Here is a 57,671-nt window from a genome sequence, read left to right on the forward strand (position 1 = left end):
CTTAACCACTTGTTCTTTCAGGCCTTCGGGGAATGTCTCATCGTGCTTGTAAAAGTAAACACATGCCTCTGTGGTTATAGTAAAACCAGGAGGAACAGGTATCCCGAGATTTACCATCCCTGCAAGTCCTGCGCCTTTTCCCCCTAAAAGGTCTTTTAAGTTATCTCCACCTTCTGATTCCTTTCCACCAAAAAAATAAACATACTTTTCCATAATATCCCCTCACTTAAAATGAATTTTATAACACAGCCAGGCTTGAAACATATCTGCCACCTTCTCATACCAACTTTCATTAATTCAGATGGCTTCGTTTGACCTCTCGTCATCTCATTCACGTTTTTTCCTTGTTCCTTGTTTTATTCTTGAGCCAGAGCCAGCATTAAACCGTTTGATACCCACTACCATTCATTGGGTAACCATAATAACATTACATCGCTTTTATGTAAATAAGGCAATATCCTATTTACTGATTCGAATAACCTGATATTGTGATGCTAAAACCCCGATTCATTCAATACCATTTGTATCGATAGAAGCCACTTGGGAGATGTATGCCTGTAATCCAGATAGTGCATTTTACAGTTTACGCGTGTAGTATCGTTGCCGCCTTTAGCCTTGTTCCCACTAAAAAATACATATTTTCCAAAAACAACCCCTCACTCAAAATGTATTTTTGAAAAATCACCAAACATCAAAAACATATCTTTTATCTTCTTCAACAGTGCCAGTCTGTTGTTTTTTATTGCATCGTCTTTGTCCATCACAAAAACCTTATCAAAATATCCGTCTATTGTTTCCTTGAAATTGACAAGAACGGACAACGCTTCATTGTAGCTTTTCTCGCGCATAAGATCAAAAAACGTCCCTTTTTTCGATTCGTAAAGATCAAATAGCATTTGCTCTTGAGCCTCTTTAAAGAGGGCAGGATCGATTGGGTTGTCTTCGGTTATCAGTTTTGTAATATTAAAGGCCCTTTTAAAACCTACCATGAGTTTTTTAAAATCTTCTATGGATTTCTGCGTTTCAAGAGTAATGAGTCTTGCATACCCGTCATAAATATCTTTTGCCGCATATGGCAATACACTCTCAACAAATTCCTGGTTCCGGCCCTCTTCAATCATGGAAAATTTGAATCGCGTCACAATAAAATCAATAAGTGAAGTACTTGTTTCATGAAGCGATATTCTTCCATTGATAACGTCTCCACATGTATAAGCGGTCTCTATAAGTCCTTCGAGAGGTATATGTATCCTTTTATCGATTAAGATCTTTATAATGCCGAGGGACTGTCTTCTTAAGGCAAAGGGATCAAGATTGCCCGTAGGCATTATGCTCACGGAAAAGAAGGATGTTAATGAATCAATCTTATCGGCAACACTGATAATTGTGCCAAGGAGTGTCTCAGGCAAGTTGCCGTTGCCGCCTGAAGGTAAGTAATGCTCTTCTATGGCACGGGCCACATCGTCTGCTTCACCCTGATAACTTGCGTATATTCTGCCCATAACTCCCTGGAGTTCAGGAAATTCGCCTACCATATGCGTCATGAGATCTGCCTTCATCATCCTCGCTACCCGATCTACCTTTTCTAAATCTCCAAATCCGAGGATTACAGAGAGTGAGTGCGATATATTTATTACCCTGTCTGTTTTCTGTTTTAATGTCCCGATTTTTACATGGAAGACAATTGATGAAAGACGGTCATAAAGACCGTATAAAGGTATTTTCCTGTCCTCTTCAAAAAAGAACCCCGCATCTGCAAGCCGCGCCCGCAAAACCTTTTCATTACCCCTGATAACGTTTTTGTCCTCAACGGGTATTGTATTTGCAAAAAAGATAAAATAGGGCATTAACCTGCTCTGTTCGTCCATAATGGGAATATACCGCTGATGGCTTTTCATCACGTTTATAAGCACTTCTTTCGGAATAGCCAGGAACTTTGCATCAAATTCACCCCGAAGCGGGTACGGATATTCCGTAATATACATGATCTCTTTTATGAGGTCATCGTCTCCTATTGCATGACCATTGGTTTCTTCTTCGATCCTTTTTATTCCCTGAAGAATTGTCCCCATTCTCTCTTCTTCACTTAAAACTATGAAATTTTCCTTCAGTTTTTCCAAATAATCGGCAGGGCGGGCAATCTCAATCCTGCCGGATGACAGGAACCTGTGGCCGTATGTGAAATTTCCGCTTTTTACATCAGCAATGGTAAATACTATCGGTTCTTCATCGAATAATGCGAGTATCCATTGAATGGGCCGTGCAAAATCGAAGTTTTCGTTACCCCAACGCATCTTCTTCTGAAAGGGAATACGAGGGATTATATTGCCGAACAGTCCGGAAAGCACCTCTTTTACCGGCATCCCTTTTTCCACTTTTTCAATTGCGATAAACTCTACATTATCTTTTATCGCTCTCTTTAATTCTTCAACACTGACCCCCTGAGACTTTGCAAAGCCTTGTGCAGCCTTTGTAGGGACACCTGATTCATCAAAGGCCCTTTTCAGGGGCGGGCCATATTTTAAGGTAATACTCTCGTTCTGTTTTTCAGAAACATCCGAGACAAAAGCTGCCATCCTTCTCGGGGTTGCCTGAATCTTTATGTCGCCGAAAGAAATTCGGTAATCGTTGAGGCCATCCTTCAAAAGCGTAAAAAGACCTTCCTTTGCAGGTTCAATAAACCTTGCAGGAATCTCTTCAGTACCAATTTCAAGCAATAGCGTCTTCAATTCAATGACCTTCTTTTATTATTATTCAGCTCACAAGTTACAAGCCTTAATTCCAACCTGAACAATAAAACTATTTTTTTAAAAGCGGAAACCCCATTTCTTCTCTCTTCTTTACATAAAGTTCTGCACACATCTTGGCAAGGTTTCTGACTCTTCCTATATAGTTTGCCCGCTCGGTGACGCTTATGGCGCCCCGTGCGTCGAGCAGGTTGAATATATGTGAGCATTTAAGACAAAAATCGTAGGCAGGAAAAATAAGCCCCCGACCTTTGATAATTCTTTCTCCTTCCCGTTCATAGTTATCAAAAAAACCTTTCAATATATCCGGATCGGATTCTTCGAAGTTAAATATAGAGAACTCTCTTTCCGGATCAAGGAAAACATCACCATAGAGGATGTCCTTATTCCACTTAATGTCAAACACATTATCTATATCCTGGAGATACATGGCTATTCTTTCCGTACCATAAGTGATCTCAACAGTAACAGGGGAAAGGTTGATACCGCCGACCTGCTGAAAATAGGTAAACTGTGTAATCTCCATTCCGTCAAGCCAAACTTCCCATCCAAGTCCCCATGCCCCAAGAGTGGGCGATTCCCAGTCATCTTCGACAAACCGAATATCATGGTTTGATGTATCTATGCCGAAGCTCCTCAGGCTGTCTATATACATGTTCTGAATGTCTTTAGGGGATGGTTTCATGATTACCTGGAACTGGTAATAATGCTGAAGCCTGTTCGGATTCTCGCCGTATCTGCCATCCGTAGGCCTCCGCGAAGGCTGAACATATGCAGTATTCCACGGCTCCGGGCCAAGCGATCTCAGGAAAGTGGCCGGGTGGAATGTGCCGGCACCTACTTCCATATCATACGGCTGTTGGACTATGCATCCCTTGTCAGCCCAGAATTTCTGTAATGCAAATATGAGTTCTTGAAAATACACGTTTAATTCCCGCTTGTTTATAACATAAAATATATATTCATTGCTATTAAATTTAACCTTTGGGTTTGAAAAATGAACATAGGCTATAGCTTTCCGTATAACCTGCAGACAAGTATGTCGCCATTATATAAAAAGAAATAAATGAACTACTCCGGGATATCTTTCGATTGAAAAGATCCCCTCCCCAAATTTGCCCTCTACTTTTTTACGGGGGGGAGTGGGTAGAGGGCGGTGGTTGATACTGGGGAGGGGTATTTTGTTTATATCATGTCACTCCCACTTACCGGAAACAAAATCAGCAGTACAGGAAGAAACTCCGTTTGCACCATTCTTTTGATACCTATGCATCTGCATCAGCAAAGTCAACACTTTTCGGTTCACTTCATTTTAGAATATTTTAAGTTTTGCAGCCCCTTCTCCAAGGCTAAAAGATTTGACCTGTCGTACTGCTTCGATTCCATTCATGGGTTTCAGTCCGTCAAATATCAATGCTAATTATATCAGGTAAATCTTTTTTTGCAACAGAAACTGCCCATTTTCAACTTCCTGCTGCGGTAATAAGAATATGCAGGGACCTATATTTCAGCCGGTCAAGGACTTACAAACAGCATATAATTTTCAACAATTAACATTGTTTCCAACATAACTCCCTGTTTATATTTTTATTACATCATTTCCTCGGGTTGTCTGTCAGGAAAGTTTGAATTTATTGCCAGGAAAGTTTGATAAACTTTAAAGCAAGGTCAGACCGTCCACGGTCTTTTTAACAAGAAATCTAAACCTCATACGTTTCATATATAAAGTAATTTTTTTATCCTATTCATTAAACGGCTTTTTTTCATAACTTGCAATTTCAACAACATCTATTTTTCTTGCAAAGATAAGATAACCGGTATGAGCAACCATCCTGTCAACGGGTCTGACTCTTTCGGCAACAGTTTTGTATCTCCGCAGCATAATTTCCAAAACTTCAATATCCCCAAAACAGTTGCCCAGCTCTTTTAATGCATCTGTTATCTGATTTGCAGTGGGTACAATCATGCCGAGCAACCCGCTGTTTTTTAAAAGCTTGCTTGCCTTGTCAAAGCACATCCATGGTTCTCTGACATCAATAAATACTGCATCAAAACCGCCGTCTTCATATTCCATTACATCACTGCAGTAAAGTTTTGTATTGTCCCATTTGGTAAAATGTTCAATGTTTTTCTTTGCATTTTTATGATGTCTCTCTTCTTTTTCAAATGAGACAACAGAGCCCCCGGGTCCTACAACACAGGAAAATATGAATGTCAAAGCCCCGCTGCCGGTACCAATCTCCAATATTCTTGAGCCATGCATCAACCCCAGTCTGAAGCATATAAAAGATGCATCTTTAGGGAAAACTATCTGGGTCTCTCTTTTTAGACCATACATTACAAAATCTTCCATTGAAGGCTCGTAAATTTCATACTGACCGTATCGTATACCGAAAGGCATACCTGTCAACTCATTAAAATTTATTATGCCTCCTTTTCCATGAAATGATTTATCAATTTGCACTCTTTTCAGGTATCTTTTATCTTTGTATATGATCAAAATTAAATCGTTTTCAGCAATTACTCTCATATCCACCCAATTTCCGGTTATAAGTATTAACTTTATTAAAGGCAACCGTTTTTTTGTTAATCTATAATAAACCGTGTGACTTGTAAATGAATTTACATCAAAAAGCATTTGAAGCAGTTGCATATGTACGCCTTTGGGCAAATTTAACTTTAAAATATCCTGCCCATTTGTTATAAACATTATAGATATAAACATTTTAGATGAAGCAAGGGAGAGGGAGGCAATATGGATAAAGTTGGAATAGTAGGGCTCGGCAACATGGGGGAAGCTATTGCAAAAAATCTTTTAAAAAGCGGCGCTAAAAAAGATTCAATACTTTGTTTTGAGATAAAACCGGAAAGAAGAAGGTTTATAGAGGAGAAATATAAATTAAAATTCACGGGAAGCGCCGAAGAGCTGATAAAAAAAGTCAGATATATAATTTTGTCAATAAAACCACAGGATGCTGACAAACTATTAAATAGCATTACCTCTCTTCTTGATGATAAAAAAATTATCATATCCATCATGGCCGGTATTACCTTATCAAACATATTATCGACCGTAGGTAAACCAATAAAAGCAATCAGGATTATGCCTAATATCTGTGTAAAAGTGGGAGAGGGTGCGATTGGTATTGCGCCAGGGTCTTATGTAAATAAGGAAGAAATTGATGCAGTTAAAGCTCTCATTTTGCCAATGGGCAGGATAATAGAGGTAGGGGAAGAGCTTATGGATGCTGTGACCGCCCTTGGCGGGAGCGGACCTGCTTTTTTCCTGCTTTTTCTTGAATCTATGATTGATGCGGGTGTAAAAATAGGCATTGCGAGGGATAAATCAAAAGCTATATGCAGCCAGGTTGTTAGGGGCACATTAAAGATGCTGGAAGAGGAAGATGTTCATCCTACCTTGATGAAAGAGATGATCACATCTCCTGCCGGCACTACCATTGCCGGACTGGCGATTCTGGAAGAAAGCGCTTTTAAGGGAAATATTATAAAAGCAGTAGAAATATCGGCAAAAAGGGCAAAAGAGCTTTCTCTATGATATTGAATGAATATGCCAGTAAAAGACAGCAGATGGTTGAATCGCAAATAATATCGAGGGGAATAAAGGATATCAGGATCATAGATGCTATGAAAAAGGTTCCGAGACACCTTTTCCTTGATGAAGCGTTGAGGTCTCAGGCATATGAAGATTATCCAGCCCCTATAGGAGAAAAGCAGACAATTTCCCAGCCCTATATTGTAGCCCTGATGACAGAATTGCTTCAATTAAAAGGCAATGAGAAGATTCTTGAAATAGGAACCGGATCAGGCTATCAGACAGCCGTACTTGCCGAACTTGTTGACCAGGTATTTTCAATCGAAAGAATACCGGCATTGGCAAAAAGGGCAAGGAAACTACTTGATGAGTTGAAATACACAAACATAGTAATAACGATAGACGATGGTACACTTGGGTGGAGAGAACACAGCCCTTATGATGGGATTATTGTCACTGCGGCAGCACCTTATCCACCTTCAACACTTCTTGAACAATTAAAAACCGGCTCTAAGCTTGTTATCCCGGTAGGCGAGGAATTTGTACAGGATTTACTAGTTTATACAAAAGATGACAAGGGCGAATACAATAAGGAAAGTTATGGAGGATGCAGATTTGTGAAACTTATAGGTAATCAGGGTTGGAAAAGTTAACAGAAGATAAACCACCGGCGAAACTCCCGGAATACGAAGAATTTCAGGTTGAGAAGCTCTATATGAAAGAGCTGAGGAAGCTTCCGGTCATGTCGGCAGCAGAAGAAATAGCATATGCAGAACAGATGATGAAAGGAGACCCGGAAGCAAGGAAAAGGCTTATAGAGGCCAATCTAAGACTTGTTGTAAAGATAGCGAGAAAATATATAAACCAGGGATTATCAAGCCTTGATTTGATAGAAGAAGGAAACATCGGCCTTATTAGGGCTGTAGAAAAATTTGATTTGTTAAGAAAATGCAGATTTTCAACATATGCAACATGGTGGATAAAACAGTCAATTGAACGGGCAATAGCAAATTTTTCAAGAACCATTCGCCTGCCGATACATATTTCCTCAAGAATTTATAGAATATCAAGGATAGTAAATGATTATACGGACAAGGAGGGAAAAGAACCGCCACCTGAATATATAGCTCGGGAAACAGGGCTTTCCATTGATTTTGTAAAAAATCTGTTCTCCATGATAATAAAAACGTTCTCATTGGAAACCATCATAGATGAAGATGGTAAGCTAACACTCGAAGACGTTTTACCGAATACTTTATATGAAGAACCTTTGTCAGCGCTTGAACATGTAAAAAGAGTCGAAGAGGTTGCTTCATGGGTTGATGGATTAAACATTGATGAAAAAAAAGTAATTGTATTAAGGTACGGCCTTGACGGAGAGGAGCCGCAGACCCTCGAATCAATTGGCAAGATCTTCGGGGTTACAAGAGAAAGAATAAGACAGATAGAACAAAAATCCTTAAATAAACTACGCAAAGCCGCTAAGAGAAAAAATATTGAAAGCGAAAATATCTGACCAGGGCGCTTCCGATAATTCTGTAACCGATATAATAAAAAAAGGTTCAATAATTACCATAATCACATTAATAAGCAGGCCTATCGGTTATGTAAGAGAGTCAATCCAGGCATATCTTTTCGGTGCAACGCTTGCTGTTGACGCATTTGTTGTAGCTTTTAACTTTCCTGAATTAATTCAAACCCTTTTCTTTTCAGGTGCAACAAGCGCTTTCCTTATACCCGTATGCACAAAATATTTAAAAAACGATAAAGAATACTCTGATATATATGCAACATTTATAAATCTCACTATCATTATCACACTTTTTCTATCAACAATATTCTTTATTTTCAGTAACGAAATCGTCCAGTTAATAGCACCGGGATTCAGCCCTGAATCTAAAAGGATTACTAAAACCCTCTTTATAATTATGATACCCGTTATTGCCCTTCACGCAATTCTGTCTGTTATCAAAGCATTTCTCAATGCAAAGGAACATTTTGCAGCCCCTGAGATGTCGGGAATATTATGGAATATCGTTTTTATACTTGCCGCATTGTTTTTAAGTAAAAAATTCGGCATATACAGCCTCGCCATAGGAGTTACCATTGGTTCTATCTTTCAAATTATTGTACAATTTCCATATTTAAAAAAATTCAATATAAGATATAGCATGGTGCTTTCCCTGAACCACCAGTCTGTTAGAGATGCAAGGAGACTTTTTGCGGGTGCACTTATTGCCACATCAATCGTTCCTATTAACAGTTTTGTAGGCAGAATCATCGGTTCTTACCTTCCACACGGAGAAGTGGCTTCCCTCGCTTATGCCTTTAGAGTCTTCATCCTCCCCTTTAGCCTTTTTGCCGTTCCTGTTTATACGGTAATGTTTTCGAAGATTGCAAAACTTTATCATGAAAAAGACTTGAAAGGTATTTACTCTAACATTGACGGTTCCTTCATTCTCTTATGCATAACCCTGATTCCCTCGACAATACTGCTATGTTCCACAGGGGATTCAATTATAAAAATACTTTATGAACGCGGTGCTTTTACTTCAAGGGAAACACTCATGACAAACAGAGCGCTTTTCGGTTACGGAACAGGGATTCTTTTTTATGCACTTTCTCTTTCCCTTGTAAGGGTATTTAATGCCTTGCACGACATGAAAACGCCCGCAGTCATAGGCATTACATCTATTGTTATAAATGCAATGCTCGCTGCACTATTGATGAAAAAATTTAATAATCTCGGTATTTCTCTTGCCACATCCATTGTCTCGCTTTACAATTTTTCAGTGCTATATATATGTTTAAAGAAGAAAATTAAATACAGAATGGCAAAAAGCACTATACGGGAGATAACAAAATCCCTGCTGTCCGGCATTGTACTGCTATTTTCTATTTTTGCGGTGAGATCCATATGGCACGACAGGACATACCTGACATTATCTTTGAGTATTATCCTGACTATCATCATTTATTACGTTTTTTTCAGAGATTACTACCGGATGCTTATTCGCAGAAAAATATAACAGGGCATAGAGATTTGACAACAAGTACATTCTTTTTTATACTACGTTACAAGAAATGCCAGGGCATTGCCGGTTTGAATGAATTGAAGGGTGTATAAATGAAAAAGATTGCCATATTCATTATTGTTTTTGTATCAATTTTCACTTTGATAAGCTCCTTGCTTAATGCTGGAGAAAGCAAAGACAGTAAACTTTCGCCTGTCATAAGTTTCGGGACATTGCCCGTGCTGCAGGCACTGCCGATTTTTGTTGCAGCAGAAAAGGACTTTTTTAAAGAGCAAGGGTTGAACGTAAACCTTGTCAGATTCAATTCAGCCATGGAAAAAGATGTGGCACTTTCTGCAGGACAGATCTCCGGGTATTTTGGCGATATAATGACCCCTATGGTATTGAATGCCAACAAGACGCCTGCAAAAATGATCGCCACAATATTTAACACATCAAAAACGCAGCGTATGTTTGCAATTATTGCCTCTCCAAAGCACTCGAATAAATCAATTTCCGAGATCGCACGAGAGGGGATTGCAGTGAGTTCCAACACCATTTTGGATTACCTTATGACAAAGCTCTTAAAATCAAAATCTAATCAGACAGACAACGTAAAACAGATAGAAATAAAAAGCATACCAATCCGACTGCAAATGCTGCTCTCAGGCCAGATACCGGCGGCAATGCTTCCTGAGCCTCTTGTGACCCTTGCCGAGCAAAAAGGCTGCAAGGTTTTGATTGATGATGCAGGGGCCGATGCATCTGCTACTGTGCTTGTATTTAACGAAAATTTCCTCGCAGATCATCCTGATGTTGTAAAGAAGTTTCTGGCAGCAGTCGAAAAAGCCTCACAATATACAAACAAGCATCGCGATGAAGTCCGCTCGATCATGAACCGTGAATGCAGGGTTCCGGATTCTCTTCAAAAAACATTTCCCATCCCTGAATTCCGAAAACTTACTATGCCCGATTATAATCAAGTCATGGATGTATATCAGTGGTTGAGAGGAAAAAAGATTATAAAAACTGAGATGACATTCAAACAAATGGTGGGTGATGGCTATCTCCCATGACCTATTAAGACTCGATAATATAAAAAAAACATTTATTAATGCTGATGAGTCAAAAACTGTATTACAGGGCATCAACCTTAGCCTTTCAAAGAGCGACTCTTTTTCTGTTGTAGGTCCTTCCGGATGCGGTAAAACAACACTTTTGCTGATTACAGCAGGACTTCTCCCTCCAACCGAAGGCAGCGTATGGATGGACGGCAGTCCGGTAAATTCACCTAACAGAAAGATAGCCCTCGTATTGCAACATTACGGACTATTGCCCTGGAAAACTGTAGCAGCCAACATCATGCTGGGAGCTCACCTGCAAAAGATAAAAATTATTGATGAAGAGCTGGTTGCCGTAAAACAAGAGTTAGGAATCGAAGATATCGACCATCTCTACCCTGGTCAGTTAAGCGGAGGGCAGCGACAGCGTGTTGCCCTTGCAAGGGCAATTCTCCTTCGGCCGTCACTCTTACTTCTTGATGAGCCCTTTGCCGCAATTGATACGATTACCCGTGAACGGCTGCAAAACAGGCTTCTTACAATATTTACCGAGAGAAAGTTCAGTTTTGTCATAGTAACTCACAATATTGAGGAGGCAGTATTCCTCGGGCGTAAAATTATGGTACTCGATAATCAGGGTACCGGCATAAGGACCGTAATCGAGAATCCGGAAATGGGAAGCCTTGAATACCGGAACAAACCCGCATTTTTTGAACTATGTCTTGAATTACGTACAATACTTGAGAAAATTGCATGAAAAAACAACAGGTAATTACATATGGTATAACGATAATACTTGTTTATGCAGTCTGGTATATCCTTTCTTTAATCTTCGGTAGCGCAATACTTCCTGACCCGATATCAGTATTCATTCAAGGTTTTCGTGAAATTGGGGAACGCAGCTTCTGGGAGCATGTGCTAGCAAGTGCTTTTCGCATTATTACAGGACTTTGTATTGCCTTTTTCACTGCAACCCCTCTGGGACTTCTTCTCGGAAGTAACGATAAGCTCGACCGATTGTTTTCGCCGTTGATATATCTTGGATATCCGGTGCCTAAGATCGTCCTTATGCCCATTATCTTCGTCATATTCGGACTGGGAGATACAGCTAAAATAGTTCTCATTACCATGATTATCTTTTTTCAGCTTCTCATAACAACCCGTGATGCTGCCCGTTCAATAGATAAGGAGGTAATTTACTCACTACGGTCGCTTGGCGGCCGGCAATGGGATTTTTATCGTCATGTAGTATGGCCGATCAGTCTCCCCGGCATATTCACTTCGTTGCGCATAGTCACGGGCACATCGATTGCCGTGCTCTTTTTTGTCGAGTCTATAGGGACAAATATGGGGCTTGGATATTACATAATAGACGCCTGGGGGAGGGCGGATTATACAATGATGTTTGTCGGCATCATTGCACTCTCCTGTATCGGTATTGTAATCTATGAGATATTCGATCTTCTTGAAAGAAAGGTGTGCAGATGGAAAAACGTCTGAATAAACAATATCCCTTAGTATCCAAAGTTACAGGGGCTGAACATACCGGTATGGTTAAGGAGATCTTTTCCACCATAACAAAGCGATATGATTTTTTAAACCATTTTCTCAGCATGAGGCGTGATGTTGCCTGGCGGCGCTTTACGGTAAATAAAATGCGATATCTTCGCACTTACCGTTTTCTGGATGTAGCCTGTGGCACTGCCGACCTTGCCATTATGGCTGTAAAGAAATTTCATGATATACATGCAACAGGTGTAGATTTTGTCCAGGCCATGCTCGATGTAGGCCAGAAAAAAGTTCTTCAAAAAAGTCTCGGACAGAATATCGATCTGGCCAATGCAGATGCCCTCAGCCTTCCCTTTAAAGACAACACCTTTGATGTTGCAGCCATTGCCTTTGGCATTCGGAATATTCCCGATAGAACAGCGGCTCTGGTAGAGATGATGCGTGTAATAATACCAGGCGGACAGGTAATGGTTCTCGAAATGACTTATATCCATAACCGTTTGTTTAAAAGGCTATATCATTTATACTTAAATCGTATATTACCGGGCATAGCAGGTTTGTTGTCTTTTAATCCGGCTGCATACCTGTATCTTGCTGACTCGATTATGAATTTTCCTTCTCCGGAAATGTTTGCAAATTTAATGAGAGAAGCAGGACTGACACAGGTTAAAAAATATAAACTTACATTCGGCATCACCTATCTTTATACAGGAATCAAACCTGGGAATGGCATAACATGAGCAGCGAAAAACTGAAAGCCTGGATTCAGGCAAGTCGTCCGCCTTTTTTCATTGCCACCCTTGCTCCGCTTTTTATCGGATGGATATCTGCAAAGGCTTACGGCCTGCATCTGGGCAGGTTTCTACTGGTTATCTTAGGATCGTTTATTGTCCATCTCGTTACCAATCTTGCGAATGACTATTTCGATTATATCGAGGGCACTGATTCAGGTGAATCAATCGGCGGCTCACGTGTTATACAGGAAGGTAAGATTTCGCCTGACTTATTATTGAAGGCGATTATCTTTTTATACTGTATAGCTTTCCTGATCGCCTTTATTATCATGTTCAGTTTTGATCTTTTTGTGATCTTTCCTTTGATTGTCTTTTCCGCTTTCAGCAGTTTCTTTTATGTAGCACCCCCGATCCGTTATGGATACTACGGGTTAGGTGAATTTTTTGTCGGGATAAACATGGGACCTGTTATTGTAGTAGGGACTTATTGGGTTATTGCGAACCGCTTTGACTGGGTGCCATTTTATCTGTCCTTGCCTGTCGGGCTGATGGTTGCCTCGATCCTTTATTATCAGAGTCTCCCGGATATGAAAACCGACCTTGATGCAGGCAAATATACTCTTGCCGTGAGACTTGGCAAAAAAGGTGCATTTATCGGCCTTATTGTTTTCTGGATTTTGATTTATCTGGCCATCATAATCTTAATGCTTACAAAGATGCTCTCATGGTATGCCCTGATATTCCTTATAAGCATCCCTGTGTTCGTAAAAATGATCCAGACAGTAAAGAATACGGAAGATTGGGTACTCCTTGACCAATATGGCAGATATGTGAGGATACTCTATGGCCTCAACAGTATTGCCATAATTTCCGGCTTGTTTAAATAGCTTCCGTCCGGAAAAGGTTCTTTTCCGCCCTGTAAGCATCAATCTGTAGTCCTGCTTGTGCGGCATATATGTTGTATATCTCTGGACAATCCCTTAATTTTCCATTAAGATTGACAACGGTTTAATCTCCTTGCCGGAACAAAAACATCTTCTTTCCAGCTCTGCTGCAGACCATGTATAACAGTACACAGATGTTTTTCACAGCCTTCGGCAGAATGCCTATTATGAACATTTTCTATTGAAATATTTGAAATCATGTGATATTTAATACGTGCATTCAAATTAGCACGCCTTTCAATTGGAAATAGGGTGCAGTAAATCTGTCTATTGCCAAAATGCGAAAGGCGGAAGTATAAACCAGGAGGATAAATGTCAAATTTAACAATCAAACAGTTACTGGAAGCAGGCGTCCATTTCGGACATCAGACAAAAAGGTGGAATCCTAAAATGAAACCTTACATTTTCGGTGCGAGAAATGGCATTTACATTATTGATCTTCAGCGGACATTAAAAATGTTTAAGGAAGCATACAATTTTGTCAGGGAAGTAGCTTCCCGGAATGAATACATTCTTTTCGTTGGCACTAAAAAGCAGGCCCAGGAGGGAATCAAGGAAGAAGCAAAAAGATGCGGCACGTATTATGTCAATTCCAGATGGCTTGGCGGAACAATGACAAACTTTCAGACTATGGAAAAAAGCCTCGAAAGACTAAGAAAATATGAAGAAATAAAAGGGAGTGACATTATAAAAGCCCTTTCTAAAAAAGAAGCGATAGGCATCGACAGAGAAATTGCGAAACTTGAAAAAAATATCGGCGGTATAAAAGGCATGGATCGGCTGCCCGGCGCTGTTTATGTAGTAGACCCTAAGAAAGAATATATTGCTGTAAAAGAAGCAAGAAAACTTGGCATTCCAACAATTGGCATCGTTGATACAAACTGTGATCCTGACGACATTGATTATATCATACCCGGAAATGATGATGCAATCAGGGCTATAAAACTCATCACTATGAAAATTGCAGATGCAGTTCTCGAAGGGAAGGCATTGTATGTAGAGGAATTCCAGGGTAAAGATGAGAACGGAGAAGAGCCTAAACCTTTCATAGACGAAAGTATACTAGAAGAAAAATATGATGATGATCTTGAGGAAATTTAGTAAGGAGGAATCTGATGGAAATAACAGCAGAACACGTTAAAAAATTGAGAGAGAAAACAGGCGTAGGCCTGATGGATTGCAAAGAGGCGTTAAAGCACTCAGACTGCGATATGGAAAAGGCTATTGATTATTTAAGGGAAAAAGGTCTTGCAAAACTTCAGAAACGTTCAGGCAGGGCTGCATCAGAAGGCGTTATAGCCTCTTATATACATGCCGGTTCAAAAGTAGGCGTTATGGTAGAGGTGAACTCTGAAACAGATTTTGTTGCAAAAACAGATGAGTTTCAAGATTTTGCAAGAGATGTTGCAATGCAGATTACGGCTGCAACTCCTATTTATATAAATAGGGAGGATGTTCCCGAGGAAGTAAAGGAAAAGGAAAAGGCATTATACCGCAGGCAAGCCCTTGACTCAGGCAAACCGGAGAAGATTGTTGATAAAATTGCGGAAGGAAAGATGGAAAAATATTATCAGGAGGTATGCCTCCTTGATCAGTCCTTTATTAAAAACCCTGATATAACGGTAAAAGGACTTCTTGAAGGACTTGTTATAAAGCTGGGAGAGAATATTGTTATCAGGAGGTTTGTGAGATTTCAACTTGGTGAGACAGTCGAAGGATAACATGTCCTATAGCAGAATTCTTCTAAAATTAAGCGGTGAGATCCTTGCAGGGGGTGAAGGTTTTGGCATTGACCCCGATACGGTCAGAGAGATATGTCTACAGATCAGAGATATTTCAGATCTCGGCATTGAAATTGCCGTTGTAATAGGTGGAGGAAATATATATAGGGGTGGCAAGGCAGAAAAACAGGGTGTTGACAGAGTGACAGGCGATTACATGGGCATGATTGCAACTCTAATGAATGCTCTTGCGATCGAGGAAGCGCTTACGAAATTGCATATTTCCACAAGGGTCCAGAGTGCACTGGAAATAAGGGGTATTGTAGAACCATACTCACAAAAAAAGGCTTTAGAGCATCTCGAAAAAGACAGAGTTGTTATTTTTGCCTGTGGCACAGGAAACCCTTTTTTTACTACAGATACTGCTGCTGCATTAAGGGCTCTGGAGGTTGGAGCCCAGGTGATTTTTAAGGCCACAAGAGTGGACGGTGTATACGATAAAGACCCTGAAATATACAAGGATGCCTTGTTTTTTAAGGAAATTTCTTATTCTGATGTGTTGAACAAAGGTTTAAAAGTAATGGATGCAACAGCTATAACCATTTGCAGTGAAAATAACCTGCCTATTATTGTGTTCAACATAAAGAAAAAGGATAATATGAAGAAGGTGATTCTGGGAGAAAATATCGGAACAATTGTCAAGGGGGTACTATGAAAAGCGAGATTATAAACGAGCTTGAAGATAAACTGGACAAATCACTCGCCACGTTCAAAAAAGACCTGTCTAAACTCAGAACAGGTGTAGCATCTGTCTCTCTTCTCGAAGATATTCGGGTTAGCTACTATAACCAGCCCACACCCTTAAACCAGGTTGCAGCAATAGGAGCGCCGGACAGCAGAACCATTACAATACAGCCCTGGGAAATATCTATCATAGGTGAAATAGAAAAGGCAATCCAGAAATCGGATATCGGGGTCAATCCTATGTCCGACGGTAAGATGATACGCCTTTCATTTCCTAAACTGACGGAAGAGCGCAGACGCGAGGTGGTAAAACTTGGCGGGAAGATGCTCGAAAGCACAAAGGTTGCCATAAGAAATGTCAGAAGGGATATGAATGAAAAACTGAAGAAGATGGAAAAAGACAAACTCCTGTCTCAGGACGATCTCCACAAAAATCAGGAGGATATCCAAAAAATTACAGATAAATATATACAGATGGCAGAAAAGATTTACGTTGATAAAGAAAAAGAAATCCTGGAAGTCTGATACCTCCAATGCAAAATATCGAGAGCAGTAAGCTTCCAACCCATGTAGCCATTATAATGGATGGAAACGGCAGGTGGGCAAAACTCCGCAACCTTCCGAGAGTAGAAGGGCATCTCCAGGGGATGGAGTCTGTCAGGGATGTTATTACTGAGACAAGAAACCTCAAAATACCCTTTCTGACACTCTATGCTTTTTCCAAAGAGAATTGGTCAAGATCCGAAGTGGAAGTAAAGAGATTGCTTGAGATTCTGGGTGTTTATCTTCAAAACGAATTGCCCCTTATGATGGATAAAAATATAAGGTTTAATGTAGTAGGAAATTTAGGGGATTTTCCAAAGAGACTCCAACATCAGATAAAAGATGTTATGGATAAAACAGCCGGGAATGCATCGCTTACACTCAGCATAGCCTTAAGCTACAGCGGAAGAGAAGAGATAGTAAATGCCGTTAAGTTGATTCTGGAAGATGTAAAAAAAGGAAATGTTAAAAGGATCAACGAAAATGTTTTCTCCAGGTATCTATATACAGGGAAAATACCTGACCCTGATCTGCTAATAAGGACAAGCGGAGAGATGAGAATAAGCAACTTTCTGCTCTGGCAGATTGCATATACAGAGCTTTATGTGACGGACACATTATGGCCTGATTTCGGAAAAGAAGCATATGTTGAGGCTTTGAAAGCATTTGCCAGGAGAGAAAGAAGATTCGGGAGTGCGAAATAAGCTCCCCGACTGCTTTGGACAGGGAACTCCATTCTTTCGAAAACAGACGCATGTCTTTGAGATTAAATAACAGCAACATAAAGGAAAATTAGAAAGTGGGAGAATTAAAAAAAAGGGTTATTACAGGTATTCTTCTTGCTCCACTTACAGCTTTTTTATTTTATATTTTACCATCTGAATGGTTTTTTGCGCTTTTAACCATAGTTGCTGTCTTCGCAGTCTTCGAATACATTACAATGGTAAAAATACCGGGTAAATACCTGCCGTTATTCATTATTATCGTCAGTCTTGTCCCTCTCTATTATAAATGCTATCAGGCATATCTCATGTGGCTTATTGCATCGCCTCTGATTTACCTCTTTGCCGAGTTTGCAGCAAACAGAGGCAAGAAAGAGGACATAAATAAGAAAATCATAAAGACAGTTGCCGTCATCCTCATTGGCGAAGCGTTTATCATCCTCCCCCTTTTCTATGTTTACCTGCTAAAAGAGCTGAACAACTATTTACCCTTAATCCTGCTTTTTGCAATATGGTCAAGTGATACGTGCGCTTACTTTACAGGTAAAACTTTCGGAAAAACACCCCTTGTCCCTCAAATCAGTCCAAAAAAAACATTCGAGGGATTGATTGGCGCCATGTTCGGCAGTATGATCATCATTGTTTTGACAAGCCGGTTATCGGGTTTAAGTTTAACAAAATCTATTATTATAGGGCTTTTGACCGGTGTTCTCGGTCAGCTCGGTGATATATTTGAATCCATAGGCAAGAGGGTGTCGGGTGTAAAAGACTCATCGTCACTGATTCCAGGGCATGGAGGTATACTCGACAGGATGGACAGCTTTATTTTTACTGCGCCATTCCTTTACAATATGTATCGTTTAACAGGTATGTAAGGAAATATGAAAAAGAAAATTACAATACTTGGTTCAACAGGTTCTATAGGGCGTGCCACACTTGAGGTCATAGATAATCAGAGGGATACCTTTGAAGTATTCAGCCTTGCCTGCAAGGGTAATACAGAGTTGTTGAATGAACAGATAGATAAATTTAAACCTAAATATGTATGTATCTATGAAGAATCTTTAAAGGAAAAAGTACGTTTTGACCGGAAGAGGCTTTTTACGGGCATAAAAGGGGTAAATGAAATAGTAAACATGGAGGAAGATATAGTAGTAAATGCAATGCCCGGCAGCATCGGTCTTGAGCCTACAATCAGCGCTTTAAAATCAAAGAAGGTCCTTGCTCTTGCAAATAAGGAAAGTCTTGTTATGGCAGGCAGGATTGTCTCAAAACTGCTCAAGGCATATGGGTCAAAACTTATTCCCATTGACAGTGAACATTCAGCACTTTTTCAGGTTATGAAAAAGATAAGAAGACATGAGTTGAAAACCATAACCATCACGGCTTCAGGGGGCCCTTTCAGAGAGCACACAAAAACATCTCTGGCACATGTGAGGCCGGAAGAAGCCCTTAATCACCCTACATGGAAAATGGGGAACAAGGTGACACTTGATTCGGCAACATTAATGAATAAAGGCCTTGAAGTGATCGAGGCACGTTGGTTGTTTAATATCCAACCTGAATTAATCAGGGTTCTTGTCCATCCTGAAAGCATTATCCATGGGATGATAGAGTGTGTGGACGGTGCTTTTATTGCGTATATGGCAAATCCTGATATGAAAATCCCGATTTCCTTTGCTATCAACGAGGGGAAGATTCGTGACCTTCCTTCTTTCCGACTAAACCTGGAAGATTTGTGCAAATTGACATTTTATACGCCTGATATTGATAGATTTCCATCGCTTAGGCTTGCTTTTGATGCGCTTCATGCCGGGGATAGCGCCCTTGTAGTGTTGAACGCTTCAAACGAGGTTGCCTCCGAAGCATTTATAGAAGGCAGGATCCGATTTATTGATATCCCCGTTTTTATAGAAGAGGCTCTTGAGCATCATCCGGCATTGCCGGTAATTGAAGATATTGAAACCATATGGGAAATACATAATTGGACAAAGAGATATACGGAAGAAATAATAAAGGGAAGGGTCAAGGGTCGACAAATTGACACACACCAGGGCAAAAAAGGATCTTTTCCAGACAGAAACTAAATATGAGAGGTTAATAATATGGTTATTAACATAATTTATGGTTTTATTGCACTGAGCCTCCTGATACTTGTGCATGAGCTTGGTCATTTTCTTGTTGCAAGGTGGGCAAACGTAAAGGTTCTGTCATTTTCACTGGGCTTCGGGAAAAAACTCCTGAGTTTCAAAAAGGGCGAGACAGAATATGCCATATCAGCCGTCCCTCTTGGCGGATATGTAAAAATGCTTGGCGAAGCGCCCGGAGAAGAAGTACCAGAGGAAGATAAAAACCGGTCATATTCGGATAAACCGCCTTTTGTGAAAATTCTCATTGCCTTCACAGGTCCTTTTTTTAACATACTATTTGCCCTTGTTCTTTTCTACATTGTCTTTCTGAGCGGATACTCCGTCCTCTCAACAAAGGTGGGGAGTGTAGACAAAGATTATCCTGCTTACAAAGCCGGTATTATGGAAGGGGATACTATTGTTGCCATTGACGGCAAAAGTATTTCCGAGTGGACGGACCTGACAGATGCCATGGCGCAAACAGGTTCGCAGCCTATAAAGGTAACGGTGAAAAGAAATGAAAAATCATTTGATATATCATTAACCCCGAAGGAAACGGAAAGCAAAAACATCTTCGGAGACACGATTAAGAGAAATGTCATAGGTGTTGCAGCATCAAATGAGTTTTTCATAAAAAAAGAGACTGTTTCCAGTGCAGCAGTAAAGGCTGTTTATCAAACATATAATATGACAAAGATAACTATAGTGGGGATTATCAAATTGATAGAGGGAAGTATCTCTCCGAAACAGGTCGGCGGTCCCCTGCTTATCCTTGAGGTGGCCGGTAAACAGGCAAAGGAAGGGAAGACAAATCTCATATATTTTATTGCAATAATCAGTATTAACCTTGCGGTTATCAATCTTATGCCTATTCCAATTCTTGACGGAGGCCATATCCTGTTTCACATTATAGAGATTGTTATAAGAAGAAAGGTCTCGCTAAAGTTTATTGAAATCTCTCAGAAGGTTGGTATGGGAATTCTTATTGCCATAATGGCGCTTGCCTTCTTTAACGATATTACAAGGATGTTTTTTGGAAAATAGAATTGTCCTCGGAATAGACAACTCCATGGATTTTCTGAGCATTGCCCTGTCTATGGATGATAAGCTCATCGAAGAAAGACATGTTAGAAACAAAAAAGCGCCGTCAGAGATACTCCCCGTTGAAATATCCCACATACTTTCCAATAACGGATATACGATAAATGATGTAAAACTTTTAGTTGTAACGTTGGGGCCCGGATCATTTACCGGTATACGGGTCGGCATTGCCTTCTGCAAGGGGCTTAATGCGGGCGGCAATATCCCCCTGGTTGGAGTGTCGACACTTGATGCACTTGCATCATCTTTCTCATTTATGGAGGGACAGTATCTTTTTCCGCTGATAGATGCAAAAAAGAGCGAAGTCTTTTCTTCCATGTATTATGTGTCTGACGGATGCGTACAAAGACTGACCGACTATTGTTCAATGAGACCTGAAAAGCTTATGGATATTATAAAAACACCTTGTATATGCTTTGGAACCGGTACAGGTCTCTGTAAGCCCTTTCTTTCCGGTATGCGGGATGTCCGGATAATCAGAGAAGGTTTTTCTAAGATTTCAGGCGAAGCATTGATTAAAGAAGGGTTAAAAAGTGAATTTATAACAGGTAAAAATTATTTGGAACCTATTTATTGCAGAAAATCGGAAGCAGAAATTAAGTTTAATATTACTGTTGAATAGATACAGCAATTACAAGGACACCCATTATATATTATCAACAACCTTTGGTTCATGTTCATCCTCTTTTATAAAAAAAACCTGATGAATAACTGCTATCAGCTCCATGTTTTCTTTATATATTTTTACATCTATTCTGCCTATCCGTGCACCCTTATATGTCAATACCGCCTCTGCAAAAACAGTTTCATTCTCCAGGGCTCCTTTCATGTACTGTATGGAGGATTCAACAAGCACTGCCTTCCTGCCGAGAGTATTACCGCAGGCTCCTCCAACGTGATCTGCCAAAGTAAATAATATTCCGCCATGTACATTGCCGAAAATATTAATATGTTCTCTTCGTATTGTTAATTTTCCTTTTGCAAATCCCTCCCCTATTTCATAAACATTTATTCCTATAAACCTGCCTACGTTACATTGATTAAAAGTATTTTTGATTTGTTCTTCATACATTGCTTGTACCTGCCTTTCCAGACCTGTGAATAGTCGCTTATAACCTGCCATCATGATAACACAGTCATCACCATAATGCATCCCATTCTATTGGGGCATTTGAACTGAATACACCCTCTTGATAAAACAAATTAGTGTTGACACAACTTATTCTTCTTGTTAGCCTTTTACATTCGTTTATTTGTTGTATAAAAAATCAGGAGGTATCAAATATGAGGTCAGACGGCAAAGTAGCAAGAATAACAGAAGTGGTTTCCAGTTCACCGAAAGGTTTTGATGATGCAATAATAGTAGGTTTCAAAAGGGCTTCCAAAACGCTGAGAGGCATAACGGGCTTAAAAGTAAAAGATCAACGCTGCAAGGTGGAAGACGGGAAAATTATTGAGTACAGGGTTACTCTTGAAGTGCTCTTTATATTGGAAAGCTAAAACAGCTCGGCATCTATTTAACTGCGCAGGCCGGCATTATCCGGGCAGCCCTTAATATGCCAGAGGAACAGCTTTGTATAGTAAGTATATGACATCTTTAATTTATCTTTAACCGGGAAAAAGGGCAGAGTTGAGAATACTACCAGGAATATGAAGCATTTAATGAACCTGGTAGTTTTAAAAGCCGTGTAATATATAAAAGTATGATGCTTTCTGATAAATTTGTAAAGAGAGATATTATATTCTATCCTGCCCTGGACCCAATTTCTTGCAACTGTTTTTCCTTGCAAGTGAATAACTTTTGCATGAGAATAAAAAACAACCCTGTATGTTTTCCCCTCTTTTCCATACATCATAGTCCTTGTCCTTAAACAAAGGTCTGTTTCTTCAAGGAAGAAGAAGAACCTTTCATCAAATCCTCCGAGATACTCCAGTACATTTCTCCTAATCAGGACAGCAGCTCCGATAAGGGAAGGTACATTAAGTATAGTTGGCAAATCTTGTGATGCAGAAGGTCTGGCAGAAATTGCTTCAGGAGATAAAAATTCAATAAGTGAACGGGGAAATATTTCGAAAACCAGAGAAGGGACATACGCAAAAGAGCGCTGAGGCCTCATATCAGGGTATACAAGCTGAGGCCCGCATATCCCGATATCCGGATTTTCTTTCATAAGGTTAAGCATCTTTTTTGTTTCGCCCTCAACAAGAAGCGTATCGGAATTCAAAAAGAGCATATATTCACCGGCAGCACGAGACAAGCCTTTATTGACAGCAGCAGCAAACCCTTCATTTTTCTCATTTTTGATATATAACAACCCGGGGAACTCTTTCTTAACCATGTCAGCGGTCCTGTCGGCAGATGCGTTATCCACGACAATTACCTCTTTTAAGAACGGCTCCAGGGATTTATCTTTTTTAATTGAAGATAAAAGATCTTTGAGAAGTTCTTCCGTATCTTTTGTTATTATAATAATGGAAAGCACCGGGTTTTGCCTGATACCTATACCTTTTTCTCCGGCCTGCATATGCTGCAGGCAACAAGACACATCCCGCATTCCGCACAGAGACCTTCATCAACAACAATTTTATGTTTTTCATCGTTAAACAACATTGCAGGACAATCAAAAAGTTTTATGCAACGCTTGCATCCAATACATCCCTCTTCCAGAACCGCCCTGTCAAACACGCCTGCAAATTTTTCCTTTGTGTGAAGCAGGCACTCCCTTCTGGCAATGATTACTGCAGGGCCATTACCGTCTTTGCCGATATATGCCTCTGCCTCCTTTATTATGTTTATCATATTGGGTATGTCATAAGGATCAAGAATTCTCAAAAATGTAACACCAAAACCCTTTATGATATTCTCCATCAACACCTGGCGGCCTTGTGTGCCGTCTGCCATAATGCCTGTCTGCGGATTCGGCTGCATTCCTGTCATTGCTGTGGTGCCATTGTCCATAATAACGAGTATAAAACGTTTTTGTTTTTTGACTGCGTCATAAAGGGGAGGCAGGCAGGCGTGAAAAAATGTTGAATCCCCGACAGAAGCAAGAATAGGTATGACCTCCCTGTCCTGATAAACAGTATTGTAAAAACCCGAAGCCATAGTAACTCCGGCGCCCATATCGAGACAGGTATCTACAGCCCCTTGAGAAATACCAAGAGTATAACACCCGATATCACCGGGAAAAATAGCCTCAGGGTATGCCTGTCGCATTGCAAAGAACGATGCTCTATGTGCACAACCGGCACATAATTTTGGAGGTCTCGGTGAGACCTGTATGCCTTTCAGCGATTCGTCTATCAGAGGATCAGGCATAAATATGTTTGTACTTATCTCTAAATCTCCGGTTATCCTTTCAACTACGCTTCTCACAATATCATAGGTCAGTTCACCGGCATCCGGGACATAACCGTTTAATCTTCCATAAACTTTATTTCCATTTTCAATAAGTACTTCCAGAACACTGTCCGTTTCCTCGATCACCAATATTTTGTCCATGTTATTAATAAATTTATCAAATTCAAGATTTTCGTTTTGTTGTTCCAGACCATTTAATCCATGACCGGGTACAGGAGATCTGGCGTGCGGTATTTTAACAACTTTGTAAACAGGGACCAGGGCTTCAAGGCCAAGCTCTGATATTACATCCGAAACAATAGAATAGCTCATGCCCGAAGCAACAATGCCAAGTTTGGCAGGCATAGGGTCCGGAGCGTTTATCTCTTCAATGTGTGTAATAGGCCTTTCTCCAAAAGGGTAGAGCGGGACTGCTTCTCTTGCATGACTTACCCTGTGGGTAGACCTCAATATCACCGGTGTATGTTTTTCAGCAGAATATTGTAACGCAGAATATGCAACATCAGATGCTTCTTTCGGTGAAGCCGGGTCAAAGACCGGGATATCAAACAACGTAGCAAGAAGCCGTGTATCCTGTTCAGTCTGTGAAGATTGCGGTCCCGGATCATCACACGATACTATTACCAGGGCTCCCCTTAACTTTTTTCTTCTTGCGCTTAAAAGCGGCGGGAAGGCAACATTCAATCCCACCTGTTTCATCATACAGGCAGCCTTTTTACCTGCCGATGCTGCGCCAAAAGCTGCCTCAAGGGCACATCTTTCGTTGACGGACCATTCTGTATGGATATTGCCCTTTTCTCTCCTGTTAAATTCTATGATACCCGGTATGATTTCTGAACTCGGCGTTCCGGGATATGCTGCTGCAAGGTCTAATCCTGCCTCTACAAGGCCTCTTGCTATTGCATAATTACCGATCATTACTTCCATAACGACTTCTTTTATCACAAAACCTCCATATGGTTAATGTTCCCGAATATTTCTGTCTTGAGCAATTGCATAACCCGAGTCAAAGATCTCCATATTTTTTTCTAAAAACTTTCCCTTCGTCCTTTTCCTTATTGTTTCTTTTATGCTCTGAGCGCTGTATGGTTCAACGGCCAGACAAGAAAAGAAACCAAGTAGAGCCATATTGGATGCCTGCAGCATGTTTTTTTCCGCTGCAATATCATCAGCATTGACAGAAAGGTACGTGATGTTCCTTTTTAAAAGCATGGCGTCAACTTCTGCAGGCAGTCTGTCCTTTCCGGTATTAACGATTGTCAAACCGCCTCTTTTCAGGAAGCCGAGGTTGCGGTAAAATTCACTTTCCTCAAAGGCAAGTAGTATGTCGGCATTCTCTTTCCCGATGAGCGGGCTTTTAAAATCTCCGATCTTAACAAGTGAAACAACAGAGCCCCCTCTTTGACTCATACCGTATTCATCTGATGCCAGCGCATGATGCCCTGCGTTGATTGCCGTTTCTATCAGGATTGTAGATGCGAGGAGTACACCTCTTCCGCCTATGCCTGCACAAACGATCTCGAGTTTCACATTGCCTCCCGATAATAAAACGTGAAGCGTGGAGCCCTTGCCAAGCAAGGACAGGCGTAAAGCGTGAAATGAATTTCAGGGTTTTCAATTTTACATTCATCATTCTTAATTTTTAATTGCATCATCATAATATCCCCCTGCAGAAAAGGACTGTCAAATCATCTGCATTGTAAAAACGTTCTATTTCTGAAATGTTCTCTATATGAAAAAAGTTGTGAAACCCGCAACCTTCAATGATCTTTTTAATCTCATCCTCTCTTTCGTTTGTCATGATTAAAAGTACAAAAGATGAATTGTTATAAAGGATATTTACAAAAGCAGGCATTCCTGAATGAAAGAAGTGGTCTTCAAAGGTCACGGCAAGAATTTTTTTATCAGGATCGGCTTTTTTAATACCGTGCGCCATACTGATTGAGGATGCGCCGCCAAGTGTATCACGTACCACCTCGAAGCCATACATGATCTCCTCCGGCTTTTCCCTCTCAGGAGTAACTCCTATGTGTTCTGCTATTATTTTTGTCCTGTCCTGTATCTGCAATTCAATAGCCGGATATTCCCCTTCAATCACGAATATCTTATCCATATGCTCTATAAAAGTATCCACCAGTTTTGTAGGCAACGGGTAAACTGTTGAGATATATAAAACACTTGTGTCTTCCCCGTAAAATTCGGCATATGAACGTTTATTAGTAATAACGCCTGTCTTTCCCGGCACAATATTGAGAATATTCCCTTCATATCGCTCAAATTCTGCACGGATTTTCTCTGTCTTTTCGTTGAGCAGTTTATGCAACTGGTATCTGAATTTTGGCGTGGCTGCCCAGCGTGCAGGATTTTTAACAAATTTTGATTTTTGAGTTGTTCCAATTGTGTCGGGATAATAACTTATGAATTTTGAGTCTTCATTCTCCGCAACTTGAAACTTGAATCTTGAACCTTGAAAGCCCCCTTCATCGAGTGTCGCCTGGATAATAACGGGAATTTCGTACTTATCTGACAGATAATATCCGAACTCCACGGAGCGGGCCAGCGCAACAGGTCCTTCTGCTATTATAAGGGGTAATTTCGAAAAAAGCCCCATGGGCGTCACTTCCTCGTCAGTTTCCTGAAGACACAGGATAAGTAAACCGCCGACTGTGCCGGTGTAGGCAGAACTCATCAAGGGGTCTAACGCTTCATAAAATCCTTCTGTTGAAAAAACGCATGCAGTCTTTTTAGCAACCATGCCGCCTGTCAAAGCAAGCTCATATGCTATTTTTTCATTTATTGAAACTTCTGAATAAAAAGCAGTGTTTTCTTTTTTTAAAGCCTCAAGGGTTTGCCCCACAGCCCTGTTTGTCGTATAAATAAGCCGCACACCGTTATCTATGAGCAATCTACATATCTGTTTATACATGGTCTATATCCTCTGTAAAGTAATGATAAGCATATGATTTTATAGTTTTATTTTTTAAGTTGTAATCTGTCTCTCTCACGCCATTTTCCTCAATATTTCTATGCCTTTCAATAAGTTCTCATCGCTGGTAGCAAATGAAATGCGCACATTTGATTTCCTGCTTGAAAAAACACTCCCCGGGATAATAAACAGGTTATTTTCCAGGGCCTTTTCAACAAACTTATCGCCATCTCCGCCAGGGACCTCAGGAAAAATAAAAAAGGCACCTTCGGGTTTTACTACATTGTATTTATCTTTTAGACCATCATAGATGAGATCCCTTTTCCTCCTGTATCCTTCAATCAATGAATCCACATTATAATCAAGGGCTAAAAGTGCTGCTTTTTGAGCAAATGAATTAACGCTGCTGAACACATACTGCTGCATTGTTACCATATATTGAATGATCTCTTTCGGTCCGGCAACAAACCCGAGTCTCCAGCCTGTCATTGCCCATGTTTTTGAAAAACCCCCGATTGTAAGGGTCTTATCGTATAGCTGACCCAGATAAACTTTGTTCGTGTTGCTCTCAAATACAAATCTATCATATATATCATCGGAAAATACAAGCAGATTATTTTCCCTTGCAACTCTTGCGACCATTTCAAATTCTTCTTTGGAACATACTGCACCTGTAGGGTTATTGGGGCTGTTAATAAGTATAATCTTTGTTCTATCGGTAATAGCCTTCCTCAGCGCATCTTCCTTTATCGTAAAATCGGGGTATGTATCTATAAAAACAGGTTTACCGCCAAGGAGCATGATCTGATACTCATATAATACAAAATACGGGTCTGGAATAATAACCTCGTCGCCGGGATTCAAAGTAACCATAAGGGAAAGCAGTAATCCGCCTGTTGCGCCGGCAGTAATTATTACATCGTCGCATATAATGCTCTTACCTTTTAAATTATATAGGAGTTTTTCCCGTAATTCCTGAATACCCCCTGATGGAGTATATTTGTTAAATCCTGCCCTTATCCATTTGATCCCTTCTTCCTTAACCGGATCCGGGATATCAAAATCCGGTTCGCCGATACTGAGGTTTATCGGATTTTTCATCTTATTTGCAAGGTCGAAGATTTTTCTCACACCTGACGGCCTTACACTCATTACCCTGTCGGAAAGCAGCATTGTTCCTCCTTATATTGGGGCTCACGTCGCCCCCTCCACCAGCAAAGCTGTCGGAGCCACCCCTTCGCGCCCGAGAACGGGCTATTTAGCACTTTGACGCTATGTACGATGGGGCTTGCGTTGCCCCCTCCACCTTTCCGTATGCACGAAGGATGTCCGCTCACTTATGTTCGCTTGGACGTCCGCTTGCGCTGGGACGCAAGTAAATGCATTTACGTCCTACGTCCGAAGGAGCATAGCGACTGAACGTCCTTCGTCCCTCGGGTAAATGGGAGCCACCCCTTCTCACCCGAGAACGGGCTATGGGCCTACGCCCTCATTTACAGGCTTACAAAAACCCCCGAGTATAGGCCTGTGGGGAGTCCATACCCTTTGTCTGTCCTAATAGCGTTTAGCGTATAAGATATAATATTTTTATCATAATAGAACAACGTTTTTTTATGTCTGAGAGCAAAGAACCAAATTGATTATGCAGGGTGGAGATCAGGAGGAGCCTGTTATGAGGGGAAGGATAAATTTTAAGCCATTGATTCCTGGATAAAACGCTTTATTCTGTCTTTATTTGCCCCGAGGCTTGAAAACTGTTTTTCACATATATCGCTGAAACGGGCAAGGACCTTGCGACTTATTTCTTCTTGATCCTCGAAGATAGCAAGAGAACGAAAAGGAACTCCCCATTTTTCATACTGTAGAAATGTAATCGTAGCATCCCTTGTTTTATCATCGTTGGGTAATGCCTGAACAAGAACCGGCCGCGACATACCGTTAATCCGGCAATCAACAGGATATTTACCTTCCGGATCATGTAATTGGTGGTGCCAATCGAAGTCACGGCGATTAGCCGGAACAGTCTCTTCCATAAATGCCCTGAAATCTTCCATAAATGTTGATCTTACTCTTTCACGGGAAAGATATGAGATATCGGTAATTTTCAAAAGGGCCTGAATATAGCTGTAGAGTGCATTGCCGTATTGTTCGTTTTGGATCGGAATTAGAATTTCGCCTCCCCTGTCCTGAACGCTGAACATAGATAAGGTATTTGAAATAATTTTTTGTCTTGTTCCTTGTTGTAAGGCTTTTTCATCGAGATCATAGGTAAGATGCATGTATGTGTGCCCTTCGTCCGTCAATACCCAGTAACCATCTTCTTTTTTCAGGATCACTGAAAGGTGATCTCCATCTTCAAAAAGAAAGGGGGTAAAAACACGATAACGATTAATACCCTCCGATTCAAGCTTTAGCTTCTCACTTACTTTTTCACGAAAATCACGTTCTATAGTATCCACATTCATGTTAAATATCCTCAAATAAACTTCCCTGTGGATTTATGGGTAGCTCAAATCCGCAATCATCAAGCATACACTTTATTGCCTGTTGATAATCAGCAAATCTATCTGTCGGTTGTGCATAGGTGTCTTCCCTTGCCCCTATCTCCTGATATCTTTCGGTAGCCATGTGTATATGATATCCGTAGAATGTCTCCATTTCAATGAAATTTGTGTGTTCATGACTCTTTCCATTATAGCGACGAATACGGAAAAGCTGGCTGGATTTTGGAGGTCTATATGCCAGAATGACAGAAAAATCTAATGGATTAAACAAGCTCTGTCTCATAATGAGACGAAACTCGCTTCCATTGGCCCCGTTTACGTCAAGCTCTGATTCCTTATGACCCTTTTTTGGACGGGTCTGGATCTTTGTCATGAAATCGGCAGGTAATGGCTTGTTCTCATCTATCAGGAGGTTTATATCATTATCTGAAAGCGTAAGTGCCATTGAATTTATTTTCCTGTAATTTTAATCATTTTACAATGAAAAAGTGAAGGCTTCAGAAAAAAAGGGGGGACCGCCAGGGGGATTGCCGGGACATTCGAGTAGATTTGGGTCGGGCCAAACTAACCCATTGAAATAAGTAGTTTTATGCATGGAAAATGGCCAATTTCAGGGCTTGAAATGCTGTTTTTTTGGGCAATTTGTAATAAAAGGGTATAACATGGACAGCCTTATGAGCGAGTTGGTGAGTTATGATAGGAGGTCCGAAGACCTATACAAGGCAATTGCCGCAACAGTTGCGGCAATTGCTCAAATCTCTGCAAAGTCAATAAAGACGATGTTTTACGGGCTATCACTCTTCAAGCTTACTATCATTTTCCTCTGAGAATTGCCTGGATCAGGTCATCAAGGCGCTGCAGGAAGCGAGAGCTGTCCCGTTTTTTTCGGGGAGTTGAGCCGCCTGTCATTGTCCCCAGGTCACGCAGATACGTCATCAGATCTCTATGCGCAAGAGCTTCGCCAATGGATTCTTCAGTGAAGACTCGTCCGTTGGGATCGAGTACCCGAGCTCCTTTTTTGATACACCGCGAAACAAGAGGGACATCAGCCGACACCACTATATCCTTTTCGACAATGTGGTCTACAATCCAATCGTCTGCTGCGTCAAGGCTATCGGAAACTACCACAGTCTCAATCAATTCATCTTTCGGGATCTTCATTTTAAAATTTGAAACAAAGAAGATTTTCAACCCATAACGTTTGGCTACTTTAATTGATTCATTCTTTACAGGGGAGGCATCGGCATCAACATATATTGTAATCAAGGGATATCCTTTCGTTAGTAAATAATTTTGGTGATTTCAAGATGAACCACCTGATAAAAAAAGCGTTGAACAATAAATTGCCAAAATCCTATTCCTTTACATGTTTTTTGTCAACAAAGATTAGGCTTCCTTATAATTTTTGCGTATGGTTTTAAGAAGCCTGGGAGTACCCTATTCTTCGGCAATTTACTGATTTAGTTTGTTATTTTATGCAAAAAGCCCCATATTCCCCAACACAGTTGGCAACATGCGGGTAGGAGCTGTGAAAAAATGACTTATACCAATTCGCCTTCAATCATATAACTTCTTTAACTCCTCATCATTCTCATAGATGTGCAATAACACCTTTTACCATTCAATATTATATTCACAAAATACGGTGCCTTTTTTACGACTGATTCAAATGTCAAAGGCTTACCCTAATATTACATAAACTGTCGTGTTTATCCTACAGACATTGTCAAAGATATCCTACATACAAAATAAATAAAATGTATTACAGCGTTATATCTTTCTGATAAAGCCAATTCGGCGACGACGGGACGGGAAGCCACGGGTTTTTGATGGCAGATGGCCGGGTTGCTTTGTATTGGAAATAGGATGTGGGCTTTTTCCTCCATGAGAGATGTTGCTTTCTGTAAAGAGGGACCTTATCGGGGCTACATTCGTGGGAAGAGATTCCCAAAACCATTTTTAACCGTGGTGGCCAAGGCTGCCGCATAATTTAGGGTAAAAGGAGAAATCTCGTGAAAAAGACAATGGGTATTATGATATGTGCGGGTTTGCTGCTTTTAGGGACCGGGATGGCTTACGCCGATATAAAGACCGGTCTGATAGCTGACTATCAGTTTAACGGCAACGCCTTTGATACCGCAGGCAGTAATAACGGCACGGTTTATAATGCCGCCCTGACTGCTGACCGGTTCGGCAACGCCAATGGTGCTTACTACTTCAATGGTGGTTCCTCAATATCCGGAGGAGGATCATATATAGGACTTGACCATAATTTTAATTTCGTCAGCATGGGGGATTTAACCTTCTCGGCTTGGGTCAAACCTGCAGCTGACGGCGGCTTTATTTTCCATCAAGCCAACGGGGGTCAACTTTATCTGGCAAACGCGAGCATGACCGCCCATCTGGCCAATGGCGGCTGGTATTCGGCCGCAAACCCTGTCCCTTTCGCGCAAGATACATGGGTCAACCTCACCGGGGTCTATAAAGCCCGGAATCAAAACGAATTATGGGTAAATGGCAATCTTGTCGATACAATAAGTTTGGCTGACAGTAACCTGTTCGATGTCTATTGGAGTGATTATTTTTACGCTGGTTTTGGGGCTTATCGTGAATCATGGTATTCCGACAGTTTACAGGGTGCATTCACTGGAACCATCGATGATTTCCGGATATACAACCGCGCCCTGACACAGGGGGATATCCAAGAGTTAGCCGCCAACAACGTCCCACTTCCCGGAGCCGTCTGGCTCCTGGGATCCGGTCTCCTGGGGCTGGTTGCCAGAAGGAAACTTAAAAAAAGTTAACCATTATTAACTCCGAGGGGAAATACTTAGGAGAAATATAGGATGTCCCCTAAGTATTTCCCAATCCCTGAAAGAAGGATATCCTTTCAGGCGCAGACATTAACATCTCAAGCGTGTTCCCTTCACCTTCCAACTTCCGGAGAGAGTAAAACCCGCCAGTTTTAAGAACCTTATTTTTACCTTTCTGTACTACATAAAATACATTTATAAATAGTTTTCCATGCTTACATTCACAGTGAATGTAAAATTTACTCAATTATCCAAACTAAAGCCTGTATTGGTTTTACAGAAAATTCCTGTTTTGCACCAACTGTTGGTGCAATGTTGTAGACAATGTGTCTACAAAATCTAATTTTAAAAAATTATGACTGTTCATTTTGCTTCCCACCATCCGTTTAATGGAAATATTGAAGGATATTCCCCACCCTCTTTCTGGTAAAACAAAATCTGAAGTCTGAAACTCTCTCGGATAAAATGGTTCTCACTGTGAGAACCATTTCTTAAATCTCCGGAAAATCAATATAGACGGCGTATTGCGCGCTATGGCTGTTAAAATGGTTTTTTAAATTCAGGGGACCTGTCCTCAGGTGCTTTCCCGGTTCCAGGGACAGGAAACTAACCGATTTAAGGAACCTTCTTTTTTGCCTTTTGCACTCCAGAATAAACATTTTAAAATAAGTTTTCATACTTTCTTGCACGTTGCAAGAAAACTATACCTAATTGTCTAAATCATAGCCTGTATTGAATTTACGGAGATTTTAAATAAGTTAGCAACAGTTGCTAACAATGTTTCAGACACAGTGTCTGCAAAATTCCATTTTTGAAGGTTTATGACTTATTATTTTACTTTCCGCTATCTGTTTAATGGAAATATTGAAGGGCATCCCACGTCCCCTCCTAAACAAGTAACTTTATCTTCGGGTTCATGGTTTTAATCCGGTTTCATTTGTTGACTTCATCGCCCAGTAAAGTTCAACGGGAAGTCCGCTTTTTGGCTGATCCAATGGGACGAGTTGTTCGCTCTCCTATCTGTTTCTTGAGATTATCAATACTAATAGTCGGGGCATTTATTTCAGCTTCCTTGGCCTTTCTTAAACAGCGAAGGTCCTCGTAGTTATGGAGTTCTTCCTGGACTTTCAGGAATTCTTCATAGGGAATTATTGCATATTCTTTTTTCCCTTCCTTTTTTATGATTTGGGCATTTAGGGTAACCATTTTTTAGCCTCCATTTTATCGGTATGCTTCTCGGCGATGTCGAATGCGATAAATAATGATTGCATCTCCTTCGATTTCAAATAGAACTCTGTACTCCCCAACGCGTAATCTATATTCAGGTGTCGAATCGGTAAGTTGTTTCACGTCTCCACTTAGATTATCGCTCATTTCTTCAATTTTTGCAACGATCCGAGCCTGTGTCCTGGAAGGAACAGCCTTTATATCTTTGACCGCCCGCGGCTTGAACTCTATGCTATATTTCATCTTTCCTCATATGCGAAAACAAAAATCAGCTGCGGTTGCAAGACGTTCGCTATGCTTACCTGCTGGGCAAACATCAAGATTTTATATCCTCATCGTATTTCAACATTTCAAGGGCGTCCCCTTCGCCTTCCCAAGGGGGCGTGGAACGCTATTCACTAAACATCTTCTCTCTAAGCTCCTCACATGCTCCGTCTAAGCCAGGAAACATCGAACCCGCCGTAATTCCCATGTAGGCGAGTTCCTGCATGACACTATTCCGTTCCGAAGCTGGAATGTCAATAGCAGTAAGATAACTGGATTCTTTTTGGATTTCCTTTTCCCTTATATATGACTCAATATCATCGATGTTTGTTACGGTAGTGGCAGCTTGTTGGGGGATTAGTCTTTCGTTTTCAATTGCGAGGAACTCCATGACGGACAGATGAAGACCTGCAATGTTTAACATTACCAACTGGCCCCAGTGGCTTTTCCATTGCTCCTGGTTAAAAACATATACTCTTACAAATTCTTCGATTTTGTTGGTCTTGGGTAAACCCCTGAAAGCAAAGAACGCCGCCACGTATGGTGAGTAAGTCCAATCCAGTAATGGAGTTGGGTAGCCGTGATGTTGAACAAGATTCAGAAATGCTCCGTTCTCATTTGGTATTTCAAGATTGAAAACATGTGACGTTTTTGCGCTTAAGTGTCGATGTAATAGAGGAACGTCATTAGATAGAAAGCGAGAGAGATCATACCTGCCTTTTCTGTGAAAAGCTGTTCTTAGTTTCCAGGGCTTTCGTTGGCCCCGGAAAAGGTTTCTTTGGCCTAACATTGTGGAGACAAACGTCTTGTATTGCTCCCAAGTTCTGACATCTCCTTTGATGTCCGAGACGGTAGAAAATGTTTTCTTAACTATGTCGCTCTTTACAGTAGTACCCAGATTGGTTTTTGCCGTCAAGTGAAGTTCGTTTTCTTTGAAACAGATGTCTACAGTCGCTTCAGTGGAGTGATTAACGCCTGGATACAAGCTTTGAATCTCGGTCCAGGCAGTGGTTAAGCCAGTTCGAGGATCTATGGGAGCGGTAAAGGCTTTAAACGAGGTGTCGGTTTCTTTGTCAGGCGTCTCGAAGAATCCCGCAGAAGATGGCAAAGCCTTATTGTCGGGCAGCACAAACGCTACGCCCCCATACCTCTCTCCAAGGTCATCGATATTTGCAATAATATGACCCTCAATGTCTCCGCCTATCCTCCCTATCCATTGCCCCTTCAATGTTCACTCCTTACATGAGACATAATTATCGATATTACCAATGTTCAATTAATTATTCAATATAATTAATGAAATTAAAGAACTTTTCATATAATCTCCTAACCGGATAACGCTACAATTCAGATGATTATCAATAGATGGGCAACTCCGAATGATCATTATACCACCAGGATTATTAACTGGATTTGATTTTTTCGGAGACTCTGTAAATTCAACATCTCTATATAACGGTTTTAGCTGGTATGACGGTGTTTGCAAAGGGAACTATCGAGACATTCTTAATATGGTGAATATCTTTCAATACCAATTCTGATTCATTTATATAAAGACACCTGTCTTTTTATTGCCGAATTCACATATGCATGACAGAAGCTTATGTGAATTCGGCTTGGTGTGGGCAGCGGCATGGAAGAAATGTTTCAGATGTGGATGAGATGCAAGTCTTGCTGACCGGAAACTATACTTTATGTATGTTGGAGGGCGCAAGGCGCAGCAGATCGCCGCAGATGGACATTTCAATCATGCCGCTGACCTACTAAAGGGAAAACCAAGAAAAGACAAAATTATTGAGCTTTTATAAAATCCCACGGCAGCATTTCGTCGTTACCCCTTTCCCGCAAAGCATAAAAGTTCAGATTAATGGCGCTGTCCTTCATAATCCTGCTTAAGCTCACATTGTCTGCAAACTTCAGAATAACATCCTTCAATCTTCTGTCGCCCCTGGCAAGCACAGCCTGGATAAAGCTGTACTTCACGGACTCATGGGTAAAATATGTGTTGTCAACCTTGCCTAAAGCACTCTTTAACCGGTTTATCTTGTCTTTCAATTCATTCATATCATCCATGGGAAGCCGCTGAAAAGGGGTGGAAGGCTTCGGCACAAAGGGGCTTGCATGGACGGTAACGCTGCCGACAAAACCTCTCTTCGCCCCTTCTTTAACCATTACATGCTTCACGTGCTTAACAAGCTCCACAATACCGTCAACGTCTTCTGCTGTCTCACCAGGCAGGCCGATCATAAAATACAGTTTCAGATTGAAGGGCTTAATTTTAAGTATGGCGCTTAATTTATCGTAAATCTCCTGATCCGATAAAGGCTTACCGATAACAACCCTCAACCTTTCCGTGCCTGCCTCAATTCCGAAGGTCAACGTCTTAATCTCATCCTGCATAAGCTCTATAATTGAAAGCGGAATTTCATCAAGCCTCAGTGACGGAAAATGCACGCGCTTGCCTTCGCGCATAAGCGCGGCAGTGATTTCCTCAAGTTGAGGATGGAACGAAACTCCTCCTCCGATAATACCAACATCCTCTATATCGGTTTTGAGCGGGAGGATTTTATCACAGACAAAACGATAAGAGTTCCCCAAAAGGCAGAACGGGCATTTCGATGGACAGCCACGCGTTCCCTCCACAAGGAACATCCCGGAGAATTCAGTTTTATCGGCAATAATTGCTGATGTCCCGAGGGTTTTACCTTTGTATCTGTTTATCTTTACAGTAAAATCCTTTGGAGCAAAAGACCCGATTGTGCCGTCTTCCCGATATGAAACCTTTAGTCCTGCCGGATTATAGACCCAATCAAACCCGCTCAGCTCATCAATTACCTCGTCCCTGTCTTTGCCTATTGTTTCCCTGTACTTCTCCAGAAAATCCGGAACGGTTGACTCGATGTCACCCATGATAAAGAGGTCAACAAAACTGTGGATGGGTTCCGGATTTGAAATCACACAGATACCCCCGGCAACAATGATGGGATCATCTTTTTTTCTTTCTGCAGAATGCACGGGTATGGAAGAAAAACGTAGAATCTTCGGGATGTTTATAAAATCCATTTCAAAGGATATTGTGAAAAATATGCACTTAAAAGACTTGAGCGGCCTTCCGCTCTCTATTGATATGCATTCACCGTTTTCTTCGAGAAAGCACCTCTCGCAGACAACGTCATCATAACTATTCAGCGTTTTATACAGTATATGGGCGGCGAGATTGGACATGCCTATATAGTACGTGTTCGGAAATACCACGCACACAGGGATTTTGCCGCCCCATTTTTTTACTATTGTCCCGCTTTCAGATGCAAGAAACTCTTTGCGTCCTGCACCCTGCTTTTTCAATTGATTGGACAACACACGCCGCATGATTCATGCCAGGTGTTTAACAGACATAAGTACTCTACATTCTATACTGTCCACCATTCACTATTCACTCTGTTCACTGTTCACTATTCACTGTTCACTATTCACTGTCCACTAATTAATCTGCCTGTTTCCTCAAAAAAGTAGGAATATCGTACCTGTCGTCGTCAATATCAATCATATCGCTTTTCATCTTTATTTCTTTGTAGTCTATAGCAACTTTTTTCTTCATAAAGGGAGGCAGGTCTTCATTGTCAAAAAGCCTGCTTTTGTTGAGCATATCGCTTGTATCCTCGTCCACAACAACCTTTTCTTCAAAACCGGTGGCAATGACCGTTATCCTCATAGCACTTTCCATGGTCTCATCATAGACAAGTCCCCATATGATCTTTGCTTCATCATGAGACTGTTCCTGAATTAGTGAGGAGGCTTCATGTACCTCATGGAGAGTCATGTCTTTATTGCCTGTTACGTTTATCAATACCCCCCTTGCTCCGTGAATTGAAATATCTTCAAGAAGCGGGCTTGATATGGCTTTCTGGGCTGCATCCCTTGCCCTGTTTTCGCCTGAGGCTTCCCCGATGCCCATTATTGCCATCCCTCGTTCGCTCATAATAGTTTTAACATCCGCAAAATCTACAACTACATGGCCTGACCCTACAATCAAATCTGATATACTTCTTACAGCATTGAGGAGCACTTCGTCTGCCTTGAAAAAAGCCTCCATGATAGTCATGTGCTTGCCGCCGATAGACAGGAGTCTCTGATTAGGTATGGTAATGAGAGAATCAACCCTGGTTTTTAACTGGATTATCCCGTTTTCTGCCTGTCTCATCCTGTCTTTGCCTTCAAAGGCAAAAGGCTTTGTTGTAATTGCTACTGTTAAGGCGCCCAGTTCTTTTGAAATCTCCGCAATTACTGAAGATGCACCTGTTCCGGTTCCACCTCCAAGCCCGCATGTTATAAAGACCATATCAGCGCCCTTCAGGTGCTCGATAATTTTTTCCGTGTCTTCGAGCGCTGCCTTTCTGCCGACTTCCGGGTCAGCACCTGCACCGAGCCCCCTGGTTAATTTGCCTCCTATCTGTATCTTAACACCGGCTTTGCATGTGCTCAGGGACTTGACATCCGTATTGACTCCGATAAATTCAACACCTGGAACACCCGCGTCCACCATGTTGTTTAAAGCATTACATCCGCCTCCACCAACCCCTATAACCTTTAATTTTGCTGAAAAACCGTTATCCTCATCAATATAAAAGACTCTGCTCACAATAACACCTCCTTAGAAAATTTCTTTAAACCATTCCCTCATTTTATTGAGAAGATTATTACCATTTACTAATTTCATTAATGATTGCGTACCACCATACATTTTGCGCCTTTTTATATCAGAATGTTTGAACCCGTATACCAGAAGTCCAACTCCGGTTGCATATATAGGATTATTTACCACATCAACAAGACCGCCTACGCCCACAGGAAACCCCCTTCTTGTAGGGAGGTTGAAAATATTTTCAGCAAGTTCGGGAATGCCTTCAAGATTTGCACACCCTCCGGTAATTACAACACCCGAAGCAAGCAATTTTTCAAATCCTGATTTCTTAATCTCATCATAGATCATGGATGATATCTCTTCAACCCTCGGCTCGATTATGTCTGCCAGGGTTTTTCGCATAAGCGTTCTCGGTTTTCTACCGCCTACACTGGGAACTTCAATGGTTTCATTAGCGCCTATCATGTTCGAAAAAGCGCAGCCGTATTTCTTCTTTATCTTCTCTGCATCATCAACAGGTGTTCGTAATCCGATGGCAATGTCATTCGTAATACTATTCCCTCCAAAGGGCAGCACCGATGTATGTTTTATGCTTCCCGTTGAAAATACTGCAATATCACTTGTACCGCCTCCGATATCGACCAGAGCAACACCTATTTCTTTTTCTTCCGGTGTGAGTACCGCCTCTGATGAAGCAAGTTGTCCGAGTATGATACTGTCCACTGTGAGCCCTGCCATACGACAGCACTTTATGATATTCTGCGCAGAGGAGGAGCTGCCGGTAACAATATGTACCTTTACCTCAAGCCTGACCCCTGTAATCCCGAGGGGGTCACGTATTCCATCCTGGTCGTCTATGATAAATTCCTGGGGGATAACATGAAGAATTTCCCGGTCTGCCGGTATTGCAATTGCTTTTGCAGCATCAATCGCCCTTGCAATATCATCGGCTTTCACTTCCTTTTCTTTGATTGCAACAACGCCATTACTGTTGAAGCTCTTGATGTGAGCGCCCCCTATGCCTGCCATACAGTTGTTAATCTTTATGCCTGCCATTAATTCGGCTTCTTCTACAGCCTTTTTTATAGAAGTAATAGTGCTTTCCATATTCACAACAACGCCTTTTCTCAGGCCCGTAGAAGGGTAAGATCCTATGCCTACTATGTTTATCTTCTCCTCAGCTACTTTCCCCACAACAATGCATATCTTTGTGGTTCCAATATCAACTCCTACGAGAAGCTCTTCTTCTCTAACCATTTTTAGCCCTTCCTTTCCTGGATAATTCCACCCTTTTCAAATCTTGCATCTATACATTTAATCATGAGACCCCGTTTTTTTGCATCTTCGAGTATAGAAACAGCTCTCTTAAGTCTTTCCTTCTGGTCTTCCTTGCCGAGCACTATCTCTACCCCGTCTTCTGCACCAAAAACCGTCACGCTGCCTTCGTCATATGCAATTTCCGATATGGCATTTCTTTTTATAATTCCTTGCGTAATCCAGCTATTGGTTTCCCTGTACAGGCTCTTTACATCCGCCTTATCCCCGGCATTAATAACAAACATATTTTTTATATCGCCTTTCGTTAACCTTTTATATGGCTCTCCACATTCATCAAGCACACTGATAACACCATTCTTATCAACCCATAGAGCCGAGGGTATTTTTTCCTTCACGTCTATGATAATTGAAAAAGGGAAAACTCTTTTTATCCTTACTTCCTTTACAAACGGGTGCGACGTGATGATTTCTTTCATCTTTTGAATGTCTATTCTGAAAAGGTTTCCCCGAATGAAAGGGGATATCCTGCCCATAATATCTTCATCTCCTAATTGACTTGCCCCGTTTATTCTTATATTTTTTATGAAGAACAACGGTTCATCTTTTGAAAATATGTATATTGTCGTTAGCATGGATAAAATACATATTGGCACAAGAAAAAAGATGTACAGGGTTTTTTTCATGTTTTTAAAGAAGCCCCCTTTATAATTTCGTCAACAAGATCATCAAATGACCTGCCAAGATATTCCCATGCCTTCGGCACAAGGGAGGTTTCAGTCATGCCCGGAGAGGTATTGATATCTATTATGAGCGGGATACCTTCATCCACCATCATGTCAACCCTGGCACACCCTGAAAGCCCAAAAGCTTTATATACTGTCATCGCATAGTCCTGCGCTTTTTTTTCAACTTTTTTGCCGATCTTTGCAGGTATGATATATTCAGTCATCCCCTTGGTATATTTTGCCTCAAAATCATAAAATCCTTTTAATGGTTTTACCTGAATGACAGGCAGCACCTCATTATTAGCTATACCGACAGTTATTTCCTCCCCCTGTATATACTTTTCTATCAGAACTTTCTTATCATATTTCAGGGCATTTTTAATAGCCCCGTTTTTCTCTCCATTTTTTCTGACAATAGATATGCCGATTGTTGAGCCTTCGTTGGCCGGCTTTACAACAAAAGGTACGGGAAACCTGACTTTGTCTTTGGCATAGCAGACTTCATAGGCAGGAGTGGGCAGTCCCATTCTATCCAACAGCATCTTCATGATCGCCTTATCCATTGCAATAGCCGACCCGAGCACACCGGAACCGGTATAGGGTATACCCATCATTTCGAGGAGACCCTGAACTGTACCATCCTCGCCCCATCTACCGTGAAGGGCAATAAAGACAACCTGAACTTTATTTTTTTTCAAATTATCTACGATGTTATGCTCCGCATCTATCCCTACAGCGCTGTAACCGCTGCGTATAAGGCTTTGAAGAATTGCCTTTCCACTCTTCAGGGAAATCTCCCTTTCCGAGGATTTCCCTCCCATAAGAACCCCTATTTTTTTTTCTTTCATATCTCCCTTACCCATGGCTCCGGTTCACTATAAACGGTTTAAACTATTTCTTTTAATTTTCATTGAATCCCCACATTTCCACTTCTTCCTCCAATGTAACCCCCAGTTTTTCAAATACCTCTTTTTTTATTCTATCAATAAGAGCTTTTATGTCATGTGCTGTAGCATGGCCAAGATTCACAATAAAATTCGTATGTTTCTCAGAAACACAGGCATCACCGATCCTAAAGCCTCGCAGCCCTGCCTTTTCAACATACTGCCATGCAGGCTCTTTGTTCACACTCTTGAATACAGATCCGGATGAAGGGAATTCCATTGGGTGCCTCTTTTTTCTTTCAACAAAAACATATTCCATGTCTTCCAGTATCTTCTCTCTGTCCTTTGTTTTTAACTGGAAAACAGCATTTATCACGCACTCAGTATTTTTTACAGGCGATGACCTGTAGTTGAACGTAAGAGCCTTCTTATCAAGAGTTGTAATATTCCCCTTATCGTTCATTACGGTTACTCCCTCCAATACATCAGAGATGGATGCTCCGAAACTCCCGGCATTCATCTTGATTCCACCACCAACAGTGCCTGGTATCCAGTATAGCTTTTCAAGACCGGCAAGCCCACGCATGGCGCTATCTTTTATAAACCCTTTTAAAGAAGCTCCTCCGGAAACCTTTACAACTGCGCCTTTTTGATTCCTTTCGTACTGCATACACCGTATCTTTACTATCCTGATTATTGCCCCATTAAACCCCTTATCATGTACAATGACATTCGTTCCATTGCCTACAAACCTGTATTTGATTCCCTCTGCTCTCAAAATACGCATCGTCTTCAGCAGGTTAGTCTCATCTGCGGGATACACAAGGTATTTTACAGGACCACCCACTTTCATGGATGTATACCTCTTCATGGGCACATCCGTTAAAACAGTACCTTTTATTCCCCAATCTCTCAATCTCTCCCTGCCTTTTACCTTTCACTATTCACCGCGGGCAGGTTTAAAACCCGCCCCTACTGTTCACTATTCACTGTTCACTGCTTTTCCCCATTCCGCTTTCAGCCTGTCGCATATCTTATTGATATCACCTGCGCCGAGAGTAACAACGGTATCGCCGTCCTGCGCGAGCTCCAGAATCTTTTCAGCCGCATTTTCCTTCGTCTCGACAAAAAACACATTCTTGTGCCCGCTGGCACGTATATTTTCTGCAAAAAACATCCCGCTGATACCCTCTATTTTTTCTTCGGAAGCTGCATATATCTCAGTAACAATCAGGATATCCGCTTCATTAAATGATGTTATAAAATCATCCATCAATGCCTTTGTCCTTGTGTATCTGTGAGGCTGAAATGCAACGACAATTCTTCCTTTACACATCTTCTTTATTGCCGATAGCGTAGCTTTAACCTCTGTGGGGTGATGCCCGTAATCGTCAATAAGCTTTATGTTCCCATCCCACTTTACTTCGAGTCTCCTCTGGACGCCGGAAAATGTTTCCAGTGCTTCCGCTATTTTGGAAAAGGGAATATCAAGCTCTATGCCAACACCGCATGCGGCAAGTGCATTGACAACGTTATGGATGCCTGGCATGGCAAGGTTTATGACGCCCAGTTCATATCCTTTATAGATTACTCTGAAGTTTGTACCTGTTTCATTGTACGTAACACCATCTGCTCTAAGGTCTGCCTGTTTTGAAAGTCCATAGGTCATATACCTTCTCTTTAATTGAGGGATAAGAGTCTGGATATTCGCATTGTCAATGCATATGATGTCAAGCCCATAGAAAGGTACTTTATTGAGAAAGGTTAAGAATGCAGCCTTTATGTCATTGATATCCTTATAGAAATCAAGGTGCTCCAGATCTATGTTCGTTGTCACGGCAATTGTCGGAAAAAGAAGGAGAAATGTCCCGTCACTTTCATCTGCTTCTGCCACCAGGAATTTACTGCCGCCGAGTTTTGCATTACTGCCGAGACTGTTCAATTTACCGCCAATGACGCATGTCGGGTCCAAACCTGCACGTCCGAGGATCGTTGAGACTATTGAAGTTGTGGTTGTTTTACCGTGGGAACCTGCTACGGCAATACTATATTTCATCCTCATGAGCTCTGCAAGCATTTCCGCCCTCTGTATTACCGGGACAAAAATCTCTTTTGCCTTCTGTATCTCAGGGTTATCAGGCTTTACCGCCGACGAAATAACGACTACATCGGCATCCTCTACATTTTCTTTCTTATGGCCATAAAATATCTTTGCGCCAAGCTGCTCAAGCCTTTCGGTAGTATCGGTTTTCCTGATATCCGAACCTGTAACAGTAAAATCGAGATTTAACAGTACCTCTGCAATACCGCTCATCCCTATACCGCCGATGCCGACAAAATGTATTTTCTCTATCTTGTGAAGAACCATATTCAACCCCTGTCTTCAGTTATCTGTCTGTTCACGGTTCACATATTTGAACTTTAAAGTATTCAGATTTTCTCCTTTTCCGTTAGCTGTAAAATGCGAAATATTTTCATTTCCCGGTTACCTCTTCCTGTATCTTTGAAATAATCCTCTCCTGTGCATCATCGACAAACAGTCTGCCGATATTTTCACCCATCTGCTTAAGCAATGCAGGCTCATTCATGAGATGCTTTATAACACCATAGAGCCTTTCTCCGCTTGCCTCATCATTGCCGACAATATAACCTCCGCCGACATTCTCCACGTGAGAAGCATTTTTCCATTGGTGCTGTCCTGCAGAGAACGGATAAGGTATAAGTATCGCCGCTTTTCTGAAATATGCAAGCTCGAAGATTGTTGAAGCTCCCGCCCTTGATATAACTACGTCTGAACGGTTGTAGTAATTAGCCATGTTGTCTGTAAAAGGAAAAACCTCGTGTTTTATATCTGTTTTTTCATATGCTTCTTTTATGCGATCATAGTCTTCCGCCCCTGTCTGGTGATAAATAACTGCATTTTTGTAGCCTTCCAGGTAAGGAAGTAAGGAAAGTACTGATTCATTGATGCTTTTTGCGCCCCTGCTCCCTCCGAATACAAAGATTCCGAATGTTTCATCGCTTTTTGTTTCTCTTGGAACCTTGACAGCATGTCTTACGGGGTTACCTGTATAATATACACCTTTGCTTTTAAACAATTCCCCTGATTCCTGAAAACTGATGAATGTCGCCTTTGCGTATTTTGAAAGCACCTTGTTTGCAAGTCCGGGCTCAGCATTCTGCTCATGAAGAAAGACCGGTACGCCGAGGATGGCACCTGCAAAAATTATTGGTACGGATGTAAAACCACCCATCCCGAGAATTGCATCCGGTTTCTCCCTTTTTATAATCCTCATGCAGCTGCAGATACCCTTCAGGATATAAAAGAGTGTGGCAGCCTTGTACAATGCACTTCTGCCCTGAAACTGCCGTGCCTGAACGAAAAGGAGTCTGAACCCATACTGGGGGATAATTTTACTCTCAAGCCCAAAAGTTGTCCCGATGAATACCACCTGGTTATCCTGCCCCTGCGCAATAAACGTCTCAGCCACGGCAATACCGGGAAAGATATGTCCTCCTGTCCCGCCTGCCGATATGATGAGCTTCATATATACTCCTTTTCCGCTTTGAGCATTATTCCGATAAGCGGCGTCAATACAAGAAGGGCAGCCACTGGCTGATACAGAAGCCCGGCTGAAAGTCTTAGCCCCAGCACCATAAAAATATCCGTTGCAATATAGATAGAACCGAAAAAGATCATGAGCTTGATAAAATTGCTCTTTTTTGTAAATCCTACAAAAGCCGTGATCAAAAATACAAAAGAAGTTGCTAAAAGCAAATATTTTTCCACATCGTTGATCTTTACCCCGCCTCCAAGTATGTTTACTTCCTTGTTAAAGATGATCAGTGCTATGGTAATAGCCAGTGTATATCCTGCTATGAAGGGAATCAGACGGTTTTTACCGATTACGAAAAGAAAAAACACGGCAGCTATGGACATGGGAATGATAAAAAGCGCTTTCCCGATCATAAAGAGGTTGAAGGCAGAGGAAAGAAATAACACTGAAAGGGCTGCAATTTCTTTAATCAAATTTTTTCCTTTTTCATCAATTGTAATTAAATAAAAGGTTAATCCGTAAAAAGAAACAAATATAATAAGGGCATCAAGGGGATATTGGATACTCATCTTCGGATATACGAAGAAAAAGACTGTCACTGCAAGAGCAAAACATATAAAGGGATATTTCATCGCAATGATATGCTTTGCCGGGATGAGGTATATAAGGTAGGCAGCTCCGAGGCCAAGACAGATCATCAGAACTTTGACAACATTAAGCTCACGGAAGAAGCCGTATAGTAAAATGGAGGCTGTCAGATAAACAAATACTTTTTTCAAAGTGATTCCACCATTTCCTTAAACATATTCCCCCTCTCTTTATAGTCTTTAAACATATCAAAGCTGCTGCACATTGGAGAAAAGAGGACTGCATCACCATCACCGGCAATTTCATATGCCTTCTTTATTGCTGCGTTCAAATTATCTTCAATGTAGGTCTTTGTATATCCTCCCAGTTCTTCCGATATCCGCTGACTCGCCTCTCCTATGAGTATCATCGCCTTTACCTTTTTCATGAGGTCACCGATGACTTTATAGCTCCCGCCCTTATCTCTTCCCCCTGCAATAAGCACCACGTTTTTTTCTATACTTTCCAGGGCTCTTTTTGTAGCATCTACATTTGTAGCCTTTGAATCATTGTAGAACTTCACTCCCTTCAATTCCCTCACAGGCTCAACCCTGTGGGGCAGCCCCTTGAAGTTTTTCAGTACCTCTCCGACAACGTCCTGCCCTATGCCGTATATATGGGAGACAAGAAGCGCTGAGAGAATGTTTTCCGTATTATGAATACCCAAAAGCGGGGATATATCTCTTCTGTACACGGTCTCTCTTCCCATGAGCCTGACAAACATAAAGTCGTTGAAGAAAAAGGCTCCTTCCTTTAATATTGTATTGCTTTTAAAAAATAGGGTCTTTGCCTTTATCTCCCTCTCGATGGAGAGTTCTTTATTCAATACAGCCCAGTTTGTTTCCTGCTGATTTTCAAAGATCCTGTACTTCGCAGCCTTGTATTCATCATAACTTCTGTATCTGTCGAGATGATCTTCGGTAATATTCAAAAGAACAGACGTATCCGGGCGAAAGGTCTCTATAGTTTCAAGCTGAAAACTGCTTATTTCAAGTATGACATATTTTGCCTTTTTCCCTTCCATCACATAGTTTATCAGGGGATTGCCGATATTGCCGCCTACAAAGACAGACCCGCATGCTTTATCAAATATCTCTCCGATAAGGGAGGTTACGGTGGTCTTCCCGTTTGTTCCTGTAATAGCAATAATAGGTTCATTTACAAATGAAGACGCAAGTTCAATTTCACCGATAATTTTTGCCCCGCTTTTGCGTGCTTCCTGAAGATAAGGCATCTCGCTATCCACTCCCGGGCTTATGACTATCAGCGGGTAACCAAGGAAATCCTCTCCGTTATAGCTCCCGAAACAACCTTCAAATTCAATGCCCTGGAGCTCTTTTAGCGCCCCTTTAAGTTCTTCTTCTGTTTTTGTATCAATAACGGTAATCTTTTTTCCCATGCTGCTTAAAAATTTTGCTGTTGCAATCCCTGTTTTACCAAGGCCAACAATAAGTATCTTATCCGGAAGGTTCATATCATCATTCCTATCGTTATTGAGTACCGGGTAAACACCTGCAAATATTTAAACAGTGAACTGTTGGCCATGAACATCTTTCTTACCTCAGTTTTAGTGTACTCAAAGCCAGAAGCGCCAGTATGAAAGAAACAATCCAGAAACGCACTACGATCTTCCCCTCATTCCACCCCTTCAATTCATAGTGGTGGTGTATGGGCGCCATTCTGAAAACCCGCTTTCCCCTCCATTTAAAGGAAAGCACCTGGATGATTACCGATAATGTTTCTATCACAAATATCCCGCCAGCAATGACAAGTAAAATCTCCTGTTTTATGATAATGGCAATGGCAGCAAGAGATGCCCCCAGCGACAAAGAGCCTGTATCGCCCATAAATAATTCTGCAGGATAGGTGTTATACCAGAGGAAACCTATGCCTGCACCAAGCATGGCCCCGCATAGTATTGTAAGCTCTCCGGCGCCTTTCACATAGAATATTTGCAGATACTGGGCAAACTTTACATTGCCGGCAAGGTAGGCAAAGAGCATAAAAGTCAAACATACCGTTAAGACAGGCCCGATTGCCAGTCCGTCAAGTCCGTCTGTAAGATTTACGCCGTTTGAGGCGCCGACGATTATAACCGTGCAGAGAAAGATGTAAAATATCCCGAGATCAGGCGTAATATTTTTAAAGAAAGGCACTGTAAGTCCTGTGATAAGGCCGCCCTTCATATACAAAAGCACACCTACTACAAGAGAAAAGAATATCTGCAAAATAAGCTTTGTTCTGCCTGTTACGCCTTTGCCGCGCTCATTTCTAAGCTTTTTTATATCATCCATGAAGCCGATGCCGCCAAAAGACAGAAGCACAAAGGTTACTATCCAGACATAAGAATTACTCAAATCAGACCATAAAAGCGTGGGGATAATAGTCGATACAAGGATGACAAATCCACCCATGGTAGGGGTTCCTGTTTTCTCCGTATGCCTTTCAGGCACATCCTCTCTCTTGTCGCTTTTTATCTTCCACTTGTTAAACTTTCTGATCATCAGTGGAGTAAGGAAAAAGCTTATAACAAGGGCCGAAAGAACCGCGAGGACCGTTCGGAAAGTAATATATCTGAATACGTTAAAGACTGAAAACTTTGTGTGGAGCGTATATAGCAGATGATACAACATTATTTAAGCGCCTCCACTATAATTTCCATCTTTGCCGCTCTTGAGCCCTTTACAAGCACCGTATCCCCTTTTTTAAGGTTTTTTGCTGCATAATCGATGAGTTGCTCCTTATTTTCAAAAAAAATGGCTCTCCCATCATTCAGTTCCTCGAGGGTTTCCTTCATATACTCTCCGGTTATCAGAATCATGGGTATGCCGGTATCATTCAAAAACATGCCCAGCTTCCTGTGGTAAAAGGATGTTTCTTCTCCAAGTTCTTTCATGTCTCCAAGTATGACCATCTTCTTTCCGTTACATGGCAGGTCAAGCAAAGTTTTTATTGCCCATTCCATTGAAGAGGGGTTTGCATTATAAGTATCGTCTAAAATGATATAGCCTTTATCGGACTCAACAGGCTTGAACCTCATCATGTATGGATCAAATGTTTCAACACCTTCCGATATAAGTTTGCTGTCTATTCCGATACTGCATGCAATAGTCGAGGCAGCAAGGATATTATAGAGATTGTGTCCTCCAAGAAGAGTTGTCCTTGTCCTGATTTCGACCCCGGGGCATTTGAGGACAATACGGGAACCCTTCCAGCCCAGGTCCTCTTCGACGGAAAGGGTAAAATCGGCGTTATTGATTATACCATAAGTAGTCAATACATGTTGGTTGTCCTTATAACGGATCAAAATGTTCGGGTCATCTGCATTCACGATGACTTTCCCACCCTCTTTTGTATTGTAAAAAAGGCTCAGTTTTTCTTCAAGCACACCATCAAGATTCAAAAGACCCTCAAGGTGAGAAGGGTTTACATTTGTGATCAACGATACATCCGGTTCGGTCAATCGGGCAAGCTGTTTTATCTCTCCCTTGTTGTTCGTTCCAAGTTCAAAAATACAAAACTGTGGGTCACCTTCTATGGAAAGGATGCTTTTTGATATGCCTATTGCATTATTGTAGTTCTTCTCATTGTAATGAACAGAAAAACCTTTTTTTATAATATTAACCAATATTTCCTTTGTTGTTGTTTTGCCGTTGCTCCCTGTTATGGCGATGATACTTGACCTTGTGAGCCCTTTTTTATAATATGCAAGATCGAGGAGCGCCTGCATAGCATCATCAACGAGAATAACCGTGCCTCCGGCATGCAGTGTATCCTGGCGACCTTTCTCACAGATGGATCCTGCATGAGACCTGTCATAGGCGGCCCTTATAAATTGATGTCCGTCAAAGTTTTTACCGGTTAAAGGTATGAACAGCTCATTATCCATTATGGTTCTTGAGTCTGTAGATATTCCGGAAAATGATGATTTTCCGATTCTCAGCAACTTACCTTTTACCGCTTTGACAACTTCTTCAACATGCCACATCTAAAAACTCCTCGACAACTTCTCTATCACTGAAATGAAAAACCTTGTCGCCTATAATTTGATAGTCTTCGTGCCCTTTTCCTGCAATTAAAAGGATATCATCCTGTCTTATTATTTTTATCCCTTCAAAGATTGCATCCTTTCTGTTTTCCACAATCCTGCATGTATTACCGATGAACCCTTTTTTAACGTCTTCTATAATCTTCATGGGGCTTTCACTTCTCGGGTTATCTGATGTAATTATTGTATAGTCTGCAAGTTGTGAGGCTATATTTCCCATTACAGGCCTTTTTTCTCTGTCCCTGTCGCCCCCGCATCCGAAAATTACAGTAAGTTTCCCTTTTTTTAACGAATTGAGCATTTCAAGAACCTTTTTCAATGCATCCGGCGTGTGAGCATAATCTATGAAGATATAGGCACCTTTTCCGTTCTTTACCCTTTCAAGTCTGCCGGGAACGCCTTCAAGACCTTCAAGCCCTTTTTTTATCTGTTCATGTGGCATGTTTACAGCATAACCGGCAAGCGATGCAGCCAGTATATTCGATACATTAAAAACACCTATCAACGGGGATACAATTGACAAAGGCTTTCCCATCAATTTCATCTCAAGCTGCAAACCCCCTATGTCTTCTCGGAAGGTGGTGATATATGCATCCGATGTTTTTTTCAGGCTGTATAAAAGTGTCCTGATAGGTGGACCAGGCATAAATCCATCTGCGTTGGGATCGTCTGCATTTATTATGGCGTATTTCTCCTTCTTTGAGCTCTTTTTCAGAAAATGTGAGAAAAAAAGATTTTTTGCTGCTTTATAATTTTCGAAAGTACCGTGGTAATCAAGGTGGTCGTGGGTAAGGTTCGTAAAAATTGCCGTATCGAAATCCACCCCTTCAACCCTTTTCTGATCAAGAGCGTGCGATGAAACTTCCATCACCACATATTCCATATTGGCAAGTTTCATATCATGGAGAAGGCTATGCAGTTCCTCAGCACCTGGCGTAGTGTTAAATGCCTTAAAGGTACGACCGTCATAACGGTATGATATGGTTCCTATAAGGCCTGCTTTTTTATTGGCAGTATTCAGCATGGACTCGATGAGATAGGTTGTTGTGGTTTTCCCGTTTGTGCCGGTAATGCCTATTATATATAGTTTCTTTGACGGGAAGCCGTAAAATTTCGATGCAATATTCCCCAGAAGGCCCTTCGGGTCATCTGTTTTTATGGAACAGGGAAAGTTTGTTTTTACCTCTCCGTCAGATACAATAACGCTTGCACCCCTGTCTGCTGCATCGTTTATAAACCTTTCGCTTTTCTCTGTTGCGAAAAAAATGTAACCTTCCTTTGCTTTTCTTGAATCCTTGGTAATACCTGTAATCTCGATGTCGGTATTGCCGATAACCTCGATTGCAGGTATATTATTTATTAACTCATCAAGCTTCATCCGGGCTTATCCTCTTAATTCAACGTTTATCCGGTAATGTGACAGGGAAACCGTTTTGTTGCTTTTGCGTTTTCCCGTAAATGATGCATTCGGTTTCCCCGTTTATTCTTTCAAAGGGCTTGGGAAATTGCTCGGCAACAATGCCGCTCCCGTGTATCTTTATTTTTGCGGTATTGATTGCAAGTTTTTCAAGGGCGACTTTAATTGGAAGGTTCATCAGGTTCGGCATCAGCCGTTCTTCATTCTCTGCATTATGGTGTTTCTTAGCGTTATTCTTCATCGCTGTAAACTCAAAATGCCCATTATTCCCGATAATCACCGTCCCGTTAACGGTAAAGGGGAATAGATTGCAATACTCATTTGAAACAGTGTCGCTATAGAGCGATAGCAACTTTTTCTTTTCCAGGACATAACCTCTGCCCAGCATGATTTCTTCTGCAGAAAGTCCTTCCTTTACCATAATCCCTTCCTGTTTCAGGAATAACATCATATGTTTTATGCCTATTGTTTTTGAGATATTTTTTAAGCCCTCTACGTCCTTGTCATATAATATATCAATGGGCTTTTTCCATTGGGCAGCATTCCCGTTGTCTTTACCTGCCGGGATCATGCCCTCCTTTTCTATCAGCCCTTCCTTAATGGCAAAGCAAACTAAGGGGAGCGACATAAAGAACGACGGTTCAATAAAATCATTTCCAGGCACAGGTGGAGACACCTTTTTGTTGACAGCAGCTTGTTCAGTCTGTGTTTCTCGTACCGGTTGTATTGCCTGAGCTGTTGAGACCGATACTATTTTCGGTATAATCTTTCTTTCATTTTCCTGCATATATATACTCATATTTGCCGGTACTATTTTCTGATCAGTGGAAACTCTCTGAAAACTTATTTTTTCCGGCAGATGCATGATTATTGACACAAACATCAAAAAAATAAACATACAAACAAAAAAGGCTCTTCTATTAGCCTTTTTATTCATCTTAATACCAGGACCTCTTCTTCTTTTGCTTTCTTAAGACCGAGTTTTTTTGCCTGCAGTTCGAGAAATCTTGCCCGTGTTGTCGCTAAGTATTCTATTTTTAAATTTTCATTAATTTGAGCAACCTCTCTTTCCTTCTGCAATATTTCCAACAAATCTTCCCTGACATGGCTGTATACACCCTTTATAAAAAAAGATAAAAAAATGAAACCGATAAAACAAAGAATTCCCATAAAGATTGACGGGAAATTCCTGGTTTCTCTGTCTCTTTTTACTGAAACATACACCCCATTGTTCACTCTGCCCTAACCCCCTTTTTTTTCTGCTATCCTCAATTTTGAACTTCTTGAGTTTGGATTCTCCTTTACTTCAACTCTTTCCGGCCTTATAGGTTTTTTTGTTATTATATTGAGGACAGGTGAATCTTTGAATGCTACCTTTATAATCCTGTCCTCAAGGGAATGAAAAGAAATAACTCCTATCCTGCCTTCAGGGGAGAGCATATCTATGGCTGCTTCTATGCCTGTTTGCAGGCCTCTTAACTCATCGTTGACCTCAATCCTGATCGCTTGAAAGGTCTTTGTTGCAGGATGAATCCTCCCTGTTCTTCTTTTTGCTTTAAGCACGACATTGCCAAGCTCCTTTGCTGTAGATATCGACTTTTTCTTTCTTGTCTCTACAATCATTTTTGCAATAGCCGGGGCCCGGTAATCCTCTCCGTAGTCTCTGATTATTCGCAGCAGTTCTTTATAGTCGTAGCTATTCACAACATCATATGCTGTTAACACCAACCTGTTGTCCATTCTCATGTCAAGAAAGCTGTCGTCATTAAAGCTAAATCCTCTTTTCCCTGTTATCTGGAAAGTTGAAAGACCGAGATCAAAAAGGATGCCGTCACAGGATGCAATACCTTCAGAAGTTAATATTTCCCTCAGATCCCTGAAGTTTCCCCTGATCAATCTTGCCCTTCCTTCAAATTCATATAGTCTTTCCTTGGCAATCTTCAAAATGTCTTCATCAGCATCCAGACCGATAAGTTTTACATTTTTGTACCTCTCAAGGATATCAGACGCGTGGCCTCCCCCTCCCACTGTTGCGTCAATAAAAACATTCGTTTTTTCACTTACAAGGTTTTTTATTACTTCTTCAAGAAGAACAGGTGTATGTACGACATTCATCAAAGACCGAGTTCCGAAACAATATCGGCTACTTGATCAGGGTCGGAAGTTGCTTTTTTAACCAGTTCTTCCCATCTTTCCTGTGCCCATATTTCAATTTTGTTGCCCACACCAATGATTACGACATTCTTTATGATGGCTGCGTCAGCCTTAAGTGATTGCGGTATGAGAACCCTGCCGAGCTTGTCTATAAGGCATTCGGTAACACCGGAATAAAAGTATCTTAAAAATGTCCGCGCTTCTTTTTTTATAGCTCCATAATTTGATATCTTTGCTTGTATACTCATCCATTCCTGGTACGGATAACCAACAATACAGCCGTCAAGATTCGTGACCATCAGCCTCATATCGTGATTTGCCGACAGTATCTCCCTGAATTTTGCAGGAATACTGATTCTGCTTTTATCATCAATAGCGTATTCAAATCTTCCGGCGAACATTTTTTATCCCACCATTATACACTTTTTACCACTTTAAAGAGTTATACTATAACTATAAATTTTGTCAAGGCTTTTTTCAGTTATTGGCGGCATTTGGAGTATCTTTATTTTTCCATGATAAAAAAGCGCTTTGAAAGAACAGGGAAAAAGCATTCAGGCCGTACGTCTAAAAAATTTGTGGAACTCCAGACCGGAATGCTCTCGACATTTAACGGTTGAAAGGACACACCTTTTTTGTTATTTTATCCTATCAAAATAATTTACAAAAATATTCCATATAATCAGCCAGAGTATGAATAACTTTTACGGCCTAACACTAAAAGAACTTGAAACCCTGATTGGGGCTCTCGGAAAAGAAAAATACCGGTCCCGGCAGCTTTTCAAATGGATATATAACAAAGACACCCTTGATTTCGATGAGATGAGCGATGTCCCGAAGGGCCTGCGGGTAATATTCAAGGATATGTTTGATCTAAAACCACCTGAAATAATAGATGTCTTGATATCAACGGACGGCTCCGTAAAATTCGGATTCCTTGGAGAAGACGGGAATCTTATTGAAAGCGTTTTAATACCGGAAAAAGATAGAAATACACTCTGCATATCCAGCCAGATAGGTTGCAGGATGGGATGCAGGTTCTGCGTTACCGGAAAAATAGGATTTATAAGGAATCTCAAGGTATCAGAGATTGTAGGGCAGCTTATAGGGGCAAAACAATATCTCGGCGACAGGAAAATCACAAACATAGTTTTCATGGGCATGGGTGAACCCATTGACAATCTCGACAACTTCATGCGTGCTCTTGAGATACTGCAAGACCCAATAGGTCTTGATTTCTCGCACAGGAAGATTACTGTGTCATCGGTAGGCTTGATAGGGGGGCTGAAAACGATAGATCCGAAAGCTGCAGGCATTGCAATATCTCTGAATGCAGCAGATGATAAAACAAGGACATACCTTATGCCCATTAACAGATTATATCCGATACGGGAGATTATAGATTATGTAAAAGGCTTTAAAGGAGGTAATCGCAACAGGATTACTTTTGAGTATATTCTGATAAAAGATGTTAACGACTCGCCGGAAAGCGCAAAACTTCTCTCCGAGGTGCTGGCCGGGCTTCGGTGCAAGATAAACCTTATCCCTTACAATGAATCACCATATGTTGACTTTAAGACACCGCCGGATAAAACTATAGAGCAATTTCATGCTTATCTCCTGAACAAACACTTCACCGTTATTGTAAGGGAATCCAGGGGAAAAGACATTGGCGGGGCCTGCGGACAACTGGGAATGAAGTACTTAAATGAAAGGCCTTAAAAACAAAGAAGAGACTTAGAATGTTGTTTTAAACGGAGGATGAAATGGAAGGTATGCTGCCAACATATAAAGGTTCTTTTTTCTGCGATCTAGACAGGGAAGACGGATTAAAACTGAAGATGTACCATAAAGACGACATGGTATATTGTAACTTCAGTATTAATAACAGGTTTGAGGGTTACAGGGATGTTTTGCATGGGGGCATGATCTTCGGCATCCTCGATGTCATTATCTGGTATATCATATTCATGGAGACAAAAAAGATATGTATGACCCGGCATGTTGAAATGGAATTTTTAAAACCGGTTATGTGCAATTCTTCTTATGTCGCCAAAGGGAAGGTTATAAAGGTTAAGGGCAGGAACTTCCATGCATCTGCCTGGGTAGAAGATGACATGGGCAATATTTGTGCAAAGATAAACGCAGTATTCCGGGAGACAAAAGACCTGTCTGTCAGAGATTTTATAGACAGGATGGACTTCGGTCGTATATCGCCTGATGTCAAGGCATATTTTATGTCTCTGTTAGAAACTCAACTTTAGAATGTCCTTCGGAAAGTTCCATCTCGATTGCCTGAAGTAGTCGCTCTATTCCTTCCTTTTTTTTGCATGATATGGAGACTGCCCGGTAACGGTCTTCTATGCGATTGAGGAATGCCCTGTCAATCTTGTCAATCTTGTTAAAAACAACAAATAATTTTTTCTCTTTAAGGTTTAATTTTGTAATGAGTTTTTCCACAACATTCATCTTCTCTTCAAAGTCAGATGAGCTTATATCCACAAGATGCAACAGGATGTCCGCATCTTCCAGTTCTTCAAGGGTAGCAATGAAAGCTCTTAGCAGCACTTCGGGCAGATCTTTGATAAAACCAACCGTATCCGTTACGATTATGTTTTTCCTTTCAGGGTATTTTATAAGCCGCGTTGTAGGATTTAATGTGCTGAAAGATCTGTCTTCTGTCTCAACATTGCTTTTTGTAAGCAGGTTAAGTAATGTTGATTTGCCTGAATTTGTATACCCGACAATTGATACGATGGGTATATTTGAGTCCCTTCTTCTCTCCCTCTTTTTATCCCGTATTTTTCGTATTTCTTCAAGTTTCTTTTCCAGAAATGCAATCCTTGCACGTATCCTGCTCTTATTAACCTCAAGTTTTGTCTCACCAGGCCCTCTGGTGCCTATTCCGCCGGTCAACCGGGAAAGAGCGGTATTTTTATCTGCAAGACGTGGAAGAATATAATTAAGCTGGGCAAGCTCAACCTGGATCTTTGATTCGTTTGTATTTGCCCGTTGAGCAAAAATATCGAGTATCAATTGATTCCTATCAATAACCTTCAGTTCTGTCAAGGCAGAGATATTTTTTATCTGCCCCGGGGTTAATCCCTCATCAAAAACAAGGAGGTCTGCATCCTGCTGCCGGCATTTCATGATTGTTTCTTCTAATTTGCCTTTGCCTATAAGATACTTCGGATGCAATTCCTTCGGCTTTTGTATTGCCGTATCCAATACGATTATACCTGCGGAATAGCAAAGGTCTTTTGTTTCGGCCATATTGTCTTCCACGTCTTTGTGCTTGCCGGGTAGGACAACGCATACAAGGACAGCCTTTTCCCTGCCTTCACCAAGCACATAAAGGCTTCCTCTGGTCTTAACAAACTCATTTTCAAGCTCATTTACAAGCCCGATGAAATCAATTTCAAGGTCTTGTATTTCCACGGGACCAATAAATTCCCATGCCTTTCCGTTTTTATCCTCCGGTATAAGATGGCCGATATGTATCATCTCTGTTGACTCACCTCTTCTTGCGGTGATAGCAGCAATGAGATCAAGCTGCAATATAGCAAGGTCGGTTAAGTCCTCTTTTGAGAGAAGCTCTCCTTCTAAGTGCGTATGGACAAAACGTACTCCTCTGAATCTTTCCCTTCCAACTCTCTCAGTCACGAGATGGGGTATCTCGATCCTTCCTTTCTCTCCAACAACCACATATTCGACAAGCCCCCTGCGGTTTATAATAAGACCTACTTGTCTCGATATTTCTCTCGAGATTTGCATTATGTTTTTTGCTGTGTCAAAGGTAATAATCTGTGAAGGTTCGATTCTTTTTGTGTATAGGTTGAGAAGTCTTCTTCTTATAAGGTGGTTAAGTCCCTGTGTGTTGCCGTAGAGTTCTATGGTCTGCCTCGTTTTTTTAAATTATTTAAACCGCTTGCAAGGTTTAATATACCCCTGCTTATTCATTGATAATAAGATCCCCGTCTATCTCTACAGTTGCCGAATATTTGACGCTGTCAAGAAGGACCATTACACGGTCTTTGCCTTCCAGTTCTTTTTCAAATATCCCGCTTATGCCTTTAAAGGGTCCATCTTTGACCAGAATCTTTGCGCCTTTCTTGAACGGCTTTTTTTCAAGCATTGCAACACCGTCTTCAAGCCTGTATCTGATAAATTCAATCATTTCATCCTGAACAGGGACAATCCTGCTGCCAAAATGTACGATCGTCTTCACGCCTCTTGTGTACTTTATAAGATGAAAATCATCTATTGGGTGAAACTTCGCAAATATATATCCCGGGAACATCTGCTCTATCACATATATGAATTTACCGTCTTTATATTTTCTCAGTTTAAGCTTCGGGGCAAGGACTTCTATACCCCCGCTTGAAAGGTTGCCTGCAGCCCTGTCCTCGTTTTTCGGCTTTGTATTTACAACAAACCATCTTTTCATTATAGTTCCCTTATGTTATATTATTATTCATTATCAGCTAAAATATACAATTTTACAAGTCAAATGAATGTTTTCAAATCATTTTGCAAGGCTTGATTCAAATGATGTTTCTCATCGGGATAATCTATTAGCCTTACAGGCGATCGGCGGCATCATTGTATACAAAAGTCCTGAAAGGCATTTATATAAGAAATTTGCTAAATAATCTTGACATAATTAGGATTTTTTAATATTATGCAATAAATGAAGATAGAAATACTCGGGTGTTATGGTAA

Annotated in this window: 60 protein-coding genes (1 of these 60 running past the window's edge); 24 read left to right on the forward strand and 36 right to left on the reverse strand. The window is 41.1% G+C overall.

The window, feature by feature from the left end:
* The 4 genes from NT010_01130 to NT010_01145 all read right to left on the reverse strand — a co-directional run.
* On the reverse strand, positions 1-216 hold a 216-nt coding region (locus NT010_01130; protein ID MCX5804657.1), incomplete at its 3' end, for a hypothetical protein.
* A gap of 440 nt (positions 217-656) precedes the next feature.
* The gene (gene glyS, locus NT010_01135) at positions 657-2,729 is read right to left on the reverse strand and encodes a glycine--tRNA ligase subunit beta (GenBank protein MCX5804658.1); all 2,073 of its coding nucleotides are present in this window, start codon (positions 2,727-2,729) and stop codon (positions 657-659) included.
* Positions 2,730-2,799: 70 nt separating this feature from the next.
* Positions 2,800-3,672 (reverse strand): glycine--tRNA ligase subunit alpha, encoded by an 873-nt coding sequence (locus NT010_01140; protein ID MCX5804659.1) that lies wholly within the window; start codon positions 3,670-3,672, stop codon positions 2,800-2,802.
* Between the two features lie 816 nt (positions 3,673-4,488).
* Positions 4,489-5,277: a methyltransferase domain-containing protein gene (locus NT010_01145; protein MCX5804660.1), complete on the reverse strand. Its 789-nt coding sequence runs from the start codon at positions 5,275-5,277 to the stop codon at positions 4,489-4,491.
* A gap of 225 nt (positions 5,278-5,502) precedes the next feature.
* On the opposite strand from NT010_01145, the gene proC reads away from it, so the two are divergent.
* From proC to tsaB, 18 genes are all read left to right on the forward strand, one after another.
* On the forward strand, positions 5,503-6,303 hold the full coding sequence (gene proC, locus NT010_01150) for a pyrroline-5-carboxylate reductase (protein ID MCX5804661.1): 801 nt from the start codon (positions 5,503-5,505) through the stop codon (positions 6,301-6,303).
* A complete protein-coding gene (locus NT010_01155) occupies positions 6,300-6,953 on the forward strand; it encodes a protein-L-isoaspartate(D-aspartate) O-methyltransferase (GenBank protein ID MCX5804662.1) in 654 nt (217 codons plus the stop codon). Before proC ends, NT010_01155 begins: the two co-directional genes overlap by 4 nt.
* Positions 6,941-7,816, forward strand: coding sequence for a sigma-70 family RNA polymerase sigma factor (locus tag NT010_01160; protein ID MCX5804663.1), 876 nt, complete (start codon positions 6,941-6,943; stop codon positions 7,814-7,816). Before NT010_01155 ends, NT010_01160 begins: the two co-directional genes overlap by 13 nt.
* The gene (murJ, locus tag NT010_01165) at positions 7,797-9,329 is read left to right on the forward strand and encodes a murein biosynthesis integral membrane protein MurJ (protein ID MCX5804664.1); all 1,533 of its coding nucleotides are present in this window, start codon (positions 7,797-7,799) and stop codon (positions 9,327-9,329) included. The genes NT010_01160 and murJ overlap by 20 nt, the downstream gene beginning before the upstream one ends.
* Before the next feature lie 98 nt (positions 9,330-9,427).
* Positions 9,428-10,390 carry a MetQ/NlpA family ABC transporter substrate-binding protein gene (locus NT010_01170; GenBank protein ID MCX5804665.1) on the forward strand — a complete coding sequence of 321 codons (963 nt, stop codon included), beginning with the start codon at positions 9,428-9,430 and terminating at the stop codon, positions 10,388-10,390.
* Positions 10,374-11,132 (forward strand): ATP-binding cassette domain-containing protein, encoded by a 759-nt coding sequence (locus NT010_01175; protein MCX5804666.1) that lies wholly within the window; start codon positions 10,374-10,376, stop codon positions 11,130-11,132. Before NT010_01170 ends, NT010_01175 begins: the two co-directional genes overlap by 17 nt.
* The gene (locus NT010_01180) at positions 11,129-11,875 is read left to right on the forward strand and encodes an ABC transporter permease (protein ID MCX5804667.1); all 747 of its coding nucleotides are present in this window, start codon (positions 11,129-11,131) and stop codon (positions 11,873-11,875) included. The genes NT010_01175 and NT010_01180 overlap by 4 nt, the downstream gene beginning before the upstream one ends.
* Positions 11,860-12,624 carry a bifunctional demethylmenaquinone methyltransferase/2-methoxy-6-polyprenyl-1,4-benzoquinol methylase UbiE gene (gene ubiE / locus NT010_01185; GenBank protein ID MCX5804668.1) on the forward strand — a complete coding sequence of 255 codons (765 nt, stop codon included), beginning with the start codon at positions 11,860-11,862 and terminating at the stop codon, positions 12,622-12,624. Before NT010_01180 ends, ubiE begins: the two co-directional genes overlap by 16 nt.
* On the forward strand, positions 12,621-13,505 hold the full coding sequence (menA, locus tag NT010_01190) for a 1,4-dihydroxy-2-naphthoate octaprenyltransferase (protein MCX5804669.1): 885 nt from the start codon (positions 12,621-12,623) through the stop codon (positions 13,503-13,505). The genes ubiE and menA overlap by 4 nt, the downstream gene beginning before the upstream one ends.
* A gap of 369 nt (positions 13,506-13,874) precedes the next feature.
* Positions 13,875-14,663, forward strand: a complete 789-nt coding sequence (rpsB, locus tag NT010_01195; protein ID MCX5804670.1) for a 30S ribosomal protein S2 — start codon at positions 13,875-13,877, stop codon at positions 14,661-14,663.
* A gap of 14 nt (positions 14,664-14,677) precedes the next feature.
* Positions 14,678-15,283, forward strand: a complete 606-nt coding sequence (tsf, locus tag NT010_01200; protein ID MCX5804671.1) for a translation elongation factor Ts — start codon at positions 14,678-14,680, stop codon at positions 15,281-15,283.
* Between the two features lies 1 nt (position 15,284).
* On the forward strand, positions 15,285-15,998 hold the full coding sequence (gene pyrH / locus NT010_01205; GenBank protein MCX5804672.1) for a UMP kinase: 714 nt from the start codon (positions 15,285-15,287) through the stop codon (positions 15,996-15,998).
* The gene (gene frr / locus NT010_01210; GenBank protein MCX5804673.1) at positions 15,995-16,552 is read left to right on the forward strand and encodes a ribosome recycling factor; all 558 of its coding nucleotides are present in this window, start codon (positions 15,995-15,997) and stop codon (positions 16,550-16,552) included. Before pyrH ends, frr begins: the two co-directional genes overlap by 4 nt.
* Positions 16,553-16,560: 8 nt before the next feature.
* A complete protein-coding gene (locus tag NT010_01215) occupies positions 16,561-17,274 on the forward strand; it encodes an isoprenyl transferase (GenBank protein MCX5804674.1) in 714 nt (237 codons plus the stop codon).
* Between the two features lie 95 nt (positions 17,275-17,369).
* The gene (locus NT010_01220; protein ID MCX5804675.1) at positions 17,370-18,167 is read left to right on the forward strand and encodes a phosphatidate cytidylyltransferase; all 798 of its coding nucleotides are present in this window, start codon (positions 17,370-17,372) and stop codon (positions 18,165-18,167) included.
* Between the two features lie 6 nt (positions 18,168-18,173).
* Positions 18,174-19,379, forward strand: a complete 1,206-nt coding sequence (gene dxr / locus NT010_01225) for a 1-deoxy-D-xylulose-5-phosphate reductoisomerase (protein ID MCX5804676.1) — start codon at positions 18,174-18,176, stop codon at positions 19,377-19,379.
* Positions 19,380-19,397: 18 nt separating this feature from the next.
* Positions 19,398-20,465, forward strand: a complete 1,068-nt coding sequence (gene rseP, locus NT010_01230) for an RIP metalloprotease RseP (GenBank protein MCX5804677.1) — start codon at positions 19,398-19,400, stop codon at positions 20,463-20,465.
* Positions 20,455-21,144 (forward strand): tRNA (adenosine(37)-N6)-threonylcarbamoyltransferase complex dimerization subunit type 1 TsaB, encoded by a 690-nt coding sequence (tsaB, locus tag NT010_01235; protein ID MCX5804678.1) that lies wholly within the window; start codon positions 20,455-20,457, stop codon positions 21,142-21,144. The genes rseP and tsaB overlap by 11 nt, the downstream gene beginning before the upstream one ends.
* Before the next feature lie 24 nt (positions 21,145-21,168).
* Here tsaB and NT010_01240 read toward each other — a convergent pair whose 3' ends face one another.
* Positions 21,169-21,594, reverse strand: a complete 426-nt coding sequence (locus NT010_01240) for a PaaI family thioesterase (GenBank protein ID MCX5804679.1) — start codon at positions 21,592-21,594, stop codon at positions 21,169-21,171.
* A gap of 212 nt (positions 21,595-21,806) precedes the next feature.
* Between NT010_01240 and NT010_01245 the strand changes: the two genes are divergently transcribed.
* On the forward strand, positions 21,807-22,022 hold the full coding sequence (locus NT010_01245; protein ID MCX5804680.1) for a dodecin family protein: 216 nt from the start codon (positions 21,807-21,809) through the stop codon (positions 22,020-22,022).
* A gap of 17 nt (positions 22,023-22,039) precedes the next feature.
* On the opposite strand, the gene NT010_01250 is transcribed toward NT010_01245, so the two are convergent.
* The 8 genes from NT010_01250 to NT010_01285 form a co-directional block, all read right to left on the reverse strand.
* The gene (locus tag NT010_01250) at positions 22,040-23,047 is read right to left on the reverse strand and encodes a glycosyltransferase family 2 protein (GenBank protein MCX5804681.1); all 1,008 of its coding nucleotides are present in this window, start codon (positions 23,045-23,047) and stop codon (positions 22,040-22,042) included.
* The gene (locus tag NT010_01255) at positions 23,023-24,828 is read right to left on the reverse strand and encodes a thiamine pyrophosphate-dependent enzyme (GenBank protein MCX5804682.1); all 1,806 of its coding nucleotides are present in this window, start codon (positions 24,826-24,828) and stop codon (positions 23,023-23,025) included. Before NT010_01255 ends, NT010_01250 begins: the two co-directional genes overlap by 25 nt.
* A gap of 15 nt (positions 24,829-24,843) precedes the next feature.
* Positions 24,844-25,413, reverse strand: a complete 570-nt coding sequence (locus NT010_01260; GenBank protein ID MCX5804683.1) for a 2-oxoacid:acceptor oxidoreductase family protein — start codon at positions 25,411-25,413, stop codon at positions 24,844-24,846.
* On the reverse strand, positions 25,410-25,541 hold the full coding sequence (locus NT010_01265) for a hypothetical protein (protein MCX5804684.1): 132 nt from the start codon (positions 25,539-25,541) through the stop codon (positions 25,410-25,412). Before NT010_01265 ends, NT010_01260 begins: the two co-directional genes overlap by 4 nt.
* The gene (locus NT010_01270; protein ID MCX5804685.1) at positions 25,538-26,809 is read right to left on the reverse strand and encodes a hypothetical protein; all 1,272 of its coding nucleotides are present in this window, start codon (positions 26,807-26,809) and stop codon (positions 25,538-25,540) included. The genes NT010_01265 and NT010_01270 overlap by 4 nt, the downstream gene beginning before the upstream one ends.
* A 75-nt stretch (positions 26,810-26,884) precedes the next feature.
* Positions 26,885-27,982, reverse strand: a complete 1,098-nt coding sequence (locus tag NT010_01275) for a pyridoxal phosphate-dependent aminotransferase (GenBank protein ID MCX5804686.1) — start codon at positions 27,980-27,982, stop codon at positions 26,885-26,887.
* A 518-nt stretch (positions 27,983-28,500) separates the two neighbouring features.
* Positions 28,501-29,274 (reverse strand): DUF1828 domain-containing protein, encoded by a 774-nt coding sequence (locus NT010_01280; protein ID MCX5804687.1) that lies wholly within the window; start codon positions 29,272-29,274, stop codon positions 28,501-28,503.
* A 1-nt stretch (position 29,275) separates the two neighbouring features.
* The gene (locus tag NT010_01285) at positions 29,276-29,758 is read right to left on the reverse strand and encodes a hypothetical protein (protein ID MCX5804688.1); all 483 of its coding nucleotides are present in this window, start codon (positions 29,756-29,758) and stop codon (positions 29,276-29,278) included.
* A gap of 148 nt (positions 29,759-29,906) precedes the next feature.
* On the opposite strand from NT010_01285, the gene NT010_01290 reads away from it, so the two are divergent.
* Positions 29,907-30,140: a hypothetical protein gene (locus tag NT010_01290; GenBank protein ID MCX5804689.1), complete on the forward strand. Its 234-nt coding sequence runs from the start codon at positions 29,907-29,909 to the stop codon at positions 30,138-30,140.
* On the opposite strand, the gene NT010_01295 is transcribed toward NT010_01290, so the two are convergent.
* Positions 30,127-30,579, reverse strand: coding sequence for a YaiI/YqxD family protein (locus NT010_01295; GenBank protein ID MCX5804690.1), 453 nt, complete (start codon positions 30,577-30,579; stop codon positions 30,127-30,129). The two genes, NT010_01290 and NT010_01295, sit on opposite strands and share 14 nt — an antisense overlap.
* Positions 30,580-31,325: 746 nt before the next feature.
* Between NT010_01295 and NT010_01300 the strand changes: the two genes are divergently transcribed.
* On the forward strand, positions 31,326-32,117 hold the full coding sequence (locus NT010_01300; GenBank protein MCX5804691.1) for a LamG domain-containing protein: 792 nt from the start codon (positions 31,326-31,328) through the stop codon (positions 32,115-32,117).
* A 972-nt stretch (positions 32,118-33,089) separates the two neighbouring features.
* On the opposite strand, the gene NT010_01305 is transcribed toward NT010_01300, so the two are convergent.
* The 20 genes from NT010_01305 to mraZ form a co-directional block, all read right to left on the reverse strand.
* Entirely contained in the window at positions 33,090-33,332 is a 243-nt protein-coding gene (locus NT010_01305; protein ID MCX5804692.1) for a type II toxin-antitoxin system Phd/YefM family antitoxin, read from the reverse strand.
* Between the two features lie 15 nt (positions 33,333-33,347).
* Positions 33,348-33,596 carry a type II toxin-antitoxin system RelE/ParE family toxin gene (locus NT010_01310; protein MCX5804693.1) on the reverse strand — a complete coding sequence of 83 codons (249 nt, stop codon included), beginning with the start codon at positions 33,594-33,596 and terminating at the stop codon, positions 33,348-33,350.
* A 148-nt stretch (positions 33,597-33,744) separates the two neighbouring features.
* Positions 33,745-34,845, reverse strand: a complete 1,101-nt coding sequence (locus NT010_01315) for an FRG domain-containing protein (protein MCX5804694.1) — start codon at positions 34,843-34,845, stop codon at positions 33,745-33,747.
* Between the two features lie 563 nt (positions 34,846-35,408).
* Positions 35,409-36,986: a radical SAM protein gene (locus tag NT010_01320; GenBank protein MCX5804695.1), complete on the reverse strand. Its 1,578-nt coding sequence runs from the start codon at positions 36,984-36,986 to the stop codon at positions 35,409-35,411.
* Positions 36,987-37,101: 115 nt separating this feature from the next.
* On the reverse strand, positions 37,102-38,256 hold the full coding sequence (gene ftsZ / locus NT010_01325) for a cell division protein FtsZ (GenBank protein MCX5804696.1): 1,155 nt from the start codon (positions 38,254-38,256) through the stop codon (positions 37,102-37,104).
* A gap of 12 nt (positions 38,257-38,268) precedes the next feature.
* A complete protein-coding gene (gene ftsA / locus NT010_01330; GenBank protein MCX5804697.1) occupies positions 38,269-39,516 on the reverse strand; it encodes a cell division protein FtsA in 1,248 nt (415 codons plus the stop codon).
* 2 nt (positions 39,517-39,518) lie between these two features.
* Positions 39,519-40,220, reverse strand: coding sequence for an FtsQ-type POTRA domain-containing protein (locus NT010_01335; GenBank protein ID MCX5804698.1), 702 nt, complete (start codon positions 40,218-40,220; stop codon positions 39,519-39,521).
* Entirely contained in the window at positions 40,217-41,110 is an 894-nt protein-coding gene (locus tag NT010_01340; protein MCX5804699.1) for a D-alanine--D-alanine ligase, read from the reverse strand. Before NT010_01340 ends, NT010_01335 begins: the two co-directional genes overlap by 4 nt.
* A 52-nt stretch (positions 41,111-41,162) precedes the next feature.
* The gene (murB, locus tag NT010_01345; protein ID MCX5804700.1) at positions 41,163-42,062 is read right to left on the reverse strand and encodes a UDP-N-acetylmuramate dehydrogenase; all 900 of its coding nucleotides are present in this window, start codon (positions 42,060-42,062) and stop codon (positions 41,163-41,165) included.
* Positions 42,063-42,128: 66 nt separating this feature from the next.
* Positions 42,129-43,514, reverse strand: coding sequence for a UDP-N-acetylmuramate--L-alanine ligase (gene murC / locus NT010_01350; GenBank protein MCX5804701.1), 1,386 nt, complete (start codon positions 43,512-43,514; stop codon positions 42,129-42,131).
* A gap of 106 nt (positions 43,515-43,620) precedes the next feature.
* On the reverse strand, positions 43,621-44,694 hold the full coding sequence (murG, locus tag NT010_01355) for an undecaprenyldiphospho-muramoylpentapeptide beta-N-acetylglucosaminyltransferase (protein MCX5804702.1): 1,074 nt from the start codon (positions 44,692-44,694) through the stop codon (positions 43,621-43,623).
* Positions 44,691-45,482: a hypothetical protein gene (locus NT010_01360; GenBank protein ID MCX5804703.1), complete on the reverse strand. Its 792-nt coding sequence runs from the start codon at positions 45,480-45,482 to the stop codon at positions 44,691-44,693. The genes murG and NT010_01360 overlap by 4 nt, the downstream gene beginning before the upstream one ends.
* Positions 45,479-46,804, reverse strand: a complete 1,326-nt coding sequence (gene murD, locus NT010_01365) for a UDP-N-acetylmuramoyl-L-alanine--D-glutamate ligase (GenBank protein MCX5804704.1) — start codon at positions 46,802-46,804, stop codon at positions 45,479-45,481. The genes NT010_01360 and murD overlap by 4 nt, the downstream gene beginning before the upstream one ends.
* An 82-nt stretch (positions 46,805-46,886) precedes the next feature.
* Positions 46,887-47,963 (reverse strand): phospho-N-acetylmuramoyl-pentapeptide-transferase, encoded by a 1,077-nt coding sequence (gene mraY, locus NT010_01370; protein ID MCX5804705.1) that lies wholly within the window; start codon positions 47,961-47,963, stop codon positions 46,887-46,889.
* The gene (locus NT010_01375; GenBank protein ID MCX5804706.1) at positions 47,963-49,318 is read right to left on the reverse strand and encodes a UDP-N-acetylmuramoyl-tripeptide--D-alanyl-D-alanine ligase; all 1,356 of its coding nucleotides are present in this window, start codon (positions 49,316-49,318) and stop codon (positions 47,963-47,965) included. Before NT010_01375 ends, mraY begins: the two co-directional genes overlap by 1 nt.
* Positions 49,305-50,756, reverse strand: coding sequence for a UDP-N-acetylmuramoyl-L-alanyl-D-glutamate--2,6-diaminopimelate ligase (locus NT010_01380; GenBank protein ID MCX5804707.1), 1,452 nt, complete (start codon positions 50,754-50,756; stop codon positions 49,305-49,307). Before NT010_01380 ends, NT010_01375 begins: the two co-directional genes overlap by 14 nt.
* A 19-nt stretch (positions 50,757-50,775) precedes the next feature.
* Complete coding sequence (locus tag NT010_01385) at positions 50,776-51,732, reverse strand: hypothetical protein (protein MCX5804708.1); 957 nt, start codon at positions 51,730-51,732, stop codon at positions 50,776-50,778.
* The gene (locus NT010_01390) at positions 51,729-52,031 is read right to left on the reverse strand and encodes a hypothetical protein (GenBank protein MCX5804709.1); all 303 of its coding nucleotides are present in this window, start codon (positions 52,029-52,031) and stop codon (positions 51,729-51,731) included. Before NT010_01390 ends, NT010_01385 begins: the two co-directional genes overlap by 4 nt.
* A 6-nt stretch (positions 52,032-52,037) precedes the next feature.
* On the reverse strand, positions 52,038-52,910 hold the full coding sequence (gene rsmH, locus NT010_01395; protein MCX5804710.1) for a 16S rRNA (cytosine(1402)-N(4))-methyltransferase RsmH: 873 nt from the start codon (positions 52,908-52,910) through the stop codon (positions 52,038-52,040).
* Entirely contained in the window at positions 52,910-53,350 is a 441-nt protein-coding gene (gene mraZ / locus NT010_01400; protein ID MCX5804711.1) for a division/cell wall cluster transcriptional repressor MraZ, read from the reverse strand. The genes rsmH and mraZ overlap by 1 nt, the downstream gene beginning before the upstream one ends.
* A gap of 292 nt (positions 53,351-53,642) precedes the next feature.
* Between mraZ and rlmN the strand changes: the two genes are divergently transcribed.
* Complete coding sequence (gene rlmN / locus NT010_01405) at positions 53,643-54,671, forward strand: 23S rRNA (adenine(2503)-C(2))-methyltransferase RlmN (protein ID MCX5804712.1); 1,029 nt, start codon at positions 53,643-53,645, stop codon at positions 54,669-54,671.
* 44 nt (positions 54,672-54,715) lie between these two features.
* Positions 54,716-55,213 carry a PaaI family thioesterase gene (locus NT010_01410; protein ID MCX5804713.1) on the forward strand — a complete coding sequence of 166 codons (498 nt, stop codon included), beginning with the start codon at positions 54,716-54,718 and terminating at the stop codon, positions 55,211-55,213.
* On the opposite strand, the gene hflX is transcribed toward NT010_01410, so the two are convergent.
* Positions 55,185-56,723 carry a GTPase HflX gene (hflX, locus tag NT010_01415; protein MCX5804714.1) on the reverse strand — a complete coding sequence of 513 codons (1,539 nt, stop codon included), beginning with the start codon at positions 56,721-56,723 and terminating at the stop codon, positions 55,185-55,187. The genes NT010_01410 and hflX overlap by 29 nt on opposite strands.
* 178 nt (positions 56,724-56,901) lie before the next feature.
* Positions 56,902-57,396, reverse strand: a complete 495-nt coding sequence (locus NT010_01420) for a transcriptional activator RfaH (GenBank protein MCX5804715.1) — start codon at positions 57,394-57,396, stop codon at positions 56,902-56,904.
* A gap of 243 nt (positions 57,397-57,639) precedes the next feature.
* On the opposite strand from NT010_01420, the gene NT010_01425 reads away from it, so the two are divergent.
* Positions 57,640-57,671: the start of a 3',5'-cyclic-nucleotide phosphodiesterase gene (locus NT010_01425; protein MCX5804716.1), read on the forward strand. 733 nt of this gene lie beyond the right edge of the window; 32 of the gene's 765 nt are visible here — the first part of the coding sequence; the start codon lies at positions 57,640-57,642; the stop codon falls past the right edge of the window.

It is taken from the genome of Pseudomonadota bacterium, from assembly GCA_026388275.1.
Classification (GTDB): Bacteria; Desulfobacterota; Syntrophorhabdia; order Syntrophorhabdales; family Syntrophorhabdaceae; genus JAPLKB01.

Excerpts from the sequence above, each read along its gene's own strand:
- NT010_01145 (MCX5804660.1), bottom strand. The coding sequence starts at position 5,277 with ATGAGAGTAATTGCTGAAAACGATTTAATTTTGATCATATACAAAGAT.
- proC (MCX5804661.1), top strand. The coding sequence starts at position 5,503 with ATGGATAAAGTTGGAATAGTAGGGCTCGGCAACATGGGGGAAGCTATT.
- NT010_01155 (MCX5804662.1), top strand. The coding sequence starts at position 6,300 with ATGATATTGAATGAATATGCCAGTAAAAGACAGCAGATGGTTGAATCG.
- NT010_01170 (MCX5804665.1), top strand. The coding sequence starts at position 9,428 with ATGAAAAAGATTGCCATATTCATTATTGTTTTTGTATCAATTTTCACT.
- NT010_01175 (MCX5804666.1), top strand. The coding sequence starts at position 10,374 with ATGGCTATCTCCCATGACCTATTAAGACTCGATAATATAAAAAAAACA.
- NT010_01180 (MCX5804667.1), top strand. The coding sequence starts at position 11,129 with ATGAAAAAACAACAGGTAATTACATATGGTATAACGATAATACTTGTT.
- ubiE (MCX5804668.1), top strand. The coding sequence starts at position 11,860 with ATGGAAAAACGTCTGAATAAACAATATCCCTTAGTATCCAAAGTTACA.
- menA (MCX5804669.1), top strand. The coding sequence starts at position 12,621 with ATGAGCAGCGAAAAACTGAAAGCCTGGATTCAGGCAAGTCGTCCGCCT.
- rpsB (MCX5804670.1), top strand. The coding sequence starts at position 13,875 with ATGTCAAATTTAACAATCAAACAGTTACTGGAAGCAGGCGTCCATTTC.
- tsf (MCX5804671.1), top strand. The coding sequence starts at position 14,678 with ATGGAAATAACAGCAGAACACGTTAAAAAATTGAGAGAGAAAACAGGC.
- pyrH (MCX5804672.1), top strand. The coding sequence starts at position 15,285 with ATGTCCTATAGCAGAATTCTTCTAAAATTAAGCGGTGAGATCCTTGCA.
- frr (MCX5804673.1), top strand. The coding sequence starts at position 15,995 with ATGAAAAGCGAGATTATAAACGAGCTTGAAGATAAACTGGACAAATCA.
- NT010_01215 (MCX5804674.1), top strand. The coding sequence starts at position 16,561 with ATGCAAAATATCGAGAGCAGTAAGCTTCCAACCCATGTAGCCATTATA.
- dxr (MCX5804676.1), top strand. The coding sequence starts at position 18,174 with ATGAAAAAGAAAATTACAATACTTGGTTCAACAGGTTCTATAGGGCGT.
- rseP (MCX5804677.1), top strand. The coding sequence starts at position 19,398 with ATGGTTATTAACATAATTTATGGTTTTATTGCACTGAGCCTCCTGATA.
- NT010_01240 (MCX5804679.1), bottom strand. The coding sequence starts at position 21,594 with ATGTATGAAGAACAAATCAAAAATACTTTTAATCAATGTAACGTAGGC.
- NT010_01245 (MCX5804680.1), top strand. The coding sequence starts at position 21,807 with ATGAGGTCAGACGGCAAAGTAGCAAGAATAACAGAAGTGGTTTCCAGT.
- NT010_01250 (MCX5804681.1), bottom strand. The coding sequence starts at position 23,047 with ATGCAGGCCGGAGAAAAAGGTATAGGTATCAGGCAAAACCCGGTGCTT.
- NT010_01265 (MCX5804684.1), bottom strand. The coding sequence starts at position 25,541 with ATGATGATGCAATTAAAAATTAAGAATGATGAATGTAAAATTGAAAAC.
- NT010_01270 (MCX5804685.1), bottom strand. The coding sequence starts at position 26,809 with ATGTATAAACAGATATGTAGATTGCTCATAGATAACGGTGTGCGGCTT.
- NT010_01275 (MCX5804686.1), bottom strand. The coding sequence starts at position 27,982 with ATGCTGCTTTCCGACAGGGTAATGAGTGTAAGGCCGTCAGGTGTGAGA.
- NT010_01280 (MCX5804687.1), bottom strand. The coding sequence starts at position 29,274 with ATGAATGTGGATACTATAGAACGTGATTTTCGTGAAAAAGTAAGTGAG.
- NT010_01285 (MCX5804688.1), bottom strand. The coding sequence starts at position 29,758 with ATGGCACTTACGCTTTCAGATAATGATATAAACCTCCTGATAGATGAG.
- NT010_01290 (MCX5804689.1), top strand. The coding sequence starts at position 29,907 with ATGGAAAATGGCCAATTTCAGGGCTTGAAATGCTGTTTTTTTGGGCAA.
- NT010_01305 (MCX5804692.1), bottom strand. The coding sequence starts at position 33,332 with ATGGTTACCCTAAATGCCCAAATCATAAAAAAGGAAGGGAAAAAAGAA.
- NT010_01310 (MCX5804693.1), bottom strand. The coding sequence starts at position 33,596 with ATGAAATATAGCATAGAGTTCAAGCCGCGGGCGGTCAAAGATATAAAG.
- NT010_01320 (MCX5804695.1), bottom strand. The coding sequence starts at position 36,986 with ATGCGGCGTGTGTTGTCCAATCAATTGAAAAAGCAGGGTGCAGGACGC.
- ftsA (MCX5804697.1), bottom strand. The coding sequence starts at position 39,516 with ATGGTTAGAGAAGAAGAGCTTCTCGTAGGAGTTGATATTGGAACCACA.
- NT010_01335 (MCX5804698.1), bottom strand. The coding sequence starts at position 40,220 with ATGAAAAAAACCCTGTACATCTTTTTTCTTGTGCCAATATGTATTTTA.
- NT010_01340 (MCX5804699.1), bottom strand. The coding sequence starts at position 41,110 with ATGAAAGAAAAAAAAATAGGGGTTCTTATGGGAGGGAAATCCTCGGAA.
- murC (MCX5804701.1), bottom strand. The coding sequence starts at position 43,514 with ATGGTTCTTCACAAGATAGAGAAAATACATTTTGTCGGCATCGGCGGT.
- murG (MCX5804702.1), bottom strand. The coding sequence starts at position 44,694 with ATGAAGCTCATCATATCGGCAGGCGGGACAGGAGGACATATCTTTCCC.
- murD (MCX5804704.1), bottom strand. The coding sequence starts at position 46,804 with ATGAACCTTCCGGATAAGATACTTATTGTTGGCCTTGGTAAAACAGGG.
- mraY (MCX5804705.1), bottom strand. The coding sequence starts at position 47,963 with ATGTTGTATCATCTGCTATATACGCTCCACACAAAGTTTTCAGTCTTT.
- NT010_01375 (MCX5804706.1), bottom strand. The coding sequence starts at position 49,318 with ATGTGGCATGTTGAAGAAGTTGTCAAAGCGGTAAAAGGTAAGTTGCTG.
- NT010_01380 (MCX5804707.1), bottom strand. The coding sequence starts at position 50,756 with ATGAAGCTTGATGAGTTAATAAATAATATACCTGCAATCGAGGTTATC.
- NT010_01385 (MCX5804708.1), bottom strand. The coding sequence starts at position 51,732 with ATGAATAAAAAGGCTAATAGAAGAGCCTTTTTTGTTTGTATGTTTATT.
- rsmH (MCX5804710.1), bottom strand. The coding sequence starts at position 52,910 with ATGAATGTCGTACATACACCTGTTCTTCTTGAAGAAGTAATAAAAAAC.
- mraZ (MCX5804711.1), bottom strand. The coding sequence starts at position 53,350 with ATGTTCGCCGGAAGATTTGAATACGCTATTGATGATAAAAGCAGAATC.
- rlmN (MCX5804712.1), top strand. The coding sequence starts at position 53,643 with ATGAATAACTTTTACGGCCTAACACTAAAAGAACTTGAAACCCTGATT.
- NT010_01410 (MCX5804713.1), top strand. The coding sequence starts at position 54,716 with ATGGAAGGTATGCTGCCAACATATAAAGGTTCTTTTTTCTGCGATCTA.
- hflX (MCX5804714.1), bottom strand. The coding sequence starts at position 56,723 with ATGCAAATCTCGAGAGAAATATCGAGACAAGTAGGTCTTATTATAAAC.
- NT010_01420 (MCX5804715.1), bottom strand. The coding sequence starts at position 57,396 with ATGAAAAGATGGTTTGTTGTAAATACAAAGCCGAAAAACGAGGACAGG.